At 66.8% G+C, this 53901-nt stretch carries 66 protein-coding genes (2 of these 66 running past the window's edge); 27 read left to right on the top strand and 39 right to left on the bottom strand.

Annotation, left to right across the window (positions count from 1 at the left end; all coding sequences use genetic code 11):
• Positions 1 to 828, bottom strand: partial view of a hypothetical protein gene (locus A5724_RS35010; RefSeq protein ID WP_067798830.1) — the start only. 879 nt of this gene lie to the left of the window's left edge; 828 of the gene's 1707 nt are visible here — the first part of the coding sequence; the start codon lies at positions 826 to 828; the stop codon falls past the left edge of the window.
• A gap of 455 nt (positions 829 to 1283) precedes the next feature.
• On the opposite strand from A5724_RS35010, the gene A5724_RS07880 reads away from it, so the two are divergent.
• The 7 genes from A5724_RS07880 to A5724_RS07850 all read left to right on the top strand — a co-directional run bounded on the left by A5724_RS07880 (position 1284) and on the right by A5724_RS07850 (position 4759).
• Entirely contained in the window at positions 1284 to 1583 is a 300-nt protein-coding gene (locus A5724_RS07880; RefSeq protein ID WP_232004739.1) for a hypothetical protein, read from the top strand.
• 45 nt (positions 1584 to 1628) lie between these two features.
• The gene (dapB, locus tag A5724_RS07875; RefSeq protein ID WP_067798827.1) at positions 1629 to 2366 is read left to right on the top strand and encodes a 4-hydroxy-tetrahydrodipicolinate reductase; all 738 of its coding nucleotides are present in this window, start codon (positions 1629 to 1631) and stop codon (positions 2364 to 2366) included.
• Positions 2363 to 2833, top strand: coding sequence for a tetratricopeptide repeat protein (locus A5724_RS07870; RefSeq protein ID WP_067798824.1), 471 nt, complete (start codon positions 2363 to 2365; stop codon positions 2831 to 2833). Before dapB ends, A5724_RS07870 begins: the two co-directional genes overlap by 4 nt.
• A gap of 41 nt (positions 2834 to 2874) precedes the next feature.
• Positions 2875 to 3285: a flavodoxin family protein gene (locus A5724_RS07865; RefSeq protein WP_369830614.1), complete on the top strand. Its 411-nt coding sequence runs from the start codon at positions 2875 to 2877 to the stop codon at positions 3283 to 3285.
• 82 nt (positions 3286 to 3367) lie between these two features.
• Positions 3368 to 3643, top strand: coding sequence for a hypothetical protein (locus A5724_RS07860; RefSeq protein WP_156752176.1), 276 nt, complete (start codon positions 3368 to 3370; stop codon positions 3641 to 3643).
• Between the two features lie 4 nt (positions 3644 to 3647).
• A complete protein-coding gene (gene phoU / locus A5724_RS07855) occupies positions 3648 to 4292 on the top strand; it encodes a phosphate signaling complex protein PhoU (protein WP_067798814.1) in 645 nt (214 codons plus the stop codon).
• 8 nt (positions 4293 to 4300) lie between these two features.
• On the top strand, positions 4301 to 4759 hold the full coding sequence (locus tag A5724_RS07850) for a hypothetical protein (RefSeq protein ID WP_067798811.1): 459 nt from the start codon (positions 4301 to 4303) through the stop codon (positions 4757 to 4759).
• A gap of 1 nt (position 4760) precedes the next feature.
• Here A5724_RS07850 and A5724_RS07845 read toward each other — a convergent pair whose 3' ends face one another.
• Positions 4761 to 5501 (bottom strand): dienelactone hydrolase family protein, encoded by a 741-nt coding sequence (locus A5724_RS07845; protein WP_067798808.1) that lies wholly within the window; start codon positions 5499 to 5501, stop codon positions 4761 to 4763.
• A 43-nt stretch (positions 5502 to 5544) separates the two neighbouring features.
• Between A5724_RS07845 and A5724_RS07840 the strand changes: the two genes are divergently transcribed.
• From A5724_RS07840 to A5724_RS07830, 3 genes are read left to right on the top strand one after another with little or no spacing between them, the layout of a single operon-like run.
• A complete protein-coding gene (locus A5724_RS07840; RefSeq protein ID WP_067798805.1) occupies positions 5545 to 6345 on the top strand; it encodes a thymidylate synthase in 801 nt (266 codons plus the stop codon).
• Positions 6342 to 6824, top strand: coding sequence for a dihydrofolate reductase (locus tag A5724_RS07835; RefSeq protein ID WP_067798802.1), 483 nt, complete (start codon positions 6342 to 6344; stop codon positions 6822 to 6824). Before A5724_RS07840 ends, A5724_RS07835 begins: the two co-directional genes overlap by 4 nt.
• Before the next feature lie 34 nt (positions 6825 to 6858).
• A complete protein-coding gene (locus tag A5724_RS07830; RefSeq protein WP_067798799.1) occupies positions 6859 to 8079 on the top strand; it encodes a winged helix-turn-helix domain-containing protein in 1221 nt (406 codons plus the stop codon).
• On the opposite strand, the gene A5724_RS07825 is transcribed toward A5724_RS07830, so the two are convergent.
• The 3 genes from A5724_RS07825 to A5724_RS07815 all read right to left on the bottom strand — a co-directional run bounded on the left by A5724_RS07825 (position 8066) and on the right by A5724_RS07815 (position 11616).
• Complete coding sequence (locus tag A5724_RS07825; RefSeq protein ID WP_067798873.1) at positions 8066 to 8968, bottom strand: cyclopropane mycolic acid synthase family methyltransferase; 903 nt, start codon at positions 8966 to 8968, stop codon at positions 8066 to 8068. The genes A5724_RS07830 and A5724_RS07825 overlap by 14 nt on opposite strands.
• Before the next feature lie 277 nt (positions 8969 to 9245).
• Complete coding sequence (locus A5724_RS07820; protein WP_067798796.1) at positions 9246 to 10655, bottom strand: APC family permease; 1410 nt, start codon at positions 10653 to 10655, stop codon at positions 9246 to 9248.
• A gap of 37 nt (positions 10656 to 10692) precedes the next feature.
• Positions 10693 to 11616 (bottom strand): proline iminopeptidase-family hydrolase, encoded by a 924-nt coding sequence (locus tag A5724_RS07815; protein ID WP_232004738.1) that lies wholly within the window; start codon positions 11614 to 11616, stop codon positions 10693 to 10695.
• 65 nt (positions 11617 to 11681) lie between these two features.
• Here A5724_RS07815 and A5724_RS07810 point away from each other — a divergent pair, with 65 nt between their 5' ends.
• A complete protein-coding gene (locus tag A5724_RS07810; RefSeq protein ID WP_067798790.1) occupies positions 11682 to 12461 on the top strand; it encodes a FadR/GntR family transcriptional regulator in 780 nt (259 codons plus the stop codon).
• Here A5724_RS07810 and A5724_RS07805 read toward each other — a convergent pair.
• Positions 12451 to 13395: a hypothetical protein gene (locus tag A5724_RS07805; protein ID WP_067798788.1), complete on the bottom strand. Its 945-nt coding sequence runs from the start codon at positions 13393 to 13395 to the stop codon at positions 12451 to 12453. The two genes, A5724_RS07810 and A5724_RS07805, sit on opposite strands and share 11 nt — an antisense overlap.
• A gap of 94 nt (positions 13396 to 13489) precedes the next feature.
• On the opposite strand from A5724_RS07805, the gene thyX reads away from it, so the two are divergent.
• The 3 genes from thyX (at position 13490) to A5724_RS07790 (ending at position 17019) form a co-directional block, all read left to right on the top strand.
• Positions 13490 to 14242 carry an FAD-dependent thymidylate synthase gene (gene thyX, locus A5724_RS07800; protein ID WP_067798870.1) on the top strand — a complete coding sequence of 251 codons (753 nt, stop codon included), beginning with the start codon at positions 13490 to 13492 and terminating at the stop codon, positions 14240 to 14242.
• A gap of 198 nt (positions 14243 to 14440) precedes the next feature.
• A complete protein-coding gene (dapA, locus tag A5724_RS07795) occupies positions 14441 to 15343 on the top strand; it encodes a 4-hydroxy-tetrahydrodipicolinate synthase (protein ID WP_067798786.1) in 903 nt (300 codons plus the stop codon).
• Entirely contained in the window at positions 15343 to 17019 is a 1677-nt protein-coding gene (locus A5724_RS07790; RefSeq protein ID WP_067798784.1) for a ribonuclease J, read from the top strand. The genes dapA and A5724_RS07790 overlap by 1 nt, the downstream gene beginning before the upstream one ends.
• Before the next feature lie 8 nt (positions 17020 to 17027).
• Here A5724_RS07790 and A5724_RS07785 read toward each other — a convergent pair whose 3' ends face one another.
• The 6 genes from A5724_RS07785 to A5724_RS07755 form a co-directional block, all read right to left on the bottom strand.
• The gene (locus A5724_RS07785) at positions 17028 to 17369 is read right to left on the bottom strand and encodes a hypothetical protein (protein ID WP_067798781.1); all 342 of its coding nucleotides are present in this window, start codon (positions 17367 to 17369) and stop codon (positions 17028 to 17030) included.
• Complete coding sequence (locus tag A5724_RS07780) at positions 17366 to 17734, bottom strand: hypothetical protein (RefSeq protein ID WP_067798777.1); 369 nt, start codon at positions 17732 to 17734, stop codon at positions 17366 to 17368. The genes A5724_RS07785 and A5724_RS07780 overlap by 4 nt, the downstream gene beginning before the upstream one ends.
• Before the next feature lie 385 nt (positions 17735 to 18119).
• Positions 18120 to 18992: an SAM-dependent methyltransferase gene (locus A5724_RS07770; protein ID WP_067798771.1), complete on the bottom strand. Its 873-nt coding sequence runs from the start codon at positions 18990 to 18992 to the stop codon at positions 18120 to 18122.
• Positions 18993 to 18994: 2 nt separating this feature from the next.
• On the bottom strand, positions 18995 to 19813 hold the full coding sequence (locus A5724_RS07765) for a mycofactocin-coupled SDR family oxidoreductase (protein ID WP_067798768.1): 819 nt from the start codon (positions 19811 to 19813) through the stop codon (positions 18995 to 18997).
• The gene (locus tag A5724_RS07760) at positions 19813 to 20127 is read right to left on the bottom strand and encodes a putative quinol monooxygenase (RefSeq protein WP_067798765.1); all 315 of its coding nucleotides are present in this window, start codon (positions 20125 to 20127) and stop codon (positions 19813 to 19815) included. The genes A5724_RS07765 and A5724_RS07760 overlap by 1 nt, the downstream gene beginning before the upstream one ends.
• Before the next feature lie 62 nt (positions 20128 to 20189).
• Positions 20190 to 20642, bottom strand: coding sequence for a DUF2834 domain-containing protein (locus A5724_RS07755; RefSeq protein WP_067798761.1), 453 nt, complete (start codon positions 20640 to 20642; stop codon positions 20190 to 20192).
• Positions 20643 to 20911: 269 nt separating this feature from the next.
• Between A5724_RS07755 and A5724_RS07750 the strand changes: the two genes are divergently transcribed.
• Positions 20912 to 23248, top strand: coding sequence for a DNA translocase FtsK (locus A5724_RS07750; RefSeq protein WP_067798868.1), 2337 nt, complete (start codon positions 20912 to 20914; stop codon positions 23246 to 23248).
• Here the strand turns inward: A5724_RS07750 and A5724_RS07745 are convergent.
• Together A5724_RS07745 and A5724_RS07740 are read right to left on the bottom strand one after the other, a co-directional pair.
• Entirely contained in the window at positions 23245 to 23484 is a 240-nt protein-coding gene (locus A5724_RS07745; protein ID WP_067798758.1) for a hypothetical protein, read from the bottom strand. The genes A5724_RS07750 and A5724_RS07745 overlap by 4 nt on opposite strands.
• A gap of 73 nt (positions 23485 to 23557) precedes the next feature.
• On the bottom strand, positions 23558 to 24067 hold the full coding sequence (locus A5724_RS07740) for an amino-acid N-acetyltransferase (protein WP_067798755.1): 510 nt from the start codon (positions 24065 to 24067) through the stop codon (positions 23558 to 23560).
• Positions 24068 to 24109: 42 nt separating this feature from the next.
• Between A5724_RS07740 and pgsA the strand changes: the two genes are divergently transcribed.
• From pgsA to A5724_RS07715, 5 genes are all read left to right on the top strand, one after another.
• Complete coding sequence (gene pgsA, locus A5724_RS07735; RefSeq protein WP_067798745.1) at positions 24110 to 24703, top strand: CDP-diacylglycerol--glycerol-3-phosphate 3-phosphatidyltransferase; 594 nt, start codon at positions 24110 to 24112, stop codon at positions 24701 to 24703.
• Entirely contained in the window at positions 24684 to 25175 is a 492-nt protein-coding gene (locus tag A5724_RS07730) for a CinA family protein (RefSeq protein ID WP_067798742.1), read from the top strand. The genes pgsA and A5724_RS07730 overlap by 20 nt, the downstream gene beginning before the upstream one ends.
• A gap of 75 nt (positions 25176 to 25250) precedes the next feature.
• On the top strand, positions 25251 to 25577 hold the full coding sequence (gene clgR / locus A5724_RS07725; protein ID WP_067798740.1) for a transcriptional regulator ClgR: 327 nt from the start codon (positions 25251 to 25253) through the stop codon (positions 25575 to 25577).
• Positions 25578 to 25670: 93 nt separating this feature from the next.
• Positions 25671 to 26483, top strand: coding sequence for a phage shock protein PspA (gene pspA / locus A5724_RS07720; RefSeq protein WP_067798737.1), 813 nt, complete (start codon positions 25671 to 25673; stop codon positions 26481 to 26483).
• 18 nt (positions 26484 to 26501) lie between these two features.
• Entirely contained in the window at positions 26502 to 27311 is an 810-nt protein-coding gene (locus A5724_RS07715; protein WP_067798734.1) for a hypothetical protein, read from the top strand.
• Here the strand turns inward: A5724_RS07715 and A5724_RS07710 are convergent.
• Positions 27308 to 27733 carry a DUF5313 domain-containing protein gene (locus A5724_RS07710; protein WP_067798731.1) on the bottom strand — a complete coding sequence of 142 codons (426 nt, stop codon included), beginning with the start codon at positions 27731 to 27733 and terminating at the stop codon, positions 27308 to 27310. The two genes, A5724_RS07715 and A5724_RS07710, sit on opposite strands and share 4 nt — an antisense overlap.
• Complete coding sequence (locus tag A5724_RS07705) at positions 27730 to 28173, bottom strand: limonene-1,2-epoxide hydrolase family protein (RefSeq protein WP_067798728.1); 444 nt, start codon at positions 28171 to 28173, stop codon at positions 27730 to 27732. Before A5724_RS07705 ends, A5724_RS07710 begins: the two co-directional genes overlap by 4 nt.
• 42 nt (positions 28174 to 28215) lie before the next feature.
• Here A5724_RS07705 and A5724_RS07700 point away from each other — a divergent pair, with 42 nt between their 5' ends.
• Positions 28216 to 29388 (top strand): glycosyltransferase, encoded by a 1173-nt coding sequence (locus A5724_RS07700; protein ID WP_067798725.1) that lies wholly within the window; start codon positions 28216 to 28218, stop codon positions 29386 to 29388.
• A gap of 9 nt (positions 29389 to 29397) precedes the next feature.
• Positions 29398 to 29592 carry a DUF3046 domain-containing protein gene (locus A5724_RS07695; protein ID WP_067798722.1) on the top strand — a complete coding sequence of 65 codons (195 nt, stop codon included), beginning with the start codon at positions 29398 to 29400 and terminating at the stop codon, positions 29590 to 29592.
• Between the two features lie 48 nt (positions 29593 to 29640).
• Here A5724_RS07695 and A5724_RS07690 read toward each other — a convergent pair whose 3' ends face one another.
• The 19 genes from A5724_RS07690 to A5724_RS07600 all read right to left on the bottom strand — a co-directional run bounded on the left by A5724_RS07690 (position 29641) and on the right by A5724_RS07600 (position 46447).
• Positions 29641 to 30069 (bottom strand): hypothetical protein, encoded by a 429-nt coding sequence (locus tag A5724_RS07690; protein ID WP_067798719.1) that lies wholly within the window; start codon positions 30067 to 30069, stop codon positions 29641 to 29643.
• Positions 30070 to 30196: 127 nt separating this feature from the next.
• The gene (hypD, locus tag A5724_RS07685) at positions 30197 to 31321 is read right to left on the bottom strand and encodes a hydrogenase formation protein HypD (protein ID WP_067798718.1); all 1125 of its coding nucleotides are present in this window, start codon (positions 31319 to 31321) and stop codon (positions 30197 to 30199) included.
• A gap of 10 nt (positions 31322 to 31331) precedes the next feature.
• On the bottom strand, positions 31332 to 31604 hold the full coding sequence (locus A5724_RS07680) for a HypC/HybG/HupF family hydrogenase formation chaperone (protein WP_067798716.1): 273 nt from the start codon (positions 31602 to 31604) through the stop codon (positions 31332 to 31334).
• 13 nt (positions 31605 to 31617) lie between these two features.
• Positions 31618 to 32703, bottom strand: a complete 1086-nt coding sequence (hypE, locus tag A5724_RS07675; protein ID WP_067798714.1) for a hydrogenase expression/formation protein HypE — start codon at positions 32701 to 32703, stop codon at positions 31618 to 31620.
• A complete protein-coding gene (locus A5724_RS07670; RefSeq protein WP_067798711.1) occupies positions 32700 to 33371 on the bottom strand; it encodes an SIS domain-containing protein in 672 nt (223 codons plus the stop codon). Before A5724_RS07670 ends, hypE begins: the two co-directional genes overlap by 4 nt.
• Entirely contained in the window at positions 33368 to 34084 is a 717-nt protein-coding gene (locus A5724_RS07665; RefSeq protein ID WP_067798709.1) for a HypC/HybG/HupF family hydrogenase formation chaperone, read from the bottom strand. The genes A5724_RS07670 and A5724_RS07665 overlap by 4 nt, the downstream gene beginning before the upstream one ends.
• Positions 34081 to 34773, bottom strand: coding sequence for a DUF6390 family protein (locus A5724_RS07660; protein ID WP_067798706.1), 693 nt, complete (start codon positions 34771 to 34773; stop codon positions 34081 to 34083). The genes A5724_RS07665 and A5724_RS07660 overlap by 4 nt, the downstream gene beginning before the upstream one ends.
• Positions 34770 to 37043 (bottom strand): carbamoyltransferase HypF, encoded by a 2274-nt coding sequence (gene hypF / locus A5724_RS07655; RefSeq protein WP_067798701.1) that lies wholly within the window; start codon positions 37041 to 37043, stop codon positions 34770 to 34772. The genes A5724_RS07660 and hypF overlap by 4 nt, the downstream gene beginning before the upstream one ends.
• Positions 37040 to 37294 carry a HypC/HybG/HupF family hydrogenase formation chaperone gene (locus A5724_RS07650; protein ID WP_067798698.1) on the bottom strand — a complete coding sequence of 85 codons (255 nt, stop codon included), beginning with the start codon at positions 37292 to 37294 and terminating at the stop codon, positions 37040 to 37042. The genes hypF and A5724_RS07650 overlap by 4 nt, the downstream gene beginning before the upstream one ends.
• Before the next feature lie 2 nt (positions 37295 to 37296).
• On the bottom strand, positions 37297 to 37767 hold the full coding sequence (locus A5724_RS07645; protein ID WP_082964914.1) for a hydrogenase maturation protease: 471 nt from the start codon (positions 37765 to 37767) through the stop codon (positions 37297 to 37299).
• A 144-nt stretch (positions 37768 to 37911) separates the two neighbouring features.
• Positions 37912 to 39174 (bottom strand): hypothetical protein, encoded by a 1263-nt coding sequence (locus tag A5724_RS07640; protein ID WP_067798692.1) that lies wholly within the window; start codon positions 39172 to 39174, stop codon positions 37912 to 37914.
• On the bottom strand, positions 39171 to 39812 hold the full coding sequence (locus tag A5724_RS07635) for a DUF6084 family protein (protein ID WP_067798689.1): 642 nt from the start codon (positions 39810 to 39812) through the stop codon (positions 39171 to 39173). Before A5724_RS07635 ends, A5724_RS07640 begins: the two co-directional genes overlap by 4 nt.
• Entirely contained in the window at positions 39809 to 40447 is a 639-nt protein-coding gene (locus A5724_RS07630) for a DUF5947 family protein (RefSeq protein ID WP_067798684.1), read from the bottom strand. The genes A5724_RS07635 and A5724_RS07630 overlap by 4 nt, the downstream gene beginning before the upstream one ends.
• Entirely contained in the window at positions 40447 to 41337 is an 891-nt protein-coding gene (locus tag A5724_RS07625; RefSeq protein ID WP_067798681.1) for a NifU family protein, read from the bottom strand. The genes A5724_RS07630 and A5724_RS07625 overlap by 1 nt, the downstream gene beginning before the upstream one ends.
• Before the next feature lie 3 nt (positions 41338 to 41340).
• Positions 41341 to 43137, bottom strand: coding sequence for a nickel-dependent hydrogenase large subunit (locus A5724_RS07620; RefSeq protein WP_067798678.1), 1797 nt, complete (start codon positions 43135 to 43137; stop codon positions 41341 to 41343).
• Positions 43138 to 43229: 92 nt separating this feature from the next.
• A complete protein-coding gene (locus A5724_RS07615) occupies positions 43230 to 44285 on the bottom strand; it encodes a hydrogenase expression protein HypE (RefSeq protein ID WP_067798676.1) in 1056 nt (351 codons plus the stop codon).
• 125 nt (positions 44286 to 44410) lie between these two features.
• Entirely contained in the window at positions 44411 to 45160 is a 750-nt protein-coding gene (gene hypB, locus A5724_RS07610; protein WP_067798673.1) for a hydrogenase nickel incorporation protein HypB, read from the bottom strand.
• Between the two features lies 1 nt (position 45161).
• A complete protein-coding gene (locus tag A5724_RS07605; protein ID WP_067798670.1) occupies positions 45162 to 45491 on the bottom strand; it encodes a hydrogenase maturation nickel metallochaperone HypA in 330 nt (109 codons plus the stop codon).
• Between the two features lie 65 nt (positions 45492 to 45556).
• Complete coding sequence (locus tag A5724_RS07600; RefSeq protein WP_067798667.1) at positions 45557 to 46447, bottom strand: alpha/beta hydrolase; 891 nt, start codon at positions 46445 to 46447, stop codon at positions 45557 to 45559.
• 188 nt (positions 46448 to 46635) lie between these two features.
• Here A5724_RS07600 and recA point away from each other — a divergent pair, with 188 nt between their 5' ends.
• The 3 genes from recA to A5724_RS07585 are packed head-to-tail and all read left to right on the top strand — an operon-like array spanning position 46636 to position 49036.
• Positions 46636 to 47688 carry a recombinase RecA gene (gene recA, locus A5724_RS07595; RefSeq protein WP_067798664.1) on the top strand — a complete coding sequence of 351 codons (1053 nt, stop codon included), beginning with the start codon at positions 46636 to 46638 and terminating at the stop codon, positions 47686 to 47688.
• Positions 47657 to 48187, top strand: a complete 531-nt coding sequence (recX, locus tag A5724_RS07590; RefSeq protein WP_067798661.1) for a recombination regulator RecX — start codon at positions 47657 to 47659, stop codon at positions 48185 to 48187. The genes recA and recX overlap by 32 nt, the downstream gene beginning before the upstream one ends.
• Positions 48188 to 48211: 24 nt before the next feature.
• On the top strand, positions 48212 to 49036 hold the full coding sequence (locus A5724_RS07585; protein ID WP_067798658.1) for a TIGR03560 family F420-dependent LLM class oxidoreductase: 825 nt from the start codon (positions 48212 to 48214) through the stop codon (positions 49034 to 49036).
• A gap of 1 nt (position 49037) precedes the next feature.
• On the opposite strand, the gene A5724_RS07580 is transcribed toward A5724_RS07585, so the two are convergent.
• From A5724_RS07580 to A5724_RS07565, 4 genes are read right to left on the bottom strand one after another with little or no spacing between them, the layout of a single operon-like run.
• A complete protein-coding gene (locus A5724_RS07580) occupies positions 49038 to 49925 on the bottom strand; it encodes an amino acid ABC transporter permease (protein ID WP_067798655.1) in 888 nt (295 codons plus the stop codon).
• A complete protein-coding gene (locus tag A5724_RS07575) occupies positions 49922 to 50602 on the bottom strand; it encodes an amino acid ABC transporter permease (RefSeq protein WP_067798652.1) in 681 nt (226 codons plus the stop codon). Before A5724_RS07575 ends, A5724_RS07580 begins: the two co-directional genes overlap by 4 nt.
• Positions 50603 to 50619: 17 nt before the next feature.
• Positions 50620 to 51438 carry a glutamate ABC transporter substrate-binding protein gene (locus A5724_RS07570; protein WP_067798649.1) on the bottom strand — a complete coding sequence of 273 codons (819 nt, stop codon included), beginning with the start codon at positions 51436 to 51438 and terminating at the stop codon, positions 50620 to 50622.
• A gap of 24 nt (positions 51439 to 51462) precedes the next feature.
• Entirely contained in the window at positions 51463 to 52191 is a 729-nt protein-coding gene (locus tag A5724_RS07565) for an amino acid ABC transporter ATP-binding protein (RefSeq protein ID WP_197518585.1), read from the bottom strand.
• Positions 52192 to 52312: 121 nt separating this feature from the next.
• Here A5724_RS07565 and miaB point away from each other — a divergent pair, with 121 nt between their 5' ends.
• Together miaB and A5724_RS07555 are read left to right on the top strand one after the other, a co-directional pair.
• Positions 52313 to 53872, top strand: coding sequence for a tRNA (N6-isopentenyl adenosine(37)-C2)-methylthiotransferase MiaB (miaB, locus tag A5724_RS07560; protein ID WP_156752175.1), 1560 nt, complete (start codon positions 52313 to 52315; stop codon positions 53870 to 53872).
• On the top strand, positions 53869 to 53901 hold the start of the coding sequence (locus tag A5724_RS07555) for a hypothetical protein (protein ID WP_067798861.1). Its footprint extends 582 nt past the window's final position; 33 of the gene's 615 nt are visible here — the first part of the coding sequence; the start codon lies at positions 53869 to 53871; its stop codon lies off the right edge, out of view. The genes miaB and A5724_RS07555 overlap by 4 nt, the downstream gene beginning before the upstream one ends.

The raw sequence follows: 53901 nt of genomic DNA, 5'->3' as shown, positions 1-53901 counted from the left end.
GGAGGCACCGCCGCCGCCACTGCCGCCGGAGCCGATCAGGATGCCGCCGTTGCCGCCGTCGCCGCCGTCGGCCGTACCCACCAGGCCGGTGGCGCCGCTGCCGCCGTCACCGATGAGGCCCGAGTGGCCGCCGTTGCCGGTCGTCGGGTCGGTGTCGGTGCTCACGACCGAGGAACCGCCGTTGCCGAGCACGAGGCCGGAATCGCCGCCATTGCCGCCGAGCACGGAGGTGCCGCCGCTGCCGATCAACACGGCGCCGTTGCCACCGTCACCGGTGCCGGAGATGCCGCCGTTGCCGAGGACCAGGCCGCCGTTGCCGCCGTCACCGGTGGCCGAGATGCCGCCGTTGCCGAGGAGCAGGCCGCCGTTGCCGCCGTCGGCGCCCGCGCCAGTTGCGGTCCCGCCGTTGCCGATCAGCAGGCCACCGTTGGTGGCGGTGCCATCGGGATTAGTGGTGCCGTTGCTGATCAGCGGCGTCACGACCGGCGCCAGCGGGGCCAACGGTGAGGTCGGCGCAACCAGCGAGTCCACCGTGGTCGTGACGATCGGCGTGGCCACCGTGGGCACCGCGGTCACGACCGGCACGGCCGTCGACACGACATCGGACACCGTCGACACGACCGGCGCCACCACCTTCTTGACCAGCGAGCCGAGCAGGCCGCCGAGGCTGGTCAGCTGCACGTCCTGCGGCGCAGCTGTCGGCGGGGTGGCCGGGGTGACGGCGGCGGTCAGCGCAGCGGCGCCGCCGCCGCTCGCCAGTACGCCTGCCGCGAGATAGGTCGTGACTTTGAGCTTCCTGGAGGTGTTCTTCGTGCTGTGTTTGGCCATCGCCCCGGGATACCTTTCGTTGCCGATTGCAGTTCAGCTCTCTGGACAGCTAATAGTTCTAGGTCAGCGAGCAACATAATGCCACTAATAATCTGATTGCCATAGCAAAATCAAAAAGAATTTTTCAGGGCACCACGAAGATCATGGTTTCGCCTGAGCATCGGGCCTTGAGCGGAGCGTTGGTCGGCTAACGACATGCATCTAGCAGCTATGGCGGTAAGCACCGGGCGAGGCGTCTTCGGGAAACTATGTCGCGGGGATCATGAATGGCGCTTCTCAGCGCAATGTTCCCAAGTGTAGGAATCGACGGAAACGCAAATAACAGCAACTTGGCTGGCAAAGTTTGGCAGGTCTCTCGCAACTTGGTCTGCGTCTTGCCGTCCCGCAGCTGCTGTAACGGATGTGCCGGGCCGGCGCACAGCACTTCGACAGGCACTTCGTCGAAAGGAAGACCAATGATGTTCCTGCCGATCATCGCCGGCGCAATCGCCGGCGCCGCTCTGAGCCTGGCCGGTACCGCGGCAGCGGCACCGTCGGGTGCGCCCGACGCCTCCCAGACGATCGGACAACTTCAGGCCCACGGCTTCGATGTGATCGTCAACAAACTCGACGCCGCGCCCCTGCGCGAGTGCGTGGTCAGTTCGGTGCGGCCGGGACAGACGTTCTCCAGGATGGATTCCGGTGCGCCCGGCGCGATGGACGACATCGTCACCACGGTCACCGGGATGACGGTCTACGTCGACGTGGCGTGCTGAACCGCGGCGCAGGGCGAACACCCTAGCGGGAGCTAGGGTGGGCCCATGCGAGTCGGAGTTCTTGGCGCCAAGGGCAAGGTCGGCGCGACGATGGTGGCGGCCGTCGAGTCCGCCGCCGACCTCACGTTCACTGCCGGCGTGGACGCCGGCGACCCGCTCACCCTGTTGTCCGACAGCCGGACTCAGGTCGTCATCGACTTCACCCACCCCGACGTGGTGATGGACAACCTGAAGTTTCTGATCGACAACGGAATTCACGCCGTCGTCGGCACCACCGGCTTCACCGACGAACGGCTGAGCCAGGTCAAGGACTGGGTCGACAGCAGACCCGACAGCGCCGTGCTGATCGCCCCGAACTTCGCCGTCGGCGCGGTGCTGTCCATGCATTTCGCCAAGCAGGCGGCGCGCTTCTTCGAATCCGCCGAAGTCATCGAACTGCACCATCCGCAGAAGGCCGACGCGCCGTCGGGCACCGCGGCCCGCACCGCCCGCCTCATCGCGGAGGCGCGAAAAGGCCTGCCGCCCAACCCCGATGCCACCAGCACCGGCATCGAGGGTGCGCGCGGCGCCGCTGTGGACGGCATCCCGGTGCACTCCGTGCGGCTGGCCGGGCTGGTAGCGCATCAGGAAGTGCTGTTCGGCACGCAGGGGGAGACCCTGACGATCCGCCATGACAGCATGGACCGTACCTCGTTCGTCCCCGGCGTACTGCGCGCGGTGCGCACAATCGGTGAACACCCCGGTCTCACAGTCGGTCTCGAGCCCTTCCTCGACTTGACATGAGTGACGGGGCGCGCGCATTGCGCATCCAGCTGTTGATCGGCTTCATGTGCGTGGCCCTGATCGTCTACTTCCTCATGCTGGGCCGAATTGCGATGGCGTTCATCACCTCCGGGCGGCCGGCCGCGATCGGTCTGGGCGTCGCGTTGCTGGGGCTGCCGTTGATCGGAATTTGGGTGATGGTCAGCACGCTGCGTGCCGGTCTGGCACATCAGCGGTTGGCCCGCATCGCCAAGGACGAGGGCATGGAACTCGACGTCAGCTCGTTGCCGCGGATGCCATCCGGGCGAATCGAACGCGACGCCGCCGACGCGCTGTTCGAGACGGTGCGCGGCGAAGTCGAAGACCATCCCGGCGATTGGCGGCGCTGGTATCGACTGGCCCGCGCATACGACTACGCCGGTGACCGCAGCCGCGCCCGCGAGACCATGCGCAAGGCGGTCGAAATGCAAGAACGCGAGCGCCAATAGTGAAGACGCTGCTGCTCATCCACCACACGCCGTCGCCGTACATGCAGGAGATGTTCGAGGCGGTGGTCAACGGCGCCACCGATCCCGACATCGAAGGCGTCGAGTTGGTTCGGCGCCCGGCGTTGACGGTGTCGCCTGCCGACGTGCTGGCGGCCGACGGCTTTCTGCTCGGCTCGCCGGCGAATCTCGGCTACATGAGCGGCGCACTGAAACACGCGTTCGACGTCTGCTACTACCCGTGTCTGGACACCACCCGCGGCAGGCCCTTCGGTCTGTATCTGCACGGCAATGAAGGCACCGAAGGAGCCGAGAACGGCGTCACGGCGATCACGACCGGGCTCGGTTGGGTGAAAGCCGCTGCGTACGTTCGCGTGTCAGGTAAGCCGAGTAAAGACGACCTGCAAGCGTGTTGGGAACTCGGTGCGACGGTGGCCGCTCAGTTGATGGACTGAGCGCGCCCGTTTCCCTGATCGGCGTGCGCACCTGGCGGTATCGTCGGTGGGCCAACGTCTTCGAGGGGTGAGGTAGAGGTCGATGGGGGAGAAGGCGACGCACTCGAGGCGGCCGGCGTCTCATCCGATGGGACCGTGCGACATCGCGCAGGCCGCGCTGTTCGCCGACATCCTGTCCGCCGAAATCGTCACCCTGCGGGCGCAGCTGCGCAGGGCGGAGAAGCAGTGGGACCACCGCCGCGACCGCAGTCGGGGCGAGGTCGAGACGCCTGCCAGGCTGATCCGGCTGCGGGAGCAATTGAACGAGGCACGACGGCTCGCCGCCCGGCTTCGCAAGCTGCCAACCCATACAGTGTGACGGTATGCGGACAGCGTTTCACGAGCAGCTCGACGCTCTCGCCGCCGACATCGCCGACATATGCGGGATGGCGGGCACGGCGATGGAACGCGCGACGCAGGCCCTGCTGCAGGCGGACCTGGTGCTGGCCGAGGACGTCATCTCGACGCATGAGGCGTTCACGGCGCGGATCAGGAAGGCCGAGGAAGCGGCGATCACGGTCCTTGCGCTGCAGGCGCCGGTGGCAGGCGACCTGCGTCTGGTCGTCAGTTCGTTGTCCAACCTCGCCGACGTCGACCGGATGGGTGCGCTCGCTTTGCACGTCGCCAAGCTGACGCGCCGCCGCCACCCCGCCAACGCGTTGCCTGAGGAGGTCAACGGCTACTTCACCGAGATGGGGCGCATCGCGGTCGACATCGGCAACAGCGTGAAAGACGTTGTGCAATCCGGTGATCCGGATCGGGCGGCGCAACTCGACGATGACGACGACGACATGGACAATCTGCACCGACACCTGTTCACCGTGCTGATGGACCGCGAGTGGAAACACGGGGTGGCCGCCGCCGTCGACGTGACGCTGCTGGGTCGCTACTACGAACGGTTCGCCGATCACGCCGTCGAGATCGGCCGCCGCGTCATCTTCCAGGCCACCGGTCAACCGACGGAATAGGACACCACATGCCCGGAATCGCCGAACTCGCTTTGGGTGCAGCGCCGATCGCCGGTGGGGCCTTGTTGGGTGTCGCCGCGGGAAACCTCAAACCACCGGATGTCCGCGCCAACATCGCCAAGGACATGGATCTGCTGGAACGGATTCCCGACGACCAGCCCGAACTCAGGGCGCGCCTGAAGGACAGCATCGATCGACGGATCGACGCGCTCATCAAGGCCGACGAACGCAGTCGCGAACTGCGCATCGCGGCCATGTCCTACAGCGGCAACTGGCGCGACATTGTGGTGTTCATCTGCGCCGTGCTGTTCACGATCGTCTGGTGGAACGTCAGCCACAGCCGGGCCAACTGGCTGGTGATGTTCGTCGTGATGATCATCGTCTCCGTCGTCGCGGGCATTTATGCGGGCCGCGGCCTGTTACGCGCGGCCCGCCGCTTCCTGCGCCGCGACGACGGCGGCGAATGAGTTAGTTGGGCAGCGCGGAGGCGAACAACTCCTGCAACGCGATCCAGTGCCGCTCGGCGGCGGGCTCGTCGTAGGGCAGGTTGTCGGGCACGGCGAAGCCGTGTGCGGCCGGATAGAACTCGACGGTGTGCGTGACGTTGGCCGCCGTCAGCGCCTTGTCCAGCGTCTCGGCCTGTTCCGGGGTGAACGACGCGTCGTTCTCGGCGCCCGCGACATAGACGGTCGCCTTCATCCGGTCGGCGAGCAGATGGGGGCTGGTCGCGTCGTCAGTGACCAGGCCTCCGCCGTGGAACGACCCTGCGGCGGCCACCCGATCGGGCAGCCGGCCCGCGACGATCACCGACGTGCGTCCGCCCATGCAGTATCCGCAGACTCCGAAGGCGTCGCCCTTGACCTCGGGTCGCGAGGCCAGGAAGTCGAAGAACGCGGTCGCGTCGGCGGCCATCATGTCGGGGGTGATGCTGCCGATCATCCCGAACAGGCGCTTGCGTTCGCTCGAGTCGGAGAACACGGTTCGCATGTCGAACGGCTGCCAGTCGCCGTGGCGGTAATAGACGTCGGGCAGCAGCACGGCGTGGCCGAAGCCGGCCAGGCGGTCGGCCATTTCCTGGAAGGTGGGCCGGACGCCGCCGGCGTCGACGTACATCACGACAGCCGACCAGGGGCCGGGGCCGTTGGGGGTGTGCAGGGTCACGGGGCAGGTGCCGTCGGGGGTGGTGACGGCGGCGGAGATGGTCGGCATGGCTTCCGTTCTACTCGCCGGCCCTCGACGTAAGCTGAGCGACGTGCCCATCGCCACGCCGTACGAGGATCTGCTCCGGTTGGTGCTCGACCGCGGCACCCCGAAATCGGACCGCACCGGCACCGGCACCCGCAGCCTGTTCGGCCACCAGATGCGCTACGACCTGTCGGCCGGCTTCCCGCTGATCACCACCAAGAAGGTGCACACGAAGTCGATCGTCTACGAGTTGCTGTGGTTTCTGCGCGGCGACTCCAACGTGCGTTGGCTGCAGGACCGCGGCGTCACGATCTGGGACGAATGGGCAAGCGAGACAGGCGATCTGGGTCCGGTGTACGGCGTGCAGTGGCGGTCGTGGCCGACGCCGTCCGGTGAGCACATCGACCAGATCAGCGCGGCGGTCGAGTTGCTCAGGACCGACCCGGACTCGCGACGCAACATCGTCTCGGCCTGGAACGTCGGCGAGATCCCGCAGATGGCGTTGCCGCCGTGCCACGCGTTCTTCCAGTTCTACGTCGCCGACGGGCGGCTGTCCTGCCAGCTGTATCAGCGCAGCGCCGACCTGTTCCTCGGCGTGCCGTTCAACATCGCCAGCTACGCGCTGCTCACCCACATGATGGCCGCGCAGGCCGGCCTCGAGGTGGGCGAGTTCATCTGGACCGGCGGCGACTGTCACATCTACGACAACCACGTCGAGCAGGTCACCGAACAACTCAGCCGCCAGCCGCGGCCGTACCCGGAACTCGTTCTGGCGCCGCGCGATTCGATCTTCGACTACACCTACGAGGACATCGTCATCAAGAACTACGACCCGCACCCGGCGATCAAGGCGCCCGTCGCTGTATGACGACCCTCGGGCTGATCTGGGCCCAGTCGACCTCGGGTGTGATCGGCCGTGACGGCGGCATTCCGTGGCGGCTGCCAGAAGATCAGGCCCGGTTCAAGGAACTGACCATGAGCCACACCGTGGTGATGGGACGGCTGACGTGGGAATCGCTGCCCGCGAAGGTGCGCCCGCTGCCGGGGCGGCGCAACCTCGTCGTCACCCGGCAGGCCGACTACGCCGCCGACGGCGCGCAGGTGGTGCAGACGCTGGACGGCGCGCTGGGCGACGACGAGGTCTGGGTGATCGGCGGCGCGCAGATCTACGCGCTGGCGCTGCCTACCGCGAACCGGTGCGAGGTCACCGAGGTGGAGATCGACCTGCCGCGCCGGGACGCCGACGCGGTGGCGCCGGTGCTCGACGAGACCTGGATCGGCACCAGCGGGGAGTGGCTCACCAGCGCCTCGGGGCTGCGCTACCGGTACCACAGCTACCGCCGCTAGACAGGTTGTCGGTGGCGTACTGCAGGATGACCAGGTGCCGACAAGACTGACGGCCGCCCAGGCGCGCCGTATCGCCGTCGCCGCGCAAGGCTTCACCGAGCCCAAGCCGCGCGGGCCCGTCACCCGCGCGCACCTGCGGCGGCTCATCTCGCGAATCCAGGTGCTGCAATTGGACTCGGTGTCGGTGGCGGTGCGTGCCCACTATGCGCCGGTGTTCAGCAGGCTCGGGCCCTACGACCGCACGGTGCTCGACCGGGCGGCCTGGAGCCATACGGCGCGGGCACCGCGGCTGCTGGTCGAGTACTGGGCGCACGAGGCCGCGCTGATGGCGGTCGACGACTGGCCGCTGCTGCGCTGGCGGATGCGCGAATACACCCACGGCCGCTGGGGCACCCACGTCGTCAAAGACAACCCGAAGCTCGTCGAGGACGTCATCGCGGCGGTGAAGGAGATCGGGCCGTCGACCGCCGGACAGATCGAGGCCCACCTCGGCGCCGCGCAACGCGGACGCAAGGGGCCGTGGTGGGACCGCAGCGACACCAAATGGGTGACCGAGGCGCTGTTCGCCGCGGGCGTGCTGACCACGGAGACGCGCGTCGGCTTCGCTCGCTACTACGACCTGGTGGAGAACGTGCTGCCGCCGGAGGTGGTGGCCCGCCAGGTCGACGACGAGCAGGCGGTGCGTGAACTCACGATGAGGGCCGCCACAGCGTTGGGTGTGGGCACCGAAACCGATATCCGCGACTACTTCCGACTGTCGCCCAAGCTGTCCAAACCGGCGATCGCCAAACTCGTCGCGGACGGTGCTCTCGAAGAGGTCGAGGTCGCCGGCTGGACCGCCCCGGCGTATCTGCCTGCGGGGCAGGCGGTTCCGCGGCGAGACCGCGGAACCGCGCTGTTGTGCCCGTTCGACCCGCTGATCTTCTTCCGGCCGAGGGTCGAGCGGCTCTTCGGTTTCCACTACCGCATCGAGATCTACGTGCCCGCACCGAAACGCCAATTCGGTTACTACGTCTGGCCGTTTCTGCTCGACGGTGAACTCGTCGGTCGTGTCGACCTGAAGGCCGAGCGCGCCCGCGGCGCGCTGCACGTCGTCGGCGCGTTCGCCGAACCCGACAAGGACAAGTCGCGGGTGGCAGATGCGCTGGCTGCGGAACTGCAGACGATGGCGTCCTGGCTGGAGCTGTCCGACGTCCAGGTCGCCGCCAACGGCGACCTGTCCAAGCAGCTACGGGCGGCCGTCAACCGGCTGTGAGACTGCCTTTCTCACAGGTGAATTGACACACGTCGGTTCTGCCGGTGCGAAACAGATCGGCGCAGCCGGTCAGGTACTTCATGTATCGCTGGTAGACCGCGTCGGAGGTAAGTGCGATGGCCTCGTCCCTGTTGGCCTCGAGTTTCGCGGCCCAGATGTCGAGAGTGCGTGCATAGTGCGGGCGAAGCGCTTGCACGCGTGTGACGTCGAAACCTGCCCGGGTGGCATGGTCGCGCACCTGCTGAACCTGTGGAAGCCGCCCGCCGGGAAAAATCTCGTCCATGATGAACTTGATGAAGCGCAACAGCGACATCGTCATCGTGAACTGACGTTCTTCGATCTCTTCGTCGCTGGGAATGACGATCGTGTGCAGCAGCATCTTGCCGCCGTCGGGTAGTGAGTCGAATGTGCGCCTGAAGAAGTGCTCGTACTTGTCGAATCCGAAGTGTTCGAATGCGCCGATCGAGACGATTCGGTCGACTCGACCGTCCCATTCCTCCCACGATTGCAGCCGTACTTCCATGCGCCGCCGACTATTTGACTTCGCGAACAAATTGTCGGTGATGTGCGCCATCTGATTGTGCGACAACGTCAGGCCGATGACGTTGACGTCGTATTTCTCGACAGCCCGCATCATCGCGGCACCCCAGCCACAGCCGATGTCCAGCAAGGTCATTCCCGGCCGGAGGTCCAGCTTGCCGAGGGCAAGATCGATCTTGGCGATCTGCGCCTCGTCCAACGTCATGTCGTCGCGTTCGAAGTACGCGCAACTGTAGACCTGGTTCGCGTCTTGCCAGAGCCGGAAGAATTCGTTCGACAGGTCGTAATGAGACTGGATGTCGTCGGCGTTGGACCCGCGCGTTCTCGGGGTTGGCCGGCTGCCCTGGATTGCGCTTGAACCGCGCGTTTCGGTTGACCTTTCTGCCACTGTGAGTCCCTCTGCATGTCGGTGGAGGTCGGTCCAGTGTCAGTTTTTTCAACACTCCGGCCGACGGTACCCGGTCAACCGAAATACATCGAATGCCGGGTAGACCGTTGTATACAAAAGGGTGTTGAGAAGTCGCTGCCAAGCAGCGCTCAATATCCTGCTAACGCAAAAACAGCCGCACAGCGAAGCGAATGTGTCGCAATGTGGACAACCGACGGCCCGGCCGGGCCGGACCGGCTCATCGCAGTGCGCCTTCGGCGTTCGGTTGTCCCTCGCCGGGCACAGCCGACTCTCCGCTGAACTCCGGCACGCCGCGACCGCGCACCTTGTTCACGATGAACACTCCCGCGCCGACGCACAGCCAGACCAGCCCGCCGACCTTGGCGAGGTAGTCGGCGTTGAACAGCACATATCCGATGATCAGGAAGCCGAGTGTCGGAACCACCAGGTGCAGCAGGTAGTTCTTCGACTTCTTGCGTCCGATGTAGTACCAGACGACTGACACGTGCAGCAGGCAGAAGGCAAACAGCGCACCGAAGTTCACCAGCGACGAGATCAGCGCGATCTGCCCGACGAAGAACAGCACCAGCACCACGCTGATGGCGCTGACCAACAGGATGGCGGCCATCGGCACCTGACGTGCGCTCACCTTCGACAAGAAGCTGGGCAATTGCCGGTCGCGGCTCATCGAGTACAGCAGTCGACTGGTCGCCGCCTGCGCGGCCATCGCGTTGGCGAAACCGACGGCGAGCACGTTGACGACGAAGAAGGCGTTCATCCATCCGGTGCTCGACGCCGCCTCGACCAGTTTGAAGAACGCATTGCCCGCTTCGTCGTCGCTGAACGACGACCGCCCGCCGGCCAGCAGGCTGGCCAGCCACGTCTGACCGATGAACAAGAACGCCACGATGAACAGTGCGCCGACCATCGCCTTGCCCGCCGGGTTGCGGTCGCCGGTGGATTCCTCCGCCAGTGTCGAAATGCCGTCGAAGCCAAGGAAACTCAGCACCGCGATCGACAACGCCGCCGCGAGTAGTGGCGCGCTGACGGTTTCGGGATTCCAGATCGGTGTGGTGCTCCAGTGCACATCGGGCAACCGGTCACCGCTGATGGCGCGCACCGCGATGACGACGAAGATCGCGAGGAAGACCAGTTCGAGTGCCAGAAACACGCGGTTGGCCATCTTCAGGGAATCGACGCCGAGCAGGTTGATCACGGTGTTCACGGCGACGAACAGCAGTGCCCATACCCACCGAGGGGTTCCCGGGAACAGGCCGATCATCGATTCGGCCGCCAGCACGTACAGCAGCGTCGGGACCAGTAGATAGTCCAGCAGAATCGCCCACCCCGCGAAAAAGCCGACGCCCGAATGGATTCCGCGGCCCACGTAGGCGAACACCGAGCCCGCTAACGGGAACGACTTGGCCATCTGCGCGTAGGCCAGCGCGGTGAACACCATCGCCACCAGGCCGATCAGATAGACCAGCGGCACCATGCCTTTCGCGCTGTTGTAGACGACGCCGAAAATCGTCCACGGCGCGATCGGCACCATGAACACCAGCCCGTACACCAGCAGATCGAAGGTCGAGACCGATCGGTGCAATTCCTGCTTGTAGCCGAAGGATTCGAGCGTGCGCTGATCGGCCATGACCGTCCTATCCGAAGGTGTGAGTGGGTGGGCTGAGTTAGATGCGGGCCGAGGCGTCGCGGGCGGCGTCGTGACTGGCCAAAAAGTCGCCGACGACGGCGCGGAACTCTTCGGGCTTCTCGAGGTGCGAGCAGTGGCTGGTGTCGGGGAACACGTGGCTGCGCGCGTCGGGGATGAGCTCGGCGTAGGGCTGCCACGCGGCGGGCACCGCCTCGTCGAATTCTCCTGCGATCACCAGCGTCGGCGCGGTGATCTGCGGCAGCCGGTCGATGATGGTCCAACCGCGCAGGGTGCCGAGCACGTAGAACTCGTTGGGCCCGTTCATGGTGTGGTAGACCGTCGGCTCGGCCTCCATCTGGGTGATCGTGTCGACGAGGTCTTGCGGCATCGGGTCGACGCGGCACAGGTGGCGCAGATAGAACTCGTTGGTGGCCTGTACGTACTCCGGATCGCTGTAGGTGCCGGCCTCCTCGTGGCGAGTCAGCGCGGCCTGGGTCTCGGGCGGCAACTGGGCCCGCAACTGCGCGCAGCCCGCCATCCACAGCTCCATCGACGCGGGCGAATTGCAGATCGCCAGCGAGGCGAGCCCATGCGGTTGGCGGACCGCGATCTCGGCGCCCAGCATGCCGCCCCATGACTGGCCGAGCACGTGGTACTCGTCGATGCCCAGCGCGGTGCGCACGGCGTGGAACTCCTCGACGAACAGGTCAGGGGTCCAGAAGTCGGCGGGCGCGTCCGGGAGGTGGCTGCTCTTACCGCAGCCGATCTGGTCGTAGTGAATGACCGTCCGCCCGGTCTCCGCGGCGAGGCCGGCAATGATGCGCACGTAGTTGTGCGCCATTCCCGGCCCGCCGTGCAGCACAAACAGGGGCAGGGCGCCCTCGCGCGCATCGTCGGGTGCGGTGATCTGCACCCAGGTCTCATGGTCGCGGAACGGCACCGTCCTGGTCGTGGGAGTCATGGCGCTCAGCATGGACCCGTAAAGGTCTCATGACAAGACCATTGATCGAGATTTAACATTCAGGCATGGCGCACACCGGTGCACCCTCTGGGGGACCAGGACTGCCGGGTTTGCTCCAGCAGCAGCTGGACAGCTCATCCCGGGTCGACGAGATCACCGACCGACTGATCACCGCGATCGCGATCGGTGAGTATCTGCCCGGCGCGCGGCTACCGGTGGAAAGGGACCTCGCCGCGTCGCTGGGGGTGGGCCGAATGACGGTGCGGGCCGCGCTGGCGCGGTTGCTGGACCGCGGCCTCATCGAGACCCGGCGCGGCCGCGGCGGCGGGTCGTATGTGCTCGACCAGTGGCCGGAGTCGTCGACCGACGCGGTGGGCCGCACCCTGCGCGACCGACTCGATGATCTGCGTGACCGTTGCGATGCGATATGCCGTCTGCAGGGCACCGTCTGCCGCGCCGCAGCGGAGTCCCGCTCCGAGCACGACATGTTGGTGCTGCGCACCCGGTTCGAGGCCTACCGGAGCGCCGACAGCGGGCTTGCCGCACAGCAAGCCGACAGCCGATTTCATCTCGCGATCATGGATGCCGCCCACAACGACGTCCTCAAACAGCTGTTGCTCGATCTGAAAGCCACCGTCAGCATCGGTTCACCCGCACACCCGTGGGGCGAGCCAACGACCATGCGCGCCATGGAATTACGCGCGCTACGGGAGCACGAGCAATTGGTGCAGGCGATCGCCGACGGCCGCGGTGACGACGCCGAGCATCTGGCGCGTCATCACGGCGCGATCGACTTCGAGCTCATCACCACCGCGATGCACCGCGCAGGCGTGCTCACCGAGTGACGCCGTCGTCGCCTTCGAACGCGGGCGGGCGATCGTCACCACGCGAGAACGACAGGCTGGCGCTTTGCAGCACCACCACGAGCGTGCAGACCAGCACGAGCACCTTGGCCTGGTTGGCACCGATGTGGGCGCCGACGGAGAGTCGGCCCAGCATGGCCGTCCGCCACACCGCGTAGGCAACAAGCGCGAGGCTGGCGTAGGGCAGGTAGGTCAACGCCGTCGACACCACCCTGGTCATGGTGGCGTTCAGGCCATGCGGCGGCTCGGTGGCCCGACGCCAGCGGAAGCCGGCCAGCCACATCGCCAGGCAGAGCGCGAACACCGTCGGTATCAACCACGTCATCACGTTGTGCGCGAAGTTCCACAGCGACGCGCTGGCGTCGGTCCAGCCCGGGGCCAGCGATTCGTGCGGTCCGACCGGCTGCTGCGGCGGGTTGGCCAACGACAGCGCGAGCTCGTCCAGGCTGGCGACGATGAAGGAGACCACGACGGGCGGCGCGAGCACCGCGACGATGAAGCGGAAGTGCACACCCAGTGTCGCCGCTGAAATCAGTTGCACCGCACCGAAAAGCAGTGTGTAGACCGAGAAATGGAAGGCCACCCCGGCGAGCACTTCCTTCGACAACGCCCGACCGCTGATGAGCGCGCACCCCTCTTCACCCGATAGCAACGAGAACAGGGTCGCCGCGGTGATCAGGCCGACGCAGGCGCTGCCCAACGCCGTGAGGAAGCGGTTGTCCTGACGGTGCTCGATCGCGGCGTCGATCGCTCCGTCCCGCCGGTGCTGGCGGTTCAACACGAGCATGATGGCCAAGAACGCGAAGCCGGCCAACACCCCGGCGAGCCCGGAGTAGTTGCTCGCGGCCTGGGAGAAGTCGAACTGGATCCACAAGTCGCAGGAGGACGCCTCACGCAGAAAGTGGATGCCGACCATGAATCTCCAGCTAACGGTTGGAGTACCTCGACCGCGCCAACGTAGCAGGTGACGGGCGTCGCCGGTGCGCATTGACGCCGGATACTGTGTGCTCGTGGCCGAGACCGCGCCGCTGCGCGTGCAGCTGATCGCCAAGACCGACTTCTTGGTGCCGCCGGACGTGCCATGGAGCACGGACGCCGACGGCGGCCCGGCGCTGGTCGAGTTCGCCGGGCGGGCCTGCTACCAGAGCTGGTCGAAGCCCAATCCGAAGACCGCGACCAACGCGGCTTACCTGCGGCACATCATCGACGTCGGCCACTTTTCGGTGCTCGAGCACGCATCGGTGACCTTCTACATCACCGGCGTCTCACGGTCGTGCACACATGAGCTGATCCGGCACCGGCATTTCTCGTATTCGCAGCTGTCGCAGCGGTTCGTGCCCGAACACGACGCGCAGGTCGTCGTGCCGCCGGGTATGGAGGACGACGAGGAACTGCAGAGCATCTTCAAGGCCGCCGCGGACACCAGCCGCGCCACCTATACCGAACTGCTGGCCAAGTTGGAGGCCAAGTTCGCCGATCAGCCGAACGCGGTGCTGCGGCGCAAACAGGCTCGACAGGCCGCGCGTGCGGTGCTGCCCAACGCGACCGAGACGCGCATCGTGGTGACCGGGAACTACCGGGCATGGCGACATTTCATCGCGATGCGGGCTAGCGAGCACGCCGATGTGGAGATTCGTCGGTTGGCGATCGAATGCCTGCGGCAGCTGATCGACGTCGCGCCGCAGGTGTTCTCAGACTTCGAGATCGCCGAGCTTGCGGACGGGAGCGAAGTGGCGACAAGTCCGCTAGCCACGGAGGCGTAGCCGGAGCTGGCCAGGCCTGAGCCACGGAGGCGTAGCCGGAGCTGGCCAGACCTGAGCCACGGAGGCGTAGCCGGAGCTGGCCAGACCTGAGCCACGGAGGCGTAGCCGGAGCTGGCCAGACCTGAGCCACGGAGGCGTGCGCGGGTCGGGCGTATATAGCTACGGAACGCTGAGGTTGAGCGGGTAATCTTGGTGCCCGTGAGTACCAGCGGAATCGACGTGACCGCCCGATTGGGCACTGTGCTAACGGCGATGGTCACGCCGTTCAAGCCCGACGGGTCGCTGGACACCGACGCCGCGGCCCGCCTCGCCACCCATCTCGTCGACGCCGGCTGTGACGGCCTGGTGCTGTCCGGAACCACAGGGGAGTCGCCGACCACGACCGACGACGAGAAGCTCACGCTGCTGCGCGTGGTGCTGGAGGCGGTCGGTGATCGGGCCCGGATCGTCGCGGGCGCCGGCAGCTACGACACCGCGCACAGCGTGCACCTGGCGAAGGAATGCGCGGCCGCGGGCGCGCACGGCCTGCTGGTGGTCACCCCGTACTACTCGCGGCCGCCGCAGGCCGGACTGGTCGCCCACTTCACCGCGGTCGCCGATGCCACCGAACTGCCGGTGATCCTCTACGACATCCCGCCGCGCTCGGTCGTGCCGATCGAATGGGACACCATCCGCACGCTCGCCGAGCATCCGAACATCGTTGCCGTCAAGGATGCGAAGGGCGATCTGCACGGCGGCGGACAGATCATCGCCGAGACCGGGCTGGCGTACTTCTCAGGTGACGACGCGCTGAACCTGCCGTGGCTGGCGATGGGTGCCGTCGGGTTCGTCAGCGTCTGGGGGCATCTGGCCGCGGGCCAGCTGCGAGACATGTTGTCGGCGTTCGCCTCCGGCGATGTCGCGACAGCCCGCAAGATCAACGTCACGCTCGGGCCGCTCAGCGGAGCCCAGGCCAGGCTCGGCGGCGTCACTCTGGCCAAGGCGGGGCTGCGTCTGCAGGGCATCGAGGTCGGTGATCCGCGGTTGCCTCAGATTCCGGCCACCCCCGAGCAGATCGAGGCGTTGGCAGCCGATATGCGTGCCGCCGCGGTGCTGCGGTAGTGAACGAAGAACTCAAGCCGCCGGGGCCCCTGGCTCCTGGCGGTCTACGGGTGACCGCACTCGGCGGCATCAGCGAAATCGGCCGCAACATGACCGTTTTCGAGCACCTCGGCAGGCTGCTGATCGTCGACTGCGGCGTGCTGTTCCCCGGTCACGACGAGCCCGGTGTCGACCTGATCCTGCCTGACCTGCGCCACGTCGAGGACCGCCTCGACGACGTGGAAGCGCTGGTGCTCACCCATGCGCACGAGGACCACATCGGCGCAATTCCGTTCCTGCTCAAGCTGCGTGCCGACATTCCGGTGGTCGGCTCGAAGTTCACGCTCGCGCTGGTCGCGGAGAAATGCCGCGAGCACCGGATCAAGCCGGTGTTCGTCGAAGTGGACGAGGGCCAGAGTTCGCGGCACGGCGTGTTCGAGTGCGAGTACTTCCACGTCAACCACTCGATTCCAGGTTGTCTGGCGATCGCGATACACACCGGGGCGGGCACCGTGCTGCACACCGGCGACATCAAGCTCGACCAACTGCCGCTGAACGATCGGCCGACCGACCTGCCCGGCATGTCGCGGCTGGGCGACGCCGGGGTAGACCTATTCCTCTGCGACTCAACGAATTCCGAGATCCCCGGCGTCGGCCCCTCGGAGAGCGAGATCGGGCCGAACATGCACCGGCTCATCCGCGGCGCCGAAGGCCGGGTCATCGTGGCGTGCTTCGCCTCCAACGTCGCTCGCGTGCAGCAGATCATCGACGCATCGGTGGCGCTCGGCCGCAAGGTGTCGTTCGTGGGCCGGTCGATGGTGCGCAACATGGGCATCGCCAGGGAACTCGGTTATCTCCAGGTCGACACCGACGACGTGATCGACATCGGCGCCGCGGAAATGATGGCGCCCGAACGGATCACGCTGATCACCACCGGCACACAGGGTGAGCCGATGGCGGCGTTGTCGCGGATGTCGCGTGGCGAGCATCGCAGCATCACCCTGACCTCGGGTGACCTGATCATCATGTCGTCGTCGCAGATTCCCGGCAACGAGGAAGCGATCTTCGGCGTCCTCGATGCGTTGGCCAAGATCGGCGTCCGAGTCGTCACCAACGCCCAAGTGCGAGTGCATGTTTCGGGCCACGCCTACGCGGGTGAGCTGCTGTTCCTGTACAACGCGGTGCGCCCACGCAACGTGATGCCGGTGCACGGGACGTGGCGGATGCTGCGCGCGAACGCCAAACTGGCCGAGCGAACGGGTGTCGATCAGCAGTCGATCATGTTGGCGGAGAACGGCGTCAGCGTCGACCTGGTGGCGGGCAGAGCGTCGATCGCGGGTGCGGTGCCCACCGGCAAGATGTTCGTCGACGGGTTGATCACCGGTGACGTCGGCGACGCGACGCTGGGTGAGCGCCTCGTGCTGTCGTCGGGTTTCATCGCGGTGACGGTGGTGGTCCGCCGCGGCACCGGCAAACCCGCCGCACCCGCGCATTTGCATTCGCGGGGCTTCTCAGAAGATCCGAAGGCCCTGGAACCGGTGGCCCGCAAGGTGGAGGCCGAGCTGGAAACCCTTGCCGCCGAGCGCATCACCGAGACCACGCGGATCGCGCAGGCCGTCCGCCGCGTCGTCGGCAAGTGGGTGGGCGAGACCTACCGCCGGCAGCCGATGATCGTGCCGACGGTCATCGAGATCTGACGGGAGTCTCAGCCGAGGTCGGGCGGCGGTGCCGGTTCGAACGTCTGGGTGACGACCCCTGGCTGCATCGCGGGTCGTACCTGCCGCGCAGCGGCGAGGCCCGCGCAATCCCAACTCGAGTAGAGGTACTTGCCGTCCTTGTCGAAGTACTTGGTCTCGGTCCATTCCCCGCCCGCCAGGCTGCAGCACAGCCTCTTGTTCGACCCGCGGCCGACGCATTCGTCGTACGAAGCTGCACTGCCCGCCGGCGCCGCGCACGCGGTCGCTGGGTGGACGACGGCGCTGCCTGCCAGTATGGCCGCCGCGAGGACCAGTGCGGCCAGCACCAGTCGGGGCCAGAGCGATCTCATGACTTCTCACCCGGTCGGTTGCTCGGCTCCCGCGTCCCGGGAGAGATTGCGGGCGAGAGCGTTCCGATGGTGAGGCCGGGCGGCACCCGAACGATCCGGGGCGGAGGATCGCAGCGAGGAGCTTGCCCGGGCTGCTGCTCATGCCACACACCGCCGAACGAGATGCAGCACTGGCGCACCCCGTAGTACCAGCTGACGTAGTCGTCTTCGCGTTGGGCCTCATAGCCTTCCGCGCAGTTGTCGAATGCCGCTTGATCCCACTGCCGGGCCTGCGCGGCGGTGATCGGGAGAGCACCGACGACGCCGGCGCCCAGTGTGCTCGCCGTGGCAGCCACGACTGCGGCGATGAGTTTCAAGGTGGACATGGTCAATGCCTTTCCGGGATGACCAACGGGACGTTGAGGTCGCAGCCGACGTGAGCCGAGTGTGTCCACGCGTCCAGGCATGCGATGGATTTCCAGATCCGCCGTCGCGCCGACCAGCCGCATGAACAGGCGGCGACGTTGCTTCCGAGGTGTGACCGGTAGACCGCCGTGCACCCCGCTTCGTCGGCCGCTTCGGGCAGGAGCCGACGCCATCGCACAGGTGATGCGGTGTTGCTGAAAGGCATGTCGACTCCTGGACGCTGTCGTGGTGGACGTGTCCAGCAATCGTCGGCAGTGCCGACCGCCGACATAACGGGCGGCGCGCCCATATCCGCGGAAGGCCGTTAGGGACACCCGCGAACGCGACCGACTAGGGGATTAGGGGCTAAGCCTTCTCCGCGTACGCGGTCCACTCGAGCTGCGACGCGCCCAGCTTGCGACCGGTCGGGCGAATGTAGGTACGCAAGTAGTGATCCGGTCCGGCCTGCTCGACGAGGTGCCAGCCGTACTCGGCCACCAAATCGGCAACCGTCTCGGGATCCAGCCCGAACCGCCAGATCTGCCGGCGTTGCCGGAATCGTTTGTAGAGGATTTCGGCGCCGTACATGTTCGCCCCGTCGATGAAGTCCTTGCGGACATAGGTGAACACCAGACGGCTTCGGGTGGCCGCGCCCTGCAGCGCGACCAGTGTTGCGCGAACCGCGTCCTCGGTCAGGTACTGCGTCACGCCCTCCCAGATGAAGAACGTGCGCGCATCGGGGCGGTAACCGTGCGCCGCCAATGTGCCGATGAGGTCGTCGCGCTCGAAATCCAACGGCACCAGGTGAACCGATGCCGGCACCGCGCCGATCACCCGCTCGACGGCGGCGCGCTTGCGGTCGATGTTGACGCCGAGATCGACCTCGAAGACCGGGATGTTCGAGCGACGCGCGAGACGACAGGCCCTGGTGTCCATGCCCGCGCCGAGGTCGACGACAGCGTCGATGTCGCCGAGGATTTCGTCGAGCTTGTCGTCGATGAACCGCTTCCTGCAGGCGATCAGCGCCCACGAACCCGGCACCGTGCGCTCACCGGCCGCGATCGTCAGGCGACGCAGCACCGGCGCGCGCATCGCGCGCACGACGGCGCGTTGACCGGGTGGCAGGAAGGCCAGCGCCAGGTCGTCGAACACCAAGCGTCGGTCCGGCGGTTCGAACTGCTCGATCGCCGCCTGCGCCATCGGGCCGAAGGCTGTCTGTGCCGCGGGATTTCGCGTCATCGTCAGCGTTTGTTGGCGTACCCCGCGTCGACCGGCAGTGTCACACCGGTGACGTAGCGCGCCTCGTCGGACACCAGCCATGCGACCGCCGCCGCGATGTCCTCCGGCTGCAGGATCTGCACCGGCATCGCATTGCCCATGTCCGGCGGCCGCTCCGACTGCGCGATCACATTGGCCAGCCACTGGCGGGTGTGGTCGTTGTCGATCATCGGGGTGAGCACCCCGCTGGGGTGAATCGAGTTCACCCGAATGCTGTGCGGCGCAAGATGATTGGCGTAGGCCCGCATCAGGCCGACCACGCCGTGTTTGGCCGCGGTGTAGCCGAGCGAGCCCGGATCGCCGCCGCCGATGCCGACCAGGCCCGCCGCCGAACTGATCAGCACGATCGACCCGCCATCGCCCTGTCCGATCAGCGTGGGCATCGACACCTCGACCGTGTTGTGCACGCCGGTCAGGTTGACGTCGATGACGTCTCGCCAGCCCTGCGCACCCGACTCCATCGGCGCGATGCCGGCGTTCGCCACCACGATGTCGAGCCTGCCCAACTCGTCGACTCCGGATTGCAACACCGAAGCCAGCGCCGCCTGATCGCGAACGTCGGCCTCGCCCGCGACGATTCGAGCGCCGGCGTCTTCGACGAGCTTGACGGTGGCGGCCAGATCGTCGGCGGTGGCCATCGGATAGGGCACCGAATCGATCTGGTCGCAGATGTCCACCGCGATGATGTTCGCGCCGTCGGCGGCCAACCGGATCGCCTCGGCGCGCCCCTGACCGCGGGCTGCGCCGGTGATGAACGCGACTTTGCCTGCCAGAGAAGGCATTATGGCCGCAGCTGACCCTTGCTGGGATCTCCGGCGATGACCGGCTGCAACACCTTGATGTCCGCTGCGCCGTCGAGAAGCTCACCGACGGTGCCGAACAGGGTGGCGACCGCGGGCGCGGCGCTGTGCGCCTTCAACGCGTCCGCGTCGGCCCATTGTTCGACGAAGACGAATGTGCCGTCGGCTTCGTGCAGCGAGTACAGATCGCAACCGGGCTCGGAGTGCACGGCCTCGATGGCCTGCGTGCACGCGTTGCGAACCGCGTCCACCGACTCGGGCTTGGCTTTCATGGTGGCGACGACGGTGACGGGCATGGGACTCCTCGCTGACTACGTGCTGGACGGTTGCCTAGCCTACCTACAGGGTTTTGCCGTCGTCAGACCATGTCGACCCAGATCGTCACCGCCGCCGCAACGACCGCGAGCAGTGCGAGCAGGGCGGTGTCGACGGTGCTCAGGCGGGTGGGGTCGGCCCGGCCGATGCGCAGTTCCCTGGCGATCAGGAACAGCGGGAAGGTCACGCTGATCGCGATCAACAGGCCGCCCACGACGTACGCCCACACATATCTGACGCCGTGCTTGCGCGCCTCGATCACCATCAGGATGGCAGCGGCGAGGAAGAACAGCACGATGTCGACGGTCAGCGACCGGGAGGCGGGGGTGACCTTGGAGTCGATGAAGAAGTGGAGTAGGAAGCGGCCTGGGTTGTCGAGATAGGCGACGTTCTGGCTCCAGGTGGCGATCAGGGCCGCCGCGGCGATCACACCGTAGACAGCGCACAGCGCCTTGCTGGTTGTCGGGAGGGCTGTTTGGGCCTGTGAAGTGGTCATTTCGGCACCGTAGGGCGTCGCAGCGACTCAATCGATACGTTTCTGTGACCCCTGTGGCAGATGGTGAATATGTGGCTTATGCGACTAGGCTGGGAGGCATGCCAAGTAAGACCGCTGCCCGCTCTGGAGCCCGTTCGAGCAGGTCAAAGGCTGGTGCGCGGAAAGGGCCCGGCCCCGCGGCCCGCCGCAAGCCGGCCCCGCGGCGCAACCAGTCGGCGGTTTCGTCGGCCGGGGCGACCGTCGGTCGGGGAGTGCGCGCCGGCTGGTTGATGCTGGCCAAGGGCGCCGGCTCGACCGCCCGGTCCGTCGGCCGGGCCCGCGACCTCGAACCCGGGCACCGCCGCGACGGCATCGCGCTGGCCCTGCTGGGCATCGCGGTGGTGATCGCCGCCAGCTCATGGTTCGACGCCGCGCGCCCGGTCGGCGCGTGGATCGACACGTCGCTGCGCTTGATGATCGGGTCGGCCGTCGTGCTCGTCCCGCTTCTGCTGGGCGCGATCGCCGTCGTTCTGATGCGCACCGAACCCGATCCCGACGCGCGCCCCCGGCTCATCCTGGGCGCGGCGATGATCGCGCTGCCGACCCTCGGGCTCTGGCACCTGTGGGCGGGCTCGCCGACGGACCCGGCGGGGCGTCAGCATGCCGCGGGGTTCCTCGGCTTCGCAATCGGTGGGCCGCTGTCCGACGGTCTGACCGCGTGGATCGCGGCGCCGCTGCTGTTCATCGGCGCGCTGTTCGGGCTGCTGCTGGTGACCGGAACGACCATCCGCGAGGTGCCGTCGACGGTGCAGCGGATGTTCTCCGCACGCGCGTTTGGCGGCGAGTACGACGACGACTACGAAGAGGACGAGCAACCGTACGCCGAAGAGCACGAAGACTTCTCGGACGGGTACTACGACGATCAGTCCTCGCTCGGCGGCGACGAGGCGCCGTCGTGGCCGGGGGGAGCCGCGGGGGCGGCGACATTCAACGGCGGCACGCCGATGGAGAACTACCCGCTCGACGACGAGGCGCCCACGGTGCCCGAGCCTGCGGTCAAGCCGCGCAAGAAGAAACCGGCCAAGAAGCAGGCGATCGTGATGGACCGGGTGGTCGACGGACCGTACACGCTGCCGTCATTGGATCTGTTGATCACCGGCGACCCGCCGTTGCGCCGCAGCCCGGGTAACGACCGGATGATCGAGGCCATCACCGAGGTACTCAACCAGTTCAAGGTGAACGCCGCGGTCACCGGCTGCACCCGTGGGCCGACCGTCACCCGGTACGAGGTTGAACTCGGCCCCGGCGTCAAGGTCGAGAAAATCACTGCGCTGCACCGCAATATCGCCTATGCGGTGGCGACCGAGAGCGTACGTATGCTCGCGCCGATTCCCGGCAAGTCCGCCGTCGGCATCGAGGTGCCCAACGTCGACCGCGAAATGGTGCGACTCGCCGACGTGCTGACCGATCCGTCCACCCGCGGCGACCACCACCCGCTGGTCATCGGGCTCGGCAAAGACATTGAGGGCGAATACATTTCGGCCAACCTCGCGAAGATGCCGCACCTTCTGGTGGCCGGCTCGACCGGTTCGGGTAAGTCCAGCTTCGTCAACTCGATGCTGGTGTCCCTGCTGGCCCGGGCCACCCCCGAAGAGGTCAGGATGATCCTGATCGACCCGAAGATGGTGGAACTCACGCCTTACGAAGGCATTCCGCACCTGATCACGCCGATCATCACGCAGCCCAAGAAGGCCGCCGCCGCGCTGGCGTGGCTGGTCGAGGAGATGGAGCAGCGCTACCAGGACATGCAGGCGTCACGGGTGCGTCACATCGATGACTTCAACAAGAAGGTGCGCTCCGGTGAGATCACCGCACCGCTGGGAAGCCAGCGCGAATACCGGCCGTACCCGTACGTTGTCGCGATCGTCGACGAGCTCGCCGACCTGATGATGACGGCGCCCCGCGACGTCGAGGACGCCATCGTCCGGATCACCCAGAAGGCGCGCGCCGCGGGCATTCACCTGGTGCTCGCCACCCAGCGACCGTCGGTCGACGTGGTCACGGGCCTGATCAAGACGAATGTCCCGTCCCGGCTGGCGTTCGCGACGTCGTCGCTGACCGACAGCCGCGTCATCCTGGACCAGCAGGGCGCCGAGAAGCTGATCGGCATGGGCGACGGGTTGTTCCTGCCGATGGGCGCGAACAAGCCGCTGCGCCTACAGGGTGCGTTCATCACCGACGAAGAGATCCACGCCGTGGTGCAGGCCTGCAAGGACCAGGCGGAGCCCGAGTACACCGAGGGCGTCACCAACGCCAAGACGAACAGTGAGCGCACCGACGTCGACCCGGACATCGGCGACGATATGGACGTCTTCCTGCAGGCCGTCGAGCTGGTGGTGTCCAGCCAATTCGGGTCCACGTCGATGCTGCAGCGCAAGCTGCGGGTCGGCTTCGCCAAGGCGGGCCGGTTGATGGACCTGATGGAAACCCGCAACATCGTCGGGCCCAGCGAGGGCTCCAAGGCGCGCGAGGTGTTGGTCAAACCCGACGAGTTGGCCGGCACGCTGGCGTTGATCCGCGGCGGCTCGAATGCCGACGGCGGCGACGCCGACGACGAGGTCGACTAGCCCACGCCGACGCCGCCTTCGATGCCGACCCTGATCGGCGGGGGCGGCGGAAGCAGGGGCGGCTGGACTCCCACACACTGGTTGTCGATGACGGCGGTGCAGACGCCGCCGGGCGTGCACCCGTCCAGCACAATCGGCCCACTGTCACACTGCGGTGGGTCCGCGTGGGCGGGCGCGTTGGCGTTCCCCGCGGCGATGAGCGCGGCGACGGCGCAGACGACAATCCGACGTCGCATGCCTGCAACGGTACGCCCATTGCGATTTGTGTGTGTTTTGTTGCGTTGAGCGCTCCTGAACGCACACAAATCGCTACAGCGTCAACAACATTCGGGTGTTGCCCAGGATGTTGGGCTTGACGTAGGACAGGTCGAGGAACTCCGCGACACCGGTGTCGTAGGACCGGCACATCTCCTCGTAGACCTCGGCGGTGACGGGCGTGCCCTCGATCTCCTTGAAGCCGTGTCTGGCGAAGAAGTCGACCTCGAAGGTGAGCACGAAGATCCGCTGCAGGTGCAATTCTCTGGCCACGTCGAGCAGTCGGTCCACGATCGCATACCCGACGCCCTGGCCCCTGACCTTCGGGTGCACGGCGATGGTGCGGATCTCACCGAGGTCCGACCACAACACGTGCAGCGCACCGCAGCCGATCAGCTCACCGTCGGCCTCGGCGATCCAGAACTCCTGGACGGCCTCGTACAGCGTGACGAGGTTCTTCTCCAGCAGGATCTTGCCGGAATAGATGTCGACGAGCGCTTTGATGGCCGGAACATCGGACGTGCGGGCACGTCGAACGACAACCCGCTCAGGCGCTCCGCTCACACGTGCGAGAGTATCGGTTCGGACAACCGATATTCTGTTGCGGTGTCGGGCCAACCCCATATCGATCCGGCGGTCCCGCGCGCCCGTGTTGCGAATATCGCGAACGTGCTCACCGGTGTTCGGATGGTGTTGGTCCCGGTGTTCCTCGTCTTGCTCTTCGTCGGCGACGGCCATGAAACATTCTGGCGGATAGCCGCATTCGTCGTCTTCGCGGTCGCGGTCATCACCGACAGGTTCGACGGCGCGCTGGCGCGCAGCTACGGAATGGTCACCGAGTTCGGCAAGTTGGCCGACCCGATCGCCGACAAGGCGCTCATCGGAGCGGCGTTGATCGGGTTGTCGATGATCGGCGATCTGCCGTGGTGGGTGACCGTGGTCGTCATGGCCCGTGAGATCGCAATCACCGTATTGCGGTTGTCGGTGCTCCGCCACGGCGTCATACCCGCCAGCCGCGGTGGCAAGCTCAAAACCCTCGTCCAAGCCGTCGCGATCGGCTTGTTCGTGTTGCCGTTGTCAGGCGCATGGCTGACCGGCGCTTGGGTGGTGATGTACGCGGCCGTGGTGTTGACCGTGCTCACCGGCGCGGACTACGTCATTTCTGCAGTGAGGGATTCGCGTGGACGACCCGCTGGTTAGCGAAGACGCTCGCGCGCTGGTCGCCGATCTGACCGTCCGCAGGCAGAGCGTGGCCACCGCCGAGTCGTTGACCGCGGGCCTGCTCGCGGCCACGCTGGCCGGGGTCGCGGGCGCCAGCGTCGTGCTGCGCGGCGGCCTGATCACCTACATCGAAGACACCAAGATCTCGCTGGCCGGGGTCGCGCCACAGCTGCTGGACGCGGTCGGTCCCGTCGCTGCACCCACCGCGCGGGCCATGGCCGTCGGAGCCAGGCAGCGGTGCGGCGCCACCTGGGGGGTGGGCCTGACCGGGGTGGCGGGGCCCGACCCGCACGGCGGGCACCCGGTGGGCACCGTCTTCCTCGGCCTCGCAGGCCCCGTCGACACCGACGTGGTGGAGCTGGCGTTCACCGGCTCACGCTGGGACATCCGGCTGGCCGCGGTCACCGAGGCCATCGCGAGGCTGCGGGCACTCGTCGAGTCGCAGAACTGATCTTCGGCGGGCGGGAACCAACCGATAGGCGTTCGCGTTGCCCTAGTAACGGAGCCCAGCCGAGGGAGGAAATCGATGACGGCATTGCTGCGCGAGGTGATCGGCGACGTGCTGCGTCGTGCCCGCACCGAGCAGGGCCGCACCCTGCGTGAGGTGTCCGACACCGCCCGGGTCAGCCTCGGCTACCTCTCCGAGGTGGAGCGCGGCCGCAAGGAGGCGTCGAGCGAACTGCTCAACGCCATCTGCGGCGCCCTGGACATTCCGCTGTCACGGGTGCTCGCCGACGCGGGCGACGAGATGGCCCGCGAGGAACTGGCGGCGGTGTCGCGTGCCAGCGCGGCCAACATCGACGTCGCCACGAAGGTCGTCATCCCGCAGGTCGTGCCGATGGCCGTTGCCTGAGCCGCAAATCGGCCGCACAGGGTGTAGTGATCTGTGCGAAACCGATAAGTTGGCACTGAGCACACACAACGACACGAAGGCGGAAGTGATCTGATGGCCAATCCGTTCGTCAAGGCGTGGAAATACCTGATGGCGCTGTTCAGCTCGAAGGTCGACGAGTACGCCGACCCGAAGGTCCAAATCCAGCAGGCCATCGAGGAGGCTCAGCGCCAGCATCAGGCACTGTCCACGCAGGCGGCGCAGGTGATCGGGAACCAGCGTCAGCTCGAGATGCGGCTCAACCGCCAGCTCGCCGACATCGAGAAACTGCAGGTGAACGTCCGCCAGGCGCTGACGCTGGCCGACCAGGCCACCACCTCCGGTGACGCCGCGAAAGCCACCGAGTACAACAACGCCGCCGAGGCGTTCGCCGCCCAGTTGGTGACCGCCGAGCAGAGCGTCGAGGACCTCAAGACGTTGCACGATCAGGCGCTGCAGGCCGCCGGCCAGGCGAAGAAGGCCGTCGAGCAGAACGCGATGGTGTTGCAGCAGAAGATCGCCGAGCGCACCAAGCTGCTGTCTCAGCTCGAGCAGGCGAAGATGCAGGAGCAGGTGAGCGCGTCGCTGCGCTCGATGAGCGAGATTGCCGCACCGGGCAACACCCCGAGCCTCGACGAGGTGCGCGACAAGATCGAGCGCCGCTACGCCAACGCGATGGGCGCGGCCGAACTGGCGCAGAACTCGGTGCAGGGCCGGATGATGGAGGTTCAGCAGGCCAGCGTGCAGATGGCCGGCCATTCCCGCCTCGAGCAGATCCGCGCCTCGATGCGAGGTGAGCAGTTGCCGACCGGCGGCACCGCGGCAGGCGCACCTGCGACTCCGGCCACCAATCAGCAGGCGACACCGGAAAACCCGCTGTCGCAGTAACTTTCGTAGGGCAGGGCAGTGAACACACGCACGGGACGGCCGGAAGCGTGGCGCACGCTGGTGCAGCGCGGCGTCGATACCGCCGCGGAATGGACCGATGTGTTGGCCGAAAAGCTCAACGCCGCAGCGGATCCGCGCGCCAAGCTGTTGCGCAAACGGCGGTGGGCGCTGCGGCTGACAGTGTTCTTGACGGTGTCCACGCTGTTCTGGATCGCGGTGACGGCGTTGCTGGCGTCGTGGAGCACGCCGGTGTGGGCCTTGTTCATCCCGGCGCCGATCGCCGTCGGCGCGGCGTTTCTGGCGACGTTGGCGTTTGCGCGCTACCGCTGGCTGCGTGGCGAACCCCTGCCGCCGCCACGGAGTAGGAGACTGCCGCCGTGGGGGTCCGCCGCCCGGCAGCCGATGGCCGCCCTTGCCGCCTCTGAGCGTGGATTGGTCAACCTGCTCGGCGTTTTGGAGCGCGGCCGGATGCTGCCCGCCGACGAACTGCGCGAGTTGAGGGTGGCGGCCAATCAGACTTCCGCCACGATGGCGGCCACCGCCAACGAGGTGGTGTCGATGGAGCGGACGGTCAGATCAGCGCCGCAGTCGCGGCCGCACCTCGCGCCGACGATCGGCGCGTTCACCGCTCAGCTCGACCACGGGGCTCGGCAGTACAACGAATTGGTCACCGCCGCAGCGCAACTCGTGTCAGCGGCCAACACCGGGTCGATGTCCAGCTCGCCGATGTCGCAGCAGCGGTACCGCGACGAGTTGGCCAACGCGACCGACCGGCTGATGGGCTGGGCGCAGGCGTTCGACGAACTCGGCAGGCTGCGCGGCGCCTAGACGTCGTGCGAGCTCGACGGCCCTGACCGGGGACCGTACTTTGCGATGTAGGCGTCGTGAATGTGCGCTTCCTTCTGCCGTTTGAGCTCGTCGGCCAGTGCCGGGTCGAGGCCGTGTTTACGCAGCATGTGCCTGCGCCACACCTTGTTCAACGCGTGCGAGAACATCACGAACGGGATCAGGATCGGCAGCGTCATCGACAGATGCACGTCGAGTGTGGTCGGGATGAACCAGAACGGCACCATCAACAGGAACGCCGGGATGAAGACCCGCACCATCATCCTGGCCGTCGCGCCTTTGCCGGCGAGGTCCTGGCTAACCCAGTCGCGCATCGAATCGGGCAGTCGCCGCCCGTAGCTGTAACCGATGTACTCCAACAGGTTCGGTTTGGTCCGGGTGGTTCCGGAAGTTCCAGCGCTCATCTCAGTGTCTGCCTCAACGACGGGAAAACGGTTGCCGCGAGACCACGCAGCGTGCCCTTGGTGATGTCCCACAGGTCGAAGTAGTCCCGCCACAACGTGATTCGTCCCGCGTACACCTCGAACACCCCGCACACCCAGAACTGGGTACGAAGCGGCCCGATGACCAGAGCGTCGGTGCGCTCGGTCAGGACGGTGTTGCCTTCGGCGACGATGCGGTGGATCTTCACCTCGAACCCGACGCGGCCCTGCCCGCTGCGCAGGATCTTCATCAAGCGGTGCCGCCCCCGCACGGTGGCCCAGCCGACGTTCTGCCACACGATGGTGTCGGCGGACGCCGCCTCGACGGTGTCGTAGTCCTCGTCCTGCAGGGCGTAGAGGAAGGTTTCGACGGTGCGGGCGTTGTCGACGTCCGAACTCACCCCGGAAGCCTGGTCGGTCATGGCAGCAAGCGTAATCCCCGGCGGCTGTGGCAGGGTAAGCGCGTGCGGGTCGCCGTGGTTGCCGGGCCGGATCCCGGGCACGCTTTTCCTGCCATTGCGCTGTGCCTGGAGTTCTCGGCCGCGGGCGACACACCGACGCTGCTCACGGGCGCGCAGCGGCTGCAGGCCGCCCGCCGCGCGGGGGTGCACGCCGTCGAACTCGCAGGACTCGACCCCACCACGGCCGACGACGACAGCGATGCCGGGGCGAAGATCCACCAGCGGGCCGCCCGGATGGCGGTGCGCAACGCGCCGCTGCTGCGTGATTTGGCGCCTGAGCTGGTGGTCTCCGATGTGATCACCGCCTGCGGCGGCTTGGCGGCCGATCTGCTCGGGCTGCCGTGGGTCGAGCTCAATCCCTCTCCGCTGTACCGGCCGTCGAAGGGCCTGCCGCCGCTGGGCAGCGGCCTGGCGCCCGGCGTCGGGCTGCATGGCAAGCTGCGCGACACCGTGATGCGGGCGCTGACCGCCCGGTCCTGGCGGCAGGGGCTGCGTCAGCGAGAGGCAGCCAGAGCCGAAATCGGTTTGCCCGCACGAGATCCCGGGCCGCGGCGGCGGCTGATTGCGACGTTGCCCGCGCTCGAAGTTCCGCGGCCCGACTGGCCGCAGGAGGCCAAGGTGGTGGGCCCGCTGCATTTCGAACCGACGGACGCGGTGCTGCGGGTGCCCCGGGGCGCAGGCCCGCTGGTGGTGGTGGCGCCGTCGACGGCCGTGACCGGCGCCGGCGGTCTGGCGGAGATGGCGCTCGAGGAGTTACGACCGGGGGAGACGCTGCCCGACGGCGCCCGCATTGCCGTGTCCCGGCTGGGCGGACCTGAGCTGGCCGTGCCGCCGTGGGCGGTGGTCGGGATGGGCAGGCAGGACGAACTGCTGGCGCACGCCGATCTGGTGATCTGCGGGGGTGGCCACGGGCTGGTGGCCAAGGCGCTGCTCGCGGGTGTGCCGATGGTGGTGGTGCCGGGCGGCGGAGATCAGTGGGAGATAGCGAATCGCCTTGTGCGCCAAGGCAGTGCACAGCTCGTCCGGCCGCTGACCCCGGAATCGCTGGTGGCCGCTGTCGATGAGGTGTTGTCGTCGCCGCGGTACCGTGACGCGGCCCGGCAAGCCGGGGCGAGCATCGTCGACGTCGACGATCCGGTACGGGTGTGCCATGAAGCGCTCGCCCCGTCGGCGTAAATTGGTCGCGTGCGGTTGACCGAATTCAACGAGCTCGTCGAAGGCCAGTTCGGGCCCGTGCGCGCCGCATCGATGCTCGTCGACCACGCCCTTTCGGAATTCGGCGGGCGGACCGCGGCCCAGGCCATCGAGGACGGCATCGACCCGCGCGACGTCTGGCGCGCGCTGTGCGCAGACTTCGACGTCCCGCGCGACCAATGGTGATTTATGTGCGTTGACGCGCGCTGAGCGCTCCAACACGCGCACAAATCGCTAGCGTTTGTCCTCGGCGCGGCCTGTGCCCGGCGTATGGGCGGGGCCGACCATGTCGTCGTCACGATCGGGTCCACCGCTGCCCGCGGCGGGCTGTTCTTGAGCAGGTGACGTGGTCGAGCCACCGGCGGTCTGACCCTTGCTGTGTGGGTCGGTCGTAGGCGCGGTGGCCCCGCCCGTCCTGGCGCCTTCCTTTTCCGTGGTCTCGCCCGAATCGGCCGACGTCTTGCGGCCCTCGTACGGCGGCACTTCGGGCTCGACGTCGCGCGGCGGGTCCTGGGTGAAGCCCGTCTGGAAATCGGGCTTGCCCTCCTCGCCGTATTGCGGAACCGACTCGTCGCCCTCGTATGCGCCAGACGGCCGATCTGTTCCGGCTGACGGCTCGTCGGATCCGGTGTCTCGCGATCCCTTTTCCTCTGGTTTGGTCATGGCAACTCCTCACAGTGACATATGAGCGGACTACCCGCGCTCGCTCGCGTACAAGCGCGAGCAGACGCAGAAACGTACTATCTGCAACCCAACTGCCCCCTTCTGCGTCTGCTCGCGGGCCAGTGCGTCAGCGCTGGCCCAGCAACTGCGCGGTCTCGCGGTGCAGCCTGCCGAAGTTGTAGTAGGCCGCACACGCGCCTTCCGGCGACACCATGCAGGTGCCGATCGGGGTCTCCGGCGTGCAGGCGGTGCCGAACACCTTGCACTCCCACGGTTTGATCACGCCCTTGAGCACTTCACCGCATTGGCACGCCTTGGGGTCGGCGACCCGCACGCCGGGCATGTCGAATTTGCGTTCGGCATCGAACTCGGCGTAGTCGGGGTGCACCTTCAACGCGCTCTGCGAGATGAATCCCAGTCCGCGCCACTCGAAGTGGGGCCGCAACTCGAAGGTCTCAGCCATCAGCTTCAGCGCCTGGGTGTTGCCCTCCGGTCGCACCACCCGGGTGTACTGGTTCTCCACCTCGCACCGGCCGTCGCGGATCTGTTGCAGCAGCATGTGCACCGAGGCGAGGATGTCGAGCGGCTCGAATCCCGCCACCACCATCGGCTTTCCGTACACCTGCGGCACGAACCGGTACGGCCGCAGGCCCACCACGGTGGACACGTGGCCCGGCCCGAGGAACCCCGAGAGCCGCAGATCGGGCGACTCGAGGATCGCCTTGATCGGCGGCACGATCGTGACGTGGTTGCAGAACACGCTGAAGTTGCGCACACCCAGTGCGCGCGCCCGGACAAGCGTCACCGCGGTCGACGGCGCCGTCGTCTCGAAACCGACCGCGAAGAACACCACGCGCCGGTCGGGGTTGTCCAGCGCCACCTTGAGTGCGTCCAGCGGTGAATAGACAAACCGCACGTCGGCGCCGCGGGCCTTGGCCTCGATTAGGTTTCCCCTCGATCCGGGTACGCGCATCATGTCGCCGAACGTGGTGAAGATCACGCCGGGTTGTTCGGCCAGCCACATCGCGTCGTCCACCCGGCCCATCGGAATCACGCACACCGGGCAGCCGGGGCCGTGCACCAGCTCGACCGTTTCGGGCAGTAGGTGTTCGATGCCGTGCCGGTAGATGGTGTGCGTGTGGCCGCCGCACACCTCCATGAACTTGAACTCGTCACCGCCTGCCAACTCGGTGATCGATTTGACCAACGCGCGCGCCGCGGCTGGGTCGCGGAATTCGTCGACGAACTTCATGTCAAGCCTCTCAAGCGATTTCGGATTCGTTGAACGCGTCGATCTCCTGCTGGTAGTTCTCGCCCATCTTCTGTACCTGATCGAGCGTCATCGCCGCCTCGCGCTCGTCGATCTTCGCCATCGCAAAGCCGACGTGCACCAGCACCCAGTCGCCGACTTGCAGGTTGTCGTCGGCCAGCAGGCGCACGCTGATGGTGCGCCGGACCCCGTTCACGTCGACCTTGGCCAGCGATTGTTCGGCGTCGACGATGTCGACGACCTGGCCAGGTATTCCAAGGCACATGGCCGGTCTCCTCTCAGCAGATCCTGGGCAGCGGGTCGCCGACGAGCATGTCGACGATCCGGCTGCCGCCGAAAGACGTTCTCAGCGCGACGATTCCGGGCGGCTCGGGCGCGATCTCGCCGACCACCGCGGCGTCGGCGCCTTGCGGATGTTCGCGCAGCGCGGCCACCGCCGCGTCCGCCTCTTTGGAGGCGACTATCGCGACGAACTTGCCTTCGTTCGCCACGTACAGCGGGTCGATGCCCAACATGTCGCAGGCGCCGAGCACCTGCGGTTGCACGGGTAGCGCGGCCTCGTCGAGGATGACCGCGAACGGGCGGTCCTTCACCAGCTCGTTAGCGACGGTGCCGACGCCGCCGCGAGTCGCATCACGCATCCACCGCGTGGACGGTGCTGCAGCGAAGAGGATTTCGACGAGTTCGTGCACGGGCGCGGTGTCGGACGCGATGTCGGCGTCGATGGCCAGGTCGCCACGGGCCAGCATGACGGCCATCCCGTGTTCTCCGATGGTCCCGGACAGCAGCACCTTGTCGCCGGGCACGACGCTTTCACGGGACAACTGCCTGCCGTCGGGGATCACACCAACGCCGGCGGTGCAGATGTAGACGCCGTCGGCGGCGCCCTTGCCGACGACTTTGGTGTCGCCGGTGACAATCTGGACGCCGGCATTGGCCGCGGCCTCGCTCATGTCGGCCACGATCTCGCGGAGTTCGGCGATCGGGAAGCCTTCCTCGATGACGAACGCCGCCGACAGCCACTGCGGCCGAGCGCCTGACACCGCGAGGTCGTTGATGGTGCCGTGCACCGCGACGTGGCCGACGGAGCCGCCCGGAAAGCGCCGCGGGGAAACGACATACGAGTCGGTCGAGAAGGCGAGTCGTTCGCCCGACGGGGTGCGCAGCGCCGCGGCATCGCCGAGTTGTTCGAGTTCGTCGTTGCGGAACGCCTCGAGGAACACTGCGTCGACGAGCGCCGCCGACGACTTGCCGCCTGCGCCGTGCGCGAGCGTCACCACATCGTCGAGCAGTCGTGGCCTGCGCTGGCGGAACTTGTCGATCCGTTCCAGCACCCGGTCTTCGCGGTCGGCGGTGGTGCTCATGCCCGTGCCCCCGACAACGGGCGCGCCATGTGCTCCTGAGTGACCGACCACAGCCGGTAGCCGAGCATCGCGTGGCTTTCCTGAATGCGGTGGATGCTCTGCGAATGCACGGTGTAGCAGAAGTCGAACTCGTCGGCGGCGGCCATCCTGCCACCGTCGTGCCCGGAGAACCCGATGGTCAGCAGCCCGCGCTGCTTCGCCTCGCCGATCGCGGTCATCAGGTCTTCGGAGTTGCCCGACGTCGACAATGCGACCGCCACATCGCGATCCCGTGCGTGCGCGATGATCTGGCGCTTGAAGATCAGATCGAACCCGACGTCGTTGCCCAACGCGGTCACCACCGCTTCGTCGGCGGCGAGCGACCACGCCGCCACCGGGCGACCTCGCGCAGGCCGACTGAACAGCGTCGCCAGCGTCGCGGCGTCGGTGGAACTGCCGCCGTTGCCAAGCGTGTAGAGCCTGCCGCCGCGCAGGAACCGCTCTGCCATCTGGATTCCTGCCGCCGTCAGGCCAGCCGCGTACTCGTCGAGCGACTCTTGTTGCAGGCGTGCGCTTTCGGCAGCTTTGCCGCGGGCCGACGCGGCCAGATCGTCGAGCAGGCTGGTGGCGTCGCTCTCCTCTGAGTCGATGAACGGATACAGAAAACCCGTGTTCTCGTGAGTCGTCATGCGTTGACCTCCATACGTGTGATCGCCGCTCCGGCGTGCACCAGGATCAAGTCGTTGACGCGCGCCTCGGGAAGGATCGTGGTGTCCACCCACTCCTCACCGCCTGCGGTGCGCACGAGCGCTCGGCCGTCCACAGGCTCGAGCACCACTTCGCCCAGTCGCCCCTCGTCGCTGCACGTCACGCACACCTCTTCTGCCGCTGGCGGTTTGAGCAGCCCTGGGTGTTCGAAACAGACGTGGGTGAGCTCCCACAGCAGGTGATACATGAGTACGAAGGTGCCGGTGGCGGGCACCATCGGGTCGTCGGAGTCGATCCACAGGACGTGGTCGGCCGAACCCGCCGGCGGTCGCGGGCCCGAGCCGATCCACAGTGTGAGCACACCCCACGCGGGTGCGCGCCGCATCGCGTCGACGACCGCGGGCTGATCCGCGGACGCTACCGCGATCAGCAGGTCACCCGGCCGACTGGCGACCCTGGCCTGCGCGACGGGGTCCGGATCGACCAGCGCCACGGACGGCAGTGCCCGTTTCCCCACGATCACCGGATGGACGAACTCGACGGCGACGTGGTGGGCGTGCGGTTCCCACTGCGGCGCGATCACCCACAACGTGGCGCCGTCGTGGAATCTGCGCGCCAAATCCAGTGCCGCGGCGGCCAGGTCGGCGGACAACTCGACGCCGATGTACGACCCCCCGAGTTGCGTCGTCGTCATTTCCGATCTCCCCTCGAACTGTTCACCACGTCGAGCGTGGCCGATGTGGCGGATTCCAATGCGGTGCATTGGTCGTCGGTGAGCGTCTGGCACACCCAATTCCAATGCGCGGCGACGATCGATCCCGGCTCGGGAGTGCCGGTCAGGGCGAGCCCAGCCTTCCGCCACTGCACCCGCTCGGGTTGGGGCGGGCCGAGGGTGAGCATCCTGTCGGCGTATCGCAGCGGCTGCGACGTCATCACCACCTGGTCGCCGTCGACCGATTCGACGGTTCCCCAGCGGATCCGGCAGTCCTGCATCACACCAAGCGCCGTCGCAGGATCGCGGTCGAGGAACCGCATCCACGGGTACACCACGAATACGTGGAAACTATGATGCGCCAATATGTTCGGGCCGGGCATGACCGCGTCGAGCAGTCCGGTGACCTGCCCGGTGAACGATGCGCGCAGCGTCGCCAGCAGATCGGCGGGATCCACCTTGGCCAGCGCCGGGCCGCCCACCCAGTAGCTGTGGACGATCTCCTCGTCGAGGGGATCGCAGGCGCCGACCGCTTCGGCGATGGCCGACAGGTAGGGCCAGGCGCCGTCGAACTCCCTGGCGTGCGCAGCCAACCCGGATGCGTCGCCGCCCGTCGGCCCGCAGTAACCGAGCTCGTTCGGCGGGTACGCGTACTGTTCGAACAAGGTCATCCGCTGGCACCCACCATCAGTTGGCCCAACGCGATACCGCCGTCGTTAGGTGGCACCGCGTGGTGGGTGATCGCGTCGATTCCTCGGGCCTGCAAGCCATCCAACGTCAACTGCAGCAGCAGCGCGTTCTGGAAAACCCCGCCGGACAAGGCGACGGTCGGCACGGCGTCACCTGCCGCGGCGGCGACGTCGACGATCAGGTCGGCCACGGCGCGATGGAACCGCGCACCGATCACGCCTGCAGGCACGCCGGCGCGCTGGTCGCTCACCACCGCGCGCAGCACGGGCCGCGGGTCTATCACGTCGTCGTGCACATGGAAGGCGTAGCCGCCGGCGCCGCAGTCGCCACCGCGGGACAGGCCCTCCAACTCGATCGCCGCCTGGGCTTCGTAGGCCACCACCTCTCGCACACCGACGAGCGCGGACACCGCGTCGAACAACCGGCCCATGCTCGAAGTCGGCACACACCCGAGGCCGGTGTCGAGTTGGTGGCGCAGCACCCGTAGCTCGTCGGCCGGGCATGCGGCCACCGGCGCGAGGTCCTCGTCCCAAGGGATTTCGGCCGACCACAGGTGCGAAAGCGCCATCCGGTACGGCCGCAGCACGCTGACATCGCCGCCCGCGAGCGGTACGTACGACAGGTGCGCCAGCCGTCGGTAGCCCTTGTACGTGGCGAGCAGCACTTCGCCGCCCCACACCGCCGCGTCCGGCCCGTACCCCGTCCCGTCGAACGCGAAGCCGAGCACCTGCTGCGACTCGTCGAGGCCGTGTTCGGCCATCACCGCGGCGATGTGCGCGTGGTGGTGTTGCACCGTCCGCACGGGCAGGCCTGCGGCGTTGCGGTGCGCCCACGCGGTCGACCGGTACAGCGGATGGGCGTCGGCAACCAGCATTTCCGGTTCGACGGCGGTCAGTTCGCGCAGGTGCTGCTGCGCGGCATCGAAGGCGGACAGCGTCGCGAGGTCGTCCATGTCGCCGATGTGCTGGCTCAGCCACGCGTACTTGCCGTCCGCGACGGCCATCGTGTTCTTCAGGTCCGCCCCGACCGCCATGGTCGGCGGCACCGCGACCGGAAGCGCGATCGGCAGCGGTGCGTACCCGCGGGACCGCCGGATCGCCAATTCCTGGGCGCCAACCACTCGCACCACGGAGTCGTCGCACGGCACCAGGATCTCCCGGTCGTGCATCAGCCAGCCGTCGGCCAGTTGCGAAAGCCGCTGGCGCGCATCGTCGTCGGCGTAGCAGATCGGCTCACTCGCCAGGTTGCCCGACGTCATCACCAGCACAGCAGGCCCGTCCGGGTCGCCGGGCAGCCCGAACAGCAGCGTGTGCAGCGGCGTGTAGGCGGTCATCACGCCGAGGTCGGGATTGCGCGGCGCCACCGCGTCGGCGACCGGTGCACCATGCCGACGCGGCATCAGCACGATCGGCCGCTGCGGGCCGGCCAACAACCGTGCCGACGCATCGTCGACGTCCGCGACGGCACGCGCCGTGGCCAGGTCGAGGACCATCACCGCGAACGGCTTGTCGCCACGCCGCTTTCGCCGACGCAGTTCTGCGACCGCCTGCGCGTCGCCGGCGTGGCAGGCCAGGTGGTAGCCGCCGACACCCTTGATCGCCAGGATGCCGCCGTCACGCAACAGGTCCCGCGCCGACACCACAGCGTCGTCACCGTCGACCACCCGGTCGTCGCTGGTGTAGCGCAACCGCGGCCCACAGTTCGGGCAGCACACCGGCTGGGCGTGGAACCGTCGGTCGGTGGGATCGGTGTACTCCCTGGCACATTCGGCACACATCGGGAACGACGCCATCGTGGTGGCGGCGCGGTCGTAGGGCAGGCCGGCGATGAGCGTGAAGCGGGGGCCGCAGTTGGTGCAGTTGATGAAGGGGTGGCGGTAGCGCCGGTTCGCCGGGTCGCGCAACTCGGCCGCGCAGTCGGCGCACATCGCGACGTCGGGAGAGGCCAGTGTGCGGCCACCGCCTGCGCGCGTGGTATCGGCGATGGTGAAGCCGGTGCCGCCGACAAGCGGGACGTCCTGACTCTCAACCGATTCGATGACCGAGAGCGGCGGTGGGCTGTCGCGTAGCCGCACCAGGAAGCGCTCGAGATCTGCTGTGTCGCCCTCGATCTCGATGACCGCGCCGGTGGTGTCGTTGCGTACCGACCCGGACAAGCCCAGGGCGGCCGCGCATGTGTAGACGAACGGACGGAAGCCCACTCCCTGGACCACCCCGTGCACGCAGACACGTAACCGGCGCCGGGTCGTCATGGCGACGTCTCGGTTTCGCGGGCCCTGCCCATCAGTTCCAGGCCCTCCATCGCGGCAGCGGCGCCCGCATCGTCGGTCTTCTCGACGACGAACCCCATGTGGATGATCACCCAGTCGCCGGGCTCGAATGTCTCCTCGGGCAGCATCCCGACGTTCACCTTGCGCTGCTCACCGACGACGTCGACCAGCGCGAGTTGGTCGCCGTAGCCCTCCAGCATGTGGATGACGCGACCCGGAATGCCAAGACACATGGTCAGCCTCCCTTCACCGGTGCGAGCAGGCGGGCCAGCACATCTTCCAGCGCGCGGACGGCGTCCGGAATGGCGGTGGCAACCTCATCGGAAAGCCCGATGCCTTCCTCGACGTTTGCTGCCTCGCAGCCGATCACCACGGTGTACGGCGGTGTGCCGCCAAGAGCGCGCAGGCTGGCGAACACCGCACCGGGATCCATCGCGTGCGCATCCAGACCTGCTGTAGCGGTGAGGCTTTCGTGGTCAGCCTCGAATACGTGGATGGTGCCCGGCGCACCGCGGCTGGGGATCGCGTCGATCAGGACCAACGCTTCGCAGCCGTCGAGCAGCTCGTAGGCCAGGTGCATGCCCTTGATGCCGTAATCCACCAACTCGACGCGCGGACCCGCGAGCCGATGCGGGACATGGCGCATCACCTCGGGGCCGAAACCGTCGTCCCCGAGGAAGATGTTGCCGATTCCGGCTACCAGAATCCGGGACGTGAGAACACCTCGTTCACAGTCACATCCGACGCATTTTCATGTACCGGCGCGCGTCCGGGATGTTGACGAGACCGACGGCCACACCTGCGACGACGACGGCTGCGATGACGGTCACGGCGGCCCATCCCACTACGTTCATGTCGAACTCCTTTCGTCGAGTGGTTCCACTTCATCGGGCGCGAAGTACAGGTACCGGCCGTAGGCGTCGTGCAGGTCGGCGGCGGGGTCGTCCTCGAGGACGACGCCGACGTGCCGGTCGCCGTCGACGTCCTCGTGCACCGAGGTGACCCGCGCGACCCTGTCGGCGTAGAAGAGGTCTTGGGCATCGGCCCGCCGTGACGGATGCAGCCGCACCCTGCTGCCGCGGCTCACCCGTCTGCCATTGACAACGATCGCGTCGAAGTCTGGGCGAACCGCGGTGTCCGCCTTCGGGTCCCACCAATCCACGTCCGCGGGCACCTCGGGTATCAGCCCATGCGGATCACGCAGCACACCGTGAAGATCCAGCATTGCCTCCGGTGACATCGCGTCGCATCGGTCGATGATCTGAGCGGCGCGCGGATCGGTGGCGCGGGCCTGCGCCTTCTCCTCGTCGGTCATGGTCATCACCCGCAGCGTGAGGATCTCGTCGATCTCCGTGGAGTCGTACAGTGCGCCCTTGCTCTGTTCGGCGATCTCGGGATGGTCGTAGAGGATGATCGGGGAGACCAGGACGAGGTCTCGGGTGCCCGGTGGGCCCGCAAGCACGGGGAAGCAGCGGTGGTGCCTGCAGCGCGCCGCGGCAGCGGCCGCTGAATCGGGTGGCTCCAGCAGCGATACGAACTCCCCACCGGTCACCGCGACCAGTAGGTGCGTGCCGATCAGCGACGTCGCGATCGCGTCGTCTTTGTCGGCCGCGGGCGCGGCGGTGTTACGCACGGTCAGCGAAAGTCGCATCAGGTCGCCGTCGACCTCGGCGGAAACGTCGAGTTGGCCGTGCAACGCGCGGCGGGTCCGGACCAGCCTGCCCCCGTCGACGTTTTCGATGTCAGTCCCTGCGGGCACCGAAATGTCAACGGTGCGGGGCAGGCTGGTGAGCGGCAACGAGGGGATGACGGTTTCGCATTCGACGGCCTCGTCCCAAGTGAGCCATTCGGTGCCCGCGCCGTCCCGGTGTTGTAGTTGCAGGAACCGGATCACCCCTGACAGGGCCGGGGCGCCGATCGGGCGCACCAGCACCTGCGCGGACAGGGTGTCCTCCTCGCCGATGCCGGTGGCCGCTGCGCCCTGCGGTCCCAGCACACCGAACTGCCAGCGCGACTGGTTCTTTCTCGAGCTGGCCCGGTACGGATACAGCAGATACCCCTCGTAGAGCACCGCGTCGGCGACGGCGCGGGCATGGTCCCAGCCGGCGGTCATGAGAGCTCCCTGGCTGCCGAGTTCTGCGCCAACAGCGAGGCGATGGCCTCGTCGAAGCCGAGCAGGCCGCGCGCCGAGCGGTAGGCGGCCAGCGCGTCGATGGTGTCGCGGTCCAACCGCAGCCATCCCGTGTTCGGGAAGTGCTGCCGAATCAGATCGCGCCACACCGACACCGGCATGTCGTAGCGCTCCTCGCGGTCCCACGGCACCTGCTGGACGGCGAAGCCGTTGCTGCCGCGTTCGAAAACCGTTCCGCTGAACAGGAATTGCAGCGGTATGGCGCCGTCCCGCAACGCGTGCAGGTACTTCGACGCCGCCACCTCGAAGTCGTAGGTGCATTCCAGCGGCAGCTGCACCTGGGTGGTACCGGTGAAGCCCGGCACCATCGCGGCCGCGTGCTGCCACAGGAACGAGTGCTGTGTGGCAGCCCAACGGTCGCGCGGCCCGAACAGGTCCACCAGTTCGGCGGCCTCGTCGTCGGAATACTGGCGGCGCGACGGCTCGATGCGGACCTGACAGCGCAGGGCGATCGCGTGTACGTCGGCGACCGAGGCGATGCCCACCCGCGCCATCAGGATCGGCGTCACGGCATACGGTTCGGGCGTGACGTCGACGACGGCGAAGGTGATGTCGGTCATGAGCGGTCGACCACCTTGCTGCGGCGCTCGAGGCGTTCGAAGAACTCGTCGACATATCTGCGTGCATCCTGTCCGCCGTCGAACCCCCGCCACAGCATCCGTAGCGTGCCGACGAATTCGTAGCAGGCATCGATCGGCACCAGATAGGCCTGCGGTTCGGCGGATTCGTGCTCGGGCACCCGAATCAGCAGCGCTTCGGTGTCCTTGGCGATGGCGTCCACCCGGGGATCGGCGGTGCGAATGTCGTTCCACGCCCGCAGATTTAGTTCGGATTCGGTGGCGCCTGCCGGTCCGGGATAGAACGCCACGGTCCGGCCCAGCGTCGAGTTGTGGAAGAAGAACGCCAACCCGACCGGGATCTGCAAGGCCTCCCAGGCCCGGCGGTCGAGCGCGAAATCTACGAACGCGAGGTAGCGGTCGGGGATGGCGCGATAGCGCAACTCGGCCATGGTGTCGGTGAACAGCAGATAACAGCCGCGGCAGACGCACATCAGTTGTCTGCCTTCCAGATTCACCACATGCTGATGCTCGTCGGCGATGGCCTCGGCGCACATCTCGCACCGTTCACCGGCGGCCTGAGGCGCTCCGCGGCTCGCACGGATCCGGGCGAGCACGTCGACCACGTCGCCGTCCATCAGGCCACCACCTCACCGACGGCCATCGACAGCACCCCGTCGCGCACCAGCACCGGCAGCGGATCAAGATGGCTGTCGCCTCCCACGCCTGCGCCGGCGTGAACGGCGTCGAAGCCGGCACCGCACGCCGGACAGTGCAACACCGAACCACGCAGTGGCGCACCGGCCATCGCACCGAAGCAACTGGGACACCGGTCGCGGTACGCGAACACGTCGTCACCGATCCGGCAGGCCAGCGCGGTGACGCCCGCGACACGAAAGCCGCCGACCTCACCGTCAGCGAGGTCGGCCAGTTCCGGGACGGGCTGCCACCGATGTCCGTTGCGGTGCACCCGGTGCAGCAGCGCCTCGGCCGGAATGACGCCCGTGGCGGACTCTGTCTCTGGCGCAACCACTTCGATCGAGGTGATCTCCGGTGCGGCGGCGCGCACCGCATCCTCGACCGCCAGTTCCAGCGTCACCGACGACGATGGACAACTCTTGCAACTGCCCTGGAACTGAAGCCGGACCACGCCGTCCTCGACGCCGAGCAGTGACACGTCGCCGCCATGCGACCCGAGGTAGGGCCGCACGCTGTCCAGCGCATCGGACACCCGTCGCACCACGTCGTGCGGATGCAGACCGTGCACCAGCAGCAGGCTGGCCACCAGGTCGTCGGCCGCAAACCGGTCCGCCAGAACCGGATCCGCGGCCAACGCCACGTCCATCATCCGCTCCAGCACCGCCCCGTACAGGTCGGTCACCTCACGGACCAGTTGTTCGGCGCGTTCCCGCGCGACCGCGCCGCCCGAAGACGACGCGTCGAGCAGGGTTTGGATTCGCTCGCCCGCTGTGCGCCACTGCGCGTCGTCTTGGGAATCGGTGAGACCTGGCAGTGTCGGCGGGGCCATCCGCTATTCCCCGGTCAGCGATTGGGTGGGGGAGTGCAGCAGATCCAGTGACTTACCCTTGCCGAGGTACATGTGCACCCCGCACGGCAGACACGGATCGAAGCTGCGAACCGTGCGCATGACGTCGATGCCCTTGAAGTGCTCCCTATCGTTCTCCTCGAAGATCGGCTGGCCCTGCACCGCGTCCTCGTACGGGCCCGGAGTGCCGTAGCTGTCGCGCGCACTGGCGTTCCACGGCGTCGGCGGATACGGGTGGTAGTTCGCGATCTTGCCGTCGCGAATGACCATGTGGTGGGACAGCACTCCGCGGACCGCCTCGGTGAAACCGCATCCGATGCCCTCCTCGGGCACCTCGAACTTCTCCCACGTCTTGGTGCGGCCTGCGCGGATCTCGGTCAGTGCCTTCTCCGCGAAGTGCAGCGCGCACGCCGCGGCGTAGGCCTGGAAGTAGGTCCTGGCCCGGTTGCGCTCGAGGGTGTTGCTGCCGTACTGCGGCACCTTCCACTCCAACGACACCGGGCCCTTGAGCGCGGTCTTCGGCAGGTTGATCTGCACGCTGCTGCCGGTGGCCTTGACATAGCCGATGTCCACCAGGCCGGCGAGCGCGGTGGACCACAGCCGGGCCAGCGGACCGCCACCGGTGTCCAGCGCCAGGTGGTCCTTGCCGTCGAACCACCGCGGCGACATCACCCAGCTGTACTTGTCGTCGAAGTCGCGCTTCTGCGGGCGTGGGTTGGTGTGCTGGTTCCACGGGTGCCGCCGGTCGATCGGGTTGCCGAGCGGATCGGTCTTGACGAACATCTCCTGGTCGGTCCAGTCGTCGTAGTAACTGTGGCCCAACAGGATCCGGATGCCGAGGTTGATGTCCACCAGTGAGTGGGTGTGCAGCTTGCCGTCGATGACGACCCCGGGCGTGACGAACATCGCGTCGCCCCAGCGCTGCATGTCCTTGTACTCGAAGTTGCACACCTCCGGATCCTGGAAGGATCCCCAGCAGCCCAACAAGGTGCGCCGCAGCCCCACCCGGTCGTAGCCGGGCAACGCTTCGTAGAAGAAGTCGAACAGGTCGTCGTGCATCGGCACGACCGACTTCATGAACTCGACGTACCGCATCAGCCGGGTCATGTAGTCCGTCATCAACTGCACCGTCGCGGTGGTGCCGATGCCGCCGGGATACAGCGTCGAGGGATGCACGTGCCTGCCCTCCATGAGGCAGAACATCTCTCGCGTCCACCGGCTGACCTGTAGCGCCTCCCGGTAGAACTCGCCGGTGAACGGATTGAGTGCGCGCATGATCTCGGCGATCGTGCGGTAGCCGTGCATGTCCGCATGCGGGGCTTGGGTGTTCTCGGCCTTGGCCAGCACACTCGGGTTGGTCTCGGACACCATCTTCTCGCAGTAATCCACGCCGACCAGATTCTCCTGGAAGATGTTGTGGTCGAACATGTATTCCGCGGCCTCACCGAGGTTGATGAGCCACTCACCGAGGTGCGGTGGCTTCACGCCGTATGCCATGTTCTGGCAGTAGCACGAACACGTGGCGTGGTTGTCGCCGCAGATGCCGCAGATGCGGCTGGTGATGAAGTGCGCGTCGCGGGGATCCTTGCCCTTCATGAAGATCGAATAGCCGCGGAAGATCGACGAGGTGCTGTGGCACTCGACGACCTCCCTGTTCTCGAAGTCGATCTTGGTGTAGATGCCAAGGCTGCCCACGATGCGGGTGATCGGATCCCACGCCATCTCGACCAGTTGACCGGGATCGCGCTTCACATGTGACGGCTCGGGGATGGTCGTTGTCATCGAAGTGTTCTCTTTCGTCTAATGGGCCGTCTAATAGGCAGCACCACAACATATTTCGCAAGACACGTGCGGCGGCCCGGAAGGGCCCGCGCCTACCAGGTGCGGGTCGCTCCGGTTTCGAGTTTCGTGCCGCGATGCCGCCACTTCGGTTCCTTGTCCACCGTGCGCCCCGTCACCTGGCGAAGGCTGCGGATGACCGAGCCGTACAGACCGGATGCGGTGGTAGACACCTTGCCGCCGGGCGGCTCGTCCATGAACGGCATGAACTTGTCCGGGAAGCCGGGCATGGTGCACCCGATGCAGATGCCCCCGACGTTCGGGCAGCCGCCAATTCCGTTGATCCAGCCCCGTTTCGGCACGTTGCACTTGACGACCGGTCCCCAACAGCCCAGTTTGACAATGCATTTCGGCGATCCGTACTCGGTCGCGAAATCGCCCTGCTCGTAATAGCCCGCGCGGTCGCAGCCTTCGTGCACGCTGGCGCCGAACAGCCATTTCGGCCGCAACGCGTCGTCAAGCGGAATCATCGGTGCCTGATCGGTCGCCATGTAGAGCAGATATGTCAGCGTCTCGGCGAGATTGTCCGGATGGATCGGGCAGCCCGGCACACATACGATCGGGATGCCGGCCTTGCTCTTCCAGTCCCAGCCGAGGTAATCGGGCACACCCATCGCGCCGGTCGGATTCCCTGCCATCGCGTGGATGCCGCCGTAGGTGGCGCAGGTGCCGGCCGCGACGACCGCGGTGGCCTTCGGGGTCAACCGGTCCAGCCATTCGCTTGTCGTCATCGGCTGCCCGGTCGCGGGGTCGTTGCCGAACCCGCACCAGTAGCCCTCGTCCTTGATCTGCTCATTTGGAATGGACCCCTCGACAACGAGAACGAACGGGTCGAGTTCACCCCGGTCGGCCTTGAAAAACCATTCCAAAAAATCGTCTGCGCCCCCATTTGGTCCGCACTCGAAATCGATCAGGGGCCAGTGGACGGCGATCTTGGGTAGCCCGGGGAGCGCGCCAAGCGCGATCTCCTCGATGCTGGGTTGGGTGGCGGCAGTCAACGCCACCGAATCACCGTCACAACTCAAGCCCGCGTTGATCCAAAGAACGTGAATCAACGCCTCTTCCGCTTTGACTGCTGCTTCGCTTGGCATGCGTAACAGCTTTCTCGGGGCCGGGGCTGGCGGCTCCCGTAGCAGGAACAAGCGGCGCCGATTTCTTCAGCACCAAACCTGGGTTTACTCCCGGCCCAATGTCTTGTCAACGGGTCTTAGGGACATTAGGCGCTGTTTGCCAGAACCCTGATTTCCGTGCGGATCCAGTCGTACCATGCCGCCAGTCCCTCGCCGCTCGTCGCGGAAACCGGCAAGATCTCCACGCGCGGGTTCACAGACCGCGCGAAACCGAAACACGTTTCAAGATCGAAGTTTACGTACGGAACGAGATCGATCTTGTTGATCACCACCAGTCCTGCGGCGGCGAACATGTGCGGGTACTTCAACGGCTTGTCGTGACCTTCGGTCACCGAGATCACCACGACTTTGCTGCGCTCACCGAGATCGAACAGCGCCGGACACACCAGATTGCCGACGTTCTCGATGAAGAGCAGTGACCTCGGATCCGGTTCCAAGGCGTGAAGTGCGCGGTGAACCATATCGGCGTCGAGGTGACAGCCGGCGCCGGTGTTCACTTGGACGGCGCGAGCGCCCGCGGCCCGGATTCGCTCGGCGTCGAGCAGCGTTTCCTGATCGCCCTCGATGACGGCGACGGGATAGTCGCCACCAAGCTCGCGAACCGTGCGTTCGAGCAGTGTCGTCTTACCCGCACCTGGTGAACTCGTCATGTTGAGCGCCAGGATCGCCCGCTCGGCCAGCCACTGCCGGTTGTGTTCGGCGATCTCATCGTTTCGTGCGAGCACCTTCTGCTCGAGCGTGACCGTCTCGGTGTGCGGTCCGTGGTCGTGCGGGTGCGCGCCTGAAGCGACCATGACGGTCGCGCCGTCGTCGCCGCACCCGCATGTCGCGCACATGTCAGCTCACTTCCATCGACAGGATTCTCAAGTCTCGTCCCGCGAGCACCTCGACATCGGCACTGCCGCACGGGCACAACAGGATCAGGTCCGGTAGTTCGAACGTCTGACCGCAGGTGCGACAGCGGGCCGCGCCGGGTTGGACGGCGAGGTCGAGGCGGGCGCCGTCGGCGACGGTGCCTTCGGTGGCGAGGTCGAAACAGAACCGCATGGCGTCGGGCACGACCGCGCACAGGGCGCCGACTTCGACCTTGACGCTGTGCACATGGCGACCCGCGGCGTGCTCACACACCGCGTCGACGACACTCTGCGTGATCGCCATCTCGTGCATGTCGGTCCGTTCTGGCCGGATGACTCACGATAGGACTCGTGTCGGGGACCGGTCCAGCGATCCGGTCAAGCCGTGACTTCTGCGAACACCCGCTGGAGGAATTCGACTTGATCCGCTTTGGCTTTCGGATCGTGATAGATCGCGAAGTGTCCGTAGGGGTAGCGGCGCAGCTCACCGCGGGGCGCCCGGTGCGCCGCCTTGATCGTCGACCCCGGCGGTGTGGTGGTGTCGCCTTCGCAGACGCAGATCAGCAGTGGCATCGCCAGTCGCTTGGTGCCGATGCCGGGCCGGTAGAACGGGAATCGCAGCATCAACCGAGCAGTGAATTCGTTGCGCCACAGTGAGTTCGGCGGCACGATCGCGTCGAAGCCGGGTTTGGCGTCGGGTTCGGTCATCGCCGCGAAGGTGCCGGGCGCCCCGACGGCGGGCACCAGGATGGGCGGGCGGCCGCGCCATGCCCACCACTGGTCTCGCAGCCCGAGAAGCAGCAGTCGGGCACTGGTTTTCGGTGGCACTTTCATCATGGCGGGGATGGCATCGGTGAACGGCGCCTGGGCGACCACCGCCGCGACACGGGGATCACCTGCCGCGACGGCCAGCACATGACCGCCGCTGAACGACGAACCCCACAACACGATTCGGTCGGGGTCGACGCCGTCGAGTCGGCGGGCCCAGGCCACGACCGCGCGGTAGTCGTCGTGCTGGCGGCCGATGTCGAGCAGTTGGCGCGGTTGACCCGTCGACGCGCCGAAGTGCCGGTAGTCGAACACGACGACGGCGAATCCGGCATCGCGGAACGCCTCGGCGTAGGCGGGCAGTCCGTCGTCGCGGGTGGCGGAGAACCCGTGCGCCATCACGACGCAGGGCACGGCGCCGTCGGTGGCCTCGGGCCGGTAGAGATAGGCGGCGATCTGCTCGCCGCGGTACGGGATGCGGACGTCAGTTGGCGCGGTCATAAGGGCGAATCTATCCCCGCCGCGGTCCGTACGGCGTGTCTTCTTGAATCGAACAGGTGTTCGTCTACTGTGAACAGTGTTCGACGGCTAGATGCTGGTCAGGCCGACTTGTCGGTGGCGGCCTCTAGCGTCACGGCCAACTGATCGACCACCGATCAACCGAACAGCTGACTAGGACGGAGCACCCCATGGCGCAGGCACCTGATCGCGAGAAAGCCCTCGAACTGGCGCTCGCACAAATTGAGAAGAGTCACGGCAAGGGCTCGGTGATGCGGCTCGGCGAGGAGGTGCGTCAGCCGATCTCCGTCATTCCCACCGGGTCGATCGCGCTGGACGTGGCGCTCGGCATCGGCGGGTTGCCGCGCGGCCGGGTCGTCGAGATCTACGGCCCGGAATCCTCAGGTAAGACCACCGTCGCGCTGCACGCGGTGGCCAACGCGCAGGCCGCGGGCGGCATCGCGGCGTTCATCGACGCCGAGCACGCACTGGATCCGGAGTACGCCAAGAAGCTCGGGGTGGACACCGATTCGCTGCTGGTGTCCCAGCCGGACACCGGTGAGCAGGCGCTGGAGATCGCCGACATGCTGATCCGGTCCGGCGCAATCGACATTCTCGTCATCGACTCGGTGGCCGCGCTGGTGCCGCGCGCGGAAATCGAGGGTGAGATGGGCGACAGCCACGTCGGTCTGCAAGCCCGGTTGATGAGCCAGGCGCTGCGGAAGATGACTGGCGCACTGAACAATGCGGGCACCACCGCCATCTTCATCAACCAGCTCCGCGAGAAGATCGGCGTGATGTTCGGGAGTCCTGAAACGACAACGGGCGGAAAGGCTTTGAAGTTCTACGCCTCGGTCCGGATGGACGTCAGGCGGATCGAGACGCTGAAAGACGGCACCGACGCTGTCGGTAACCGCACCCGCGTCAAGGTCGTCAAGAACAAGGTGTCGCCGCCGTTCAAGCAGGCCGAGTTCGACATCCTCTACGGCAAGGGCATCAGCAAGGAAGGCTCGCTCATCGACATGGGTGTCGAGCACGGCTTCATCCGCAAGTCCGGCTCATGGTTCACCTATGAAGGCGAGCAGTTGGGCCAGGGCAAGGAGAACGCCCGCAACTTCCTGCTGGAGAACGTCGACGTGGCCAACGAGATCGAGAAGAAGATCAAGGAAAAGCTCGGCATCGGTGCCGACGTGACAGCCACCCCGACCGACGATGACGTCCTGCCCGCCCCAGTCGACTTCTGAGGCGGGCGCGCCCAAACGTGAGGAGCAGGCGCACGATCTCTGTCTGCGCCTGCTCACCGTGAGGGCACGCACCCGCGCCGAGCTCGAAGCGCAGTTGGCCAAGCGGGGCTACCCCGACGACGTCAGCGGGCGTGTGCTCGACAGGCTCGCCGAGATGGGCCTGGTCGACGACGCCGATTTCGCCGAGCAGTGGGTGCGGTCGCGCCGGGCCAACGCCGGAAAGGGCAAGCGCGCGTTGGCAGCTGAGCTGCGCACCAAGGGTGTCGACAATGACGTCATCACCGCGACGCTCGCCGATATCGACGCCGGGGCGGAACGCGAGCGCGCCGAGCAATTGGTGCGTGACAAGCTGCGCCGGGAGAAACTCGTCGACGGCGACGACGCCAAGGTCGTGCGGCGACTCGTCGGGATGCTCGCTCGCCGCGGCTACAGCCAGTCGATGGCGTTCGACGTGGTCAAAGTGGAACTCGCCGCCGAACAGGAACGTCGACGCGTCTAGCGCACGCACGGCATACTTGCGCAGATGCTGCTTTCCGCCAAGCTCGCGCCGACGTTCGATTACCCGGTGCTGCAGGAGTTCTGGACTCACGCCGACGAGTTGGGCTTTCACTCGGTGGCCAACTACGACCACTTCTACGGGTTGACCGACCACACCGACCCGACGTTCGAAGCATGGACGTCGTTGGCGGCCATGGCGGCAGTCGTACGGCGGGCGCGGGTGAGCTGTCTGGTCAGCGGCGTGGCGTACCGCAATCCGGCGGTACTGGCGAAGATGGCGGTGACGGTCGACCACATCAGCGGTGGCCGACTGGATTTCGGCCTCGGCGCGGGCTGGCACGAGGAGGAGCACCGCGGCTACGGACTCGACTTTCCCGGCCCGGGTGTGCGCGTCGACATGCTCGACGAGGCGCTGACGATCATCCGCAGGCTGTGGACCGAGGACGCGGTGACGTTCGACGGCAGGCACTACCGCCTAAACGATGCGCCGTGCAATCCGAAGCCGCTGCAGCAACCGCACCCGCCGATCGTCGTCGGCGGTGAGAAGCCCAACATGTTGCGCGTCATCGCCCGGCACGCCGACGAGTGGAACGTGCCCAGCCATGGCGACATCGAGGCGTGGGCCGAGACCAGCGCACGCCTCGACGACGCGTGCGCGGAGGTCGGTCGCGATCCCGCCGAGATCCGTCGCTCCATCCAACTGTTCGTTCGGCCTGCCCAGCCGGGGCATCTCGAAGAGCAGTTGGCGCATCTTGGCGAGCTGGTAGACCGCGGCTGCGAGCACGTGGTGTTGTCGTTCTACCAACCGCCGACCGGGCAGCAACTCGAGCGCTGCGCCGAGTTTCTGTAACTCAGATGGTGCCGCCGGCACCAGCCCCGAACGAGCCCTGCGTGACGGGCTGGATGTGCATCGGCTCGGGCCCGCGGCGGGATCGGCGCATCCGGCCTTCCAGCCACGTCGCGAACCAGGACAGCGTGAAGTTCACCGCGATCATCAACACCGCGATGACGATCAGCGCGGGAACGTAGTTGCCGTACGCGGATCCGACCTGGGTGCCCTGGCGCACCATCTCCAGGAAGGTGATCTGGTAGCCGATCGCGGTGTCCTTGAGGACGACCACCATCTGTGAGATCAGCACCGGCAACATCGACGTGATGGCCTGCGGCAGCAGGATCGACCGCATGGTCTGCCCCCACCGCAGCCCCAGCGCGGACGCGGCCTCGGACTGCCCGCGGGGCAGCGCGTTGACCCCGGCCCGGACGATCTCGGCGATCACCGCGCCGTTGTACAGCGTCAGTCCGGTGATCACACCCGCCAGCGCCAGTTGCTTGGACGGGAACACGTCATAGGTCGCGTACAGGAAGTAGGCGAAGATCATCATGATCAGCACCGGCACGGCGCGGAAGAACTCCACGAACACCGCCGAGGGCCAGCGGACCGCCGGGTGGGTGGACAGCCGGCCAACCCCCAGCAGGAAGCCCAGCGCCAACGCCAGCACGATCGACACCGCGGCCGCCGTCAGCGTGCCCTGCACGCCCGGCAGGATGTAGGTCTTCCACAGGTTGGCCGACAGGAACGGCTCCCACTTCGCCGCGGTCAGTTGGCCCTTGGACTGCAGCTTCGAATACACCACCCACAGCACCAGCAGGGTGACGATCACCGTCACGACCGACACGATGCGGTTGCGGACCAACGCCCGCGGTCCCGGCGCGTCGAACAGAACCGACGACCCAGTCACCTGGCCACCGCCAACCGTTTCCCGAGCCAGCCGAAGAACAGCCCCATCGGCAGCGTCAAGATGACGAACCCGAACATGAAGATGCCGCCGATGTAGATCAGCGCGGCCTCGTTCTCGATCATCTCCTTCATCAGCAACGCCGCCTCGGCCACGCCGATCGCCGACGCGATCGTGGTGTTCTTCGTCAACGCGATCAGCACCGAACCGAGCGGGTTGATCACTGCACGAAAAGCCTGCGGTAGCAGAATGATTCGCAGATTCTGCCCGAACGTCAGCCCGAGTGACCGCGCCGCCTCGGCCTGGCCGAGCGGCACGGTGTTCACCCCGGAGCGCACTGTCTCACAGACGAATGACGCTGTGTAGACCACGAATCCGAGTACCGCCAGCCGAAAGTTGCTGTCCTCGATCGATGTCAGCGACTTCGAGTCCACCAACGTGATGCCCAGCGTCTGCGACAGGCCGAACGAGCAGAACAAGATGATCAGCGTCAGCGGAGTGTTGCGGACCACGTTGACGTAGGCCGTCCCGATCCAGTTGAGCATCGGAACGGGCGAAAGCCGCATGGCCGCCAACAGGGTGCCCAGGATCAACGCCCCGACGGCCGACAGCGCCGTCAGCTGGATGGTCGTCCAGAACGCTCCAAGGACGTCGTAGGAACTCGTGCCGAAACGAATCACCTGGCGCCTTTACCGGGTCAGCAGGCGGCGGGAGTCGGCGGTGTCGGAGCGGTGAGACCGGCGGGCCCGAGATTCTTGTCCCACGCGGCCTTCCACGCGCCGTCCGACTCCATCTTCTTGATCGCGTCGGTGATCTTGGTGCACAGGTCGGTGTCACCCTTCTTCAGGCCGATGCCGTAGTTCTCCTCGGAGAACGGCTTGCCGACGATCTTGAACGCACCGGGGCTCTGCGCCGCGTAGCCGGCCAGGATCACCTCATCGGTGGTCACCGCGTCGATGGCGCCGTTCTTCAGAGCTTCGACGCACGCCGAATAGGTGTCGTACTGCTGCAGCTGAACACCGGGGTACTTGTCCTTGATCCGCTGCGCCGGCGTGGAGCCCGACACCGAGCACAGCTTCTTGTTGTTCTGCAACGACTCGGGGCCCGTGATGTCGGCGTTGTCAGCCTTGACCAGCAGGCTCTGCCCGGTGACCAGATACGGTCCGGCGAAGCTGACCTTCTCCTTGCGGGCATCGGTGATCGAGTAGGTCGCGACGATGAACTTGACCTGGTCGTTCTGGATCAGCGTTTCGCGCTGGCCCGACGGCGATTCCTTCCACTCGATCTTGCCCTCGTCGTAGCCGAGTTCCTTGGCGACGTACTTCGCGACGTCGACGTCGAACCCGCTCATCGTCCCGTCGGGATTCTTCAGGCCGAGGCCCGGCTGATCGAACTTCGTGCCGATGACGATCTTGTCGCCACCGCCGCCACCGCCGCCGCCGCACGCGGTCGCCGCCAACGGCAGGGCGATGGCCAGCGTGACGGCACCTATGACGCGCATCGAGATGGACCGCATGGTTTTTCCGTTCCTTTCGCGGGGTTAGTGCTTCAGGATCTTGCTGAGGAAGTCTTTGGCTCGGTCGGATTTCGGGTTCTCGAAGAAGTCGGCCGGCTCGGACGCCTCGACGATCGCGCCGTCGGCCATGAACACCACGCGATTGGCTGCGCCTCGGGCGAAGCCCATCTCGTGGGTGACCACCACCATGGTCATGCCGTCCCTGGCCAACCCGGTCATGACGTTCAGCACCTCGCTGATCATCTCCGGGTCGAGCGCGCTGGTCGGCTCGTCGAACAACATCACCTTCGGATTCATCGCCAGCGAGCGGGCGATCGCGACGCGCTGCTGCTGCCCGCCCGAGAGCTGTGCCGGATACTTGTCGGCCTGGTTGGCCACCCCGACCCGCTCGAGCAACTCCATAGCCTTCGCGCGCGCCTTGTCCTTGGACACCTTGCGCACCTTCATCGGCGCCAGCATGACGTTGTCCAGAATTGTCTTGTGCGCGAACAGATTGAAGGACTGGAACACCATGCCGACGTCGGAACGCAACTGCGCCAGCTTCCGACCTTCCGCGGGAAGCACCTCGCCGTCGATCGCGATGGTGCCCTCGTCGATGGGTTCGAGCCGATTGATGGTGCGGCACAACGTCGACTTCCCCGACCCGGACGGCCCGAGCACGACGATCACCTGTCCGCGATCGACCTCCAGGTTGATGTCTTTGAGCACATGGAGGCTGCCGAAGTGCTTGTTGACGCCCTTGATAGAGATCATCGGCGCGCCTGACGGAGTCGATTTCACCACTTCCGCATCGGTCCCCGTGGCTTCCATGGGTGCAGACATTACCCAGGGAATGCCCAGCTTGCCTGCAACTCGCCAATCCACCCCGATCGCCATGTCGGCACATCCGTACCATGGGTCCGTGACTTCGGTGGTGGCGCAGCATGCGACAGCAGGCTCTGCTGTTCGCTCGCCGGCGCGCACCTACCAGGTCCGCACCTACGGCTGCCAGATGAATGTGCACGACTCCGAACGGCTGGCCGGGTTGCTGGAAGCGGCGGGCTATGAGCGCGCGGCCGACGGATCCGACGCCGATGTGGTGGTGTTCAACACCTGCGCCGTGCGCGAGAACGCTGACAACAAGCTGTACGGAAACCTGAGCCACCTCGCGCCGCGCAAGCAGACCGACCCCGATATGCAGATCGCCGTCGGCGGCTGTCTGGCGCAGAAAGACCGCGACACCGTGCTGTCCAAGGCGCCGTGGGTCGACGTCGTGTTCGGCACCCACAACATCGGGTCGCTGCCGACGCTGCTCGAGCGGGCGCGCCACAATCGCACGGCCCAGGTCGAAATCGTCGAAGCCCTGGAGGAATTCCCGTCGGCGTTGCCTGCGGCCCGCGAATCCGCCTACGCCGCTTGGGTTTCCATCTCCGTCGGTTGCAACAACACGTGCACGTTCTGCATCGTGCCCGCGCTGCGCGGCAAAGAGGTCGACCGTAGACCGGGCGACGTGCTGGCCGAAGTGCAGACCCTTGTCGACCAGGGCGTGCTCGAAGTGACGCTGCTCGGTCAGAACGTCAACGCTTACGGGGTCTCGTTCGCCGACCCGGAGCAGCCGCGTGACCGCGGCGCGTTCGCCAAGTTGCTGCGCGCCTGCGGCCGGATCGACGGCCTCGAGCGGGTGCGGTTCACCTCGCCGCACCCCGCCGAGTTCACCGACGACGTGATCGAGGCGATGGCGCAGACGCCGAATGTCTGTCCGACGCTGCACATGCCGCTGCAATCCGGCTCCGACCGGATCCTGCGCGCCATGCGGCGGTCCTACCGCGCCGAGAAGTATCTCGGCATCATCGACCGTGTCCGGGCGGCCATCCCGCACGCCGCGATCACCACCGACTTGATCGTCGGGTTTCCCGGCGAGACCGAGGAGGACTTCGCGGCCACCCTCGAGGTGGTCGAGCGGGCCAGGTTCTCCAGTGCATTCACCTTCCAGTACTCGAAGCGGCCTGGGACCCCCGCCGCCGAGTTGGCCGACCAGCTGCCGAAAGCCATTGTCCAGGAACGCTATCAGCGGCTCATCGAGCTGCAGGAGCGCATCTCGCTGGAGGAGAACACCGCCCAGATCGGGCGCACCGTGGAACTGCTGGTGGCCACCGGCGAGGGACGCAAGGACGCCAGCACCGCCCGCATGTCGGGGCGGGCCCGCGACGGCCGGTTGGTGCACTTCGACCCCGCGGGCCTCGACATCCGGCCCGGCGACGTCGTCACCGCCACCGTCACCGGTGCCGCGCCGCACCACCTGATCGCCGACGGCGGCCCGCACTCGCACCGGCGCACCAGGGCAGGCGACGCGCACGCGGCGGGACGCAAACCCCGTACGGGCGGCGTCGGCCTCGGCCTGCCCGGCGTCGGCGTGCCTGCGCAGCAGCCGAGCTCCTCCGGGTGTGCCTGTTGACCTCCGGTAAAGACAACAACGGCAAGTTC

The organism is Mycobacterium sp. ACS1612 (assembly GCF_001667505.1).
Classification (GTDB): Bacteria; Actinomycetota; Actinomycetes; order Mycobacteriales; family Mycobacteriaceae; genus Mycobacterium.
The sequence above is the reverse complement of the archived record's forward strand: the minus strand, read 5'-3'. Positions and strand labels throughout refer to the sequence as shown.

Excerpts from the sequence above, each read along its gene's own strand:
- A5724_RS07620 (WP_067798678.1), bottom strand. The coding sequence starts at position 43,137 with ATGACAACGACCATCCCCGAGCCGTCACATGTGAAGCGCGATCCCGGT.
- A5724_RS07585 (WP_067798658.1), top strand. The coding sequence starts at position 48,212 with ATGCTGCTTTCCGCCAAGCTCGCGCCGACGTTCGATTACCCGGTGCTG.
- A5724_RS07630 (WP_067798684.1), bottom strand. The coding sequence starts at position 40,447 with ATGGACGGCGACGTGGTCGACGTGCTCGCCCGGATCCGTGCGAGCCGC.
- A5724_RS07570 (WP_067798649.1), bottom strand. The coding sequence starts at position 51,438 with ATGCGGTCCATCTCGATGCGCGTCATAGGTGCCGTCACGCTGGCCATC.
- dapB (WP_067798827.1), top strand. The coding sequence starts at position 1,629 with ATGCGAGTCGGAGTTCTTGGCGCCAAGGGCAAGGTCGGCGCGACGATG.
- A5724_RS07810 (WP_067798790.1), top strand. The coding sequence starts at position 11,682 with ATGGCGCACACCGGTGCACCCTCTGGGGGACCAGGACTGCCGGGTTTG.
- A5724_RS07670 (WP_067798711.1), bottom strand. The coding sequence starts at position 33,371 with ATGACGACTCACGAGAACACGGGTTTTCTGTATCCGTTCATCGACTCA.
- A5724_RS07755 (WP_067798761.1), bottom strand. The coding sequence starts at position 20,642 with ATGACCACTTCACAGGCCCAAACAGCCCTCCCGACAACCAGCAAGGCG.
- A5724_RS07650 (WP_067798698.1), bottom strand. The coding sequence starts at position 37,294 with ATGTGTCTTGGCATTCCGGGTCGCGTCATCCACATGCTGGAGGGCTAC.
- A5724_RS07765 (WP_067798768.1), bottom strand. The coding sequence starts at position 19,813 with ATGCCTTCTCTGGCAGGCAAAGTCGCGTTCATCACCGGCGCAGCCCGC.
- A5724_RS07705 (WP_067798728.1), bottom strand. The coding sequence starts at position 28,173 with ATGACCGACCAGGCTTCCGGGGTGAGTTCGGACGTCGACAACGCCCGC.
- recA (WP_067798664.1), top strand. The coding sequence starts at position 46,636 with ATGGCGCAGGCACCTGATCGCGAGAAAGCCCTCGAACTGGCGCTCGCA.
- A5724_RS07605 (WP_067798670.1), bottom strand. The coding sequence starts at position 45,491 with ATGCACGAGATGGCGATCACGCAGAGTGTCGTCGACGCGGTGTGTGAG.
- A5724_RS07625 (WP_067798681.1), bottom strand. The coding sequence starts at position 41,337 with ATGGCCCCGCCGACACTGCCAGGTCTCACCGATTCCCAAGACGACGCG.
- A5724_RS07565 (WP_197518585.1), bottom strand. The coding sequence starts at position 52,191 with ATGATCTCTATCAAGGGCGTCAACAAGCACTTCGGCAGCCTCCATGTG.
- clgR (WP_067798740.1), top strand. The coding sequence starts at position 25,251 with ATGACGGCATTGCTGCGCGAGGTGATCGGCGACGTGCTGCGTCGTGCC.
- A5724_RS07850 (WP_067798811.1), top strand. The coding sequence starts at position 4,301 with ATGCCCGGAATCGCCGAACTCGCTTTGGGTGCAGCGCCGATCGCCGGT.
- A5724_RS07745 (WP_067798758.1), bottom strand. The coding sequence starts at position 23,484 with ATGCGACGTCGGATTGTCGTCTGCGCCGTCGCCGCGCTCATCGCCGCG.
- miaB (WP_156752175.1), top strand. The coding sequence starts at position 52,313 with ATGTCGGCACATCCGTACCATGGGTCCGTGACTTCGGTGGTGGCGCAG.
- A5724_RS07615 (WP_067798676.1), bottom strand. The coding sequence starts at position 44,285 with ATGCCAAGCGAAGCAGCAGTCAAAGCGGAAGAGGCGTTGATTCACGTT.
- A5724_RS07805 (WP_067798788.1), bottom strand. The coding sequence starts at position 13,395 with ATGGTCGGCATCCACTTTCTGCGTGAGGCGTCCTCCTGCGACTTGTGG.
- A5724_RS07760 (WP_067798765.1), bottom strand. The coding sequence starts at position 20,127 with ATGCCCGTCACCGTCGTCGCCACCATGAAAGCCAAGCCCGAGTCGGTG.
- A5724_RS07660 (WP_067798706.1), bottom strand. The coding sequence starts at position 34,773 with ATGACCTTGTTCGAACAGTACGCGTACCCGCCGAACGAGCTCGGTTAC.
- A5724_RS07860 (WP_156752176.1), top strand. The coding sequence starts at position 3,368 with ATGGGGGAGAAGGCGACGCACTCGAGGCGGCCGGCGTCTCATCCGATG.
- A5724_RS07880 (WP_232004739.1), top strand. The coding sequence starts at position 1,284 with ATGATGTTCCTGCCGATCATCGCCGGCGCAATCGCCGGCGCCGCTCTG.
- A5724_RS07680 (WP_067798716.1), bottom strand. The coding sequence starts at position 31,604 with ATGTGCCTTGGAATACCTGGCCAGGTCGTCGACATCGTCGACGCCGAA.
- recX (WP_067798661.1), top strand. The coding sequence starts at position 47,657 with ATGACGTCCTGCCCGCCCCAGTCGACTTCTGAGGCGGGCGCGCCCAAA.
- hypE (WP_067798714.1), bottom strand. The coding sequence starts at position 32,703 with ATGAGCACCACCGCCGACCGCGAAGACCGGGTGCTGGAACGGATCGAC.
- A5724_RS07870 (WP_067798824.1), top strand. The coding sequence starts at position 2,363 with ATGAGTGACGGGGCGCGCGCATTGCGCATCCAGCTGTTGATCGGCTTC.
- A5724_RS07815 (WP_232004738.1), bottom strand. The coding sequence starts at position 11,616 with ATGACTCCCACGACCAGGACGGTGCCGTTCCGCGACCATGAGACCTGG.
- A5724_RS07845 (WP_067798808.1), bottom strand. The coding sequence starts at position 5,501 with ATGCCGACCATCTCCGCCGCCGTCACCACCCCCGACGGCACCTGCCCC.
- A5724_RS07690 (WP_067798719.1), bottom strand. The coding sequence starts at position 30,069 with ATGACCAAACCAGAGGAAAAGGGATCGCGAGACACCGGATCCGACGAG.
- A5724_RS07770 (WP_067798771.1), bottom strand. The coding sequence starts at position 18,992 with ATGACGCGAAATCCCGCGGCACAGACAGCCTTCGGCCCGATGGCGCAG.
- hypB (WP_067798673.1), bottom strand. The coding sequence starts at position 45,160 with ATGTGCGCGACATGCGGGTGCGGCGACGACGGCGCGACCGTCATGGTC.
- hypF (WP_067798701.1), bottom strand. The coding sequence starts at position 37,043 with ATGACGACCCGGCGCCGGTTACGTGTCTGCGTGCACGGGGTGGTCCAG.
- A5724_RS07785 (WP_067798781.1), bottom strand. The coding sequence starts at position 17,369 with ATGAGATCGCTCTGGCCCCGACTGGTGCTGGCCGCACTGGTCCTCGCG.
- pspA (WP_067798737.1), top strand. The coding sequence starts at position 25,671 with ATGGCCAATCCGTTCGTCAAGGCGTGGAAATACCTGATGGCGCTGTTC.
- A5724_RS07665 (WP_067798709.1), bottom strand. The coding sequence starts at position 34,084 with ATGACGACGACGCAACTCGGGGGGTCGTACATCGGCGTCGAGTTGTCC.
- A5724_RS07780 (WP_067798777.1), bottom strand. The coding sequence starts at position 17,734 with ATGTCCACCTTGAAACTCATCGCCGCAGTCGTGGCTGCCACGGCGAGC.
- A5724_RS07750 (WP_067798868.1), top strand. The coding sequence starts at position 20,912 with ATGCTGGCCAAGGGCGCCGGCTCGACCGCCCGGTCCGTCGGCCGGGCC.
- hypD (WP_067798718.1), bottom strand. The coding sequence starts at position 31,321 with ATGAAGTTCGTCGACGAATTCCGCGACCCAGCCGCGGCGCGCGCGTTG.
- A5724_RS07640 (WP_067798692.1), bottom strand. The coding sequence starts at position 39,174 with ATGACCGCCGGCTGGGACCATGCCCGCGCCGTCGCCGACGCGGTGCTC.
- A5724_RS07865 (WP_369830614.1), top strand. The coding sequence starts at position 2,875 with ATGCAGGAGATGTTCGAGGCGGTGGTCAACGGCGCCACCGATCCCGAC.
- A5724_RS07835 (WP_067798802.1), top strand. The coding sequence starts at position 6,342 with ATGACGACCCTCGGGCTGATCTGGGCCCAGTCGACCTCGGGTGTGATC.
- phoU (WP_067798814.1), top strand. The coding sequence starts at position 3,648 with ATGCGGACAGCGTTTCACGAGCAGCTCGACGCTCTCGCCGCCGACATC.
- A5724_RS07635 (WP_067798689.1), bottom strand. The coding sequence starts at position 39,812 with ATGACCGACATCACCTTCGCCGTCGTCGACGTCACGCCCGAACCGTAT.
- A5724_RS07710 (WP_067798731.1), bottom strand. The coding sequence starts at position 27,733 with ATGAGCGCTGGAACTTCCGGAACCACCCGGACCAAACCGAACCTGTTG.
- A5724_RS07820 (WP_067798796.1), bottom strand. The coding sequence starts at position 10,655 with ATGGCCGATCAGCGCACGCTCGAATCCTTCGGCTACAAGCAGGAATTG.
- A5724_RS07600 (WP_067798667.1), bottom strand. The coding sequence starts at position 46,447 with ATGACCGCGCCAACTGACGTCCGCATCCCGTACCGCGGCGAGCAGATC.